This window comes from Cupriavidus sp. IDO (genome assembly GCF_000812465.1).
Lineage (GTDB): Bacteria > Pseudomonadota > Gammaproteobacteria > Burkholderiales > Burkholderiaceae > Cupriavidus.
Window position 1 is genome coordinate 56615 of record NZ_JWMA01000029.1, and the last position, 56144, is coordinate 112758.

The 56144-nt window shown below is 66.0% G+C and carries 57 protein-coding genes (2 of these 57 running past the window's edge); 42 read left to right on the forward strand and 15 right to left on the reverse strand.

From position 1 onward, the window contains the following. Both RM96_RS09745 and RM96_RS09750 read right to left on the reverse strand, forming a co-directional pair. On the reverse strand, positions 1-433 hold the start of the coding sequence (locus RM96_RS09745) for a polyhydroxyalkanoate depolymerase (RefSeq protein ID WP_039010168.1). It extends 809 nt beyond the left edge of the window; the window shows 433 of its 1242 coding nt (coding positions 1-433); its start codon is at positions 431-433; its stop codon lies off the left edge, out of view. Positions 434-689: 256 nt separating this feature from the next. Continuing rightward, positions 690-1886 carry an amino acid aminotransferase gene (locus tag RM96_RS09750; protein ID WP_039010169.1) on the reverse strand — a complete coding sequence of 399 codons (1197 nt, stop codon included), beginning with the start codon at positions 1884-1886 and terminating at the stop codon, positions 690-692. Positions 1887-2052: 166 nt separating this feature from the next. On the opposite strand from RM96_RS09750, the gene uvrB reads away from it, so the two are divergent. The 15 genes from uvrB (at position 2053) to iscX (ending at position 14042) form a co-directional block, all read left to right on the forward strand. Continuing rightward, positions 2053-4143 carry an excinuclease ABC subunit UvrB gene (gene uvrB / locus RM96_RS09755; RefSeq protein ID WP_039010170.1) on the forward strand — a complete coding sequence of 697 codons (2091 nt, stop codon included), beginning with the start codon at positions 2053-2055 and terminating at the stop codon, positions 4141-4143. A gap of 80 nt (positions 4144-4223) precedes the next feature. Then, positions 4224-4523 (forward strand): putative quinol monooxygenase, encoded by a 300-nt coding sequence (locus tag RM96_RS09760; protein ID WP_039010171.1) that lies wholly within the window; start codon positions 4224-4226, stop codon positions 4521-4523. 55 nt (positions 4524-4578) lie between these two features. Then, on the forward strand, positions 4579-4800 hold the full coding sequence (locus RM96_RS09765; RefSeq protein WP_039010173.1) for a hypothetical protein: 222 nt from the start codon (positions 4579-4581) through the stop codon (positions 4798-4800). Between the two features lie 38 nt (positions 4801-4838). Then, complete coding sequence (locus RM96_RS09770; protein ID WP_039010174.1) at positions 4839-5081, forward strand: hypothetical protein; 243 nt, start codon at positions 4839-4841, stop codon at positions 5079-5081. Positions 5082-5261: 180 nt separating this feature from the next. After that, a complete protein-coding gene (locus RM96_RS09775) occupies positions 5262-5753 on the forward strand; it encodes a low molecular weight protein-tyrosine-phosphatase (RefSeq protein ID WP_039010176.1) in 492 nt (163 codons plus the stop codon). A 33-nt stretch (positions 5754-5786) separates the two neighbouring features. Next, the gene (locus tag RM96_RS09780; RefSeq protein ID WP_039010177.1) at positions 5787-7880 is read left to right on the forward strand and encodes a site-specific recombinase; all 2094 of its coding nucleotides are present in this window, start codon (positions 5787-5789) and stop codon (positions 7878-7880) included. Positions 7881-7961: 81 nt separating this feature from the next. Then, positions 7962-8516: a Fe-S cluster assembly transcriptional regulator IscR gene (gene iscR, locus RM96_RS09785; RefSeq protein WP_039010179.1), complete on the forward strand. Its 555-nt coding sequence runs from the start codon at positions 7962-7964 to the stop codon at positions 8514-8516. Positions 8517-8577: 61 nt separating this feature from the next. After that, on the forward strand, positions 8578-9801 hold the full coding sequence (locus RM96_RS09790) for an IscS subfamily cysteine desulfurase (RefSeq protein WP_274520172.1): 1224 nt from the start codon (positions 8578-8580) through the stop codon (positions 9799-9801). 64 nt (positions 9802-9865) lie between these two features. Next, positions 9866-10270, forward strand: coding sequence for a Fe-S cluster assembly scaffold IscU (gene iscU, locus RM96_RS09795; protein WP_039010182.1), 405 nt, complete (start codon positions 9866-9868; stop codon positions 10268-10270). A 39-nt stretch (positions 10271-10309) separates the two neighbouring features. Further along, complete coding sequence (gene iscA / locus RM96_RS09800) at positions 10310-10630, forward strand: iron-sulfur cluster assembly protein IscA (RefSeq protein ID WP_039010183.1); 321 nt, start codon at positions 10310-10312, stop codon at positions 10628-10630. A gap of 21 nt (positions 10631-10651) precedes the next feature. Next, positions 10652-10873 (forward strand): DUF3565 domain-containing protein, encoded by a 222-nt coding sequence (locus tag RM96_RS09805; RefSeq protein WP_039010184.1) that lies wholly within the window; start codon positions 10652-10654, stop codon positions 10871-10873. A gap of 64 nt (positions 10874-10937) precedes the next feature. After that, positions 10938-11456, forward strand: a complete 519-nt coding sequence (gene hscB / locus RM96_RS09810) for a Fe-S protein assembly co-chaperone HscB (RefSeq protein WP_039010185.1) — start codon at positions 10938-10940, stop codon at positions 11454-11456. A gap of 102 nt (positions 11457-11558) precedes the next feature. Beyond that, the gene (gene hscA / locus RM96_RS09815; RefSeq protein ID WP_039010187.1) at positions 11559-13424 is read left to right on the forward strand and encodes a Fe-S protein assembly chaperone HscA; all 1866 of its coding nucleotides are present in this window, start codon (positions 11559-11561) and stop codon (positions 13422-13424) included. 43 nt (positions 13425-13467) lie between these two features. Beyond that, positions 13468-13806: an ISC system 2Fe-2S type ferredoxin gene (gene fdx, locus RM96_RS09820; protein WP_039010188.1), complete on the forward strand. Its 339-nt coding sequence runs from the start codon at positions 13468-13470 to the stop codon at positions 13804-13806. Positions 13807-13847: 41 nt separating this feature from the next. Further along, positions 13848-14042 (forward strand): Fe-S cluster assembly protein IscX, encoded by a 195-nt coding sequence (gene iscX, locus RM96_RS09825; protein ID WP_039010189.1) that lies wholly within the window; start codon positions 13848-13850, stop codon positions 14040-14042. 42 nt (positions 14043-14084) lie between these two features. Here iscX and RM96_RS09830 read toward each other — a convergent pair whose 3' ends face one another. The 5 genes from RM96_RS09830 to prfB all read right to left on the reverse strand — a co-directional run bounded on the left by RM96_RS09830 (position 14085) and on the right by prfB (position 19812). After that, on the reverse strand, positions 14085-15104 hold the full coding sequence (locus RM96_RS09830) for a hypothetical protein (RefSeq protein WP_039010190.1): 1020 nt from the start codon (positions 15102-15104) through the stop codon (positions 14085-14087). 101 nt (positions 15105-15205) lie between these two features. After that, positions 15206-15985, reverse strand: coding sequence for a glycine zipper 2TM domain-containing protein (locus tag RM96_RS09835; protein ID WP_039010192.1), 780 nt, complete (start codon positions 15983-15985; stop codon positions 15206-15208). A gap of 266 nt (positions 15986-16251) precedes the next feature. Beyond that, on the reverse strand, positions 16252-17793 hold the full coding sequence (lysS, locus tag RM96_RS09840; protein WP_039010257.1) for a lysine--tRNA ligase: 1542 nt from the start codon (positions 17791-17793) through the stop codon (positions 16252-16254). 51 nt (positions 17794-17844) lie between these two features. Then, complete coding sequence (locus RM96_RS09845; protein WP_039010194.1) at positions 17845-18603, reverse strand: SDR family oxidoreductase; 759 nt, start codon at positions 18601-18603, stop codon at positions 17845-17847. Positions 18604-18707: 104 nt separating this feature from the next. Then, positions 18708-19812 (reverse strand): peptide chain release factor 2 gene (gene prfB, locus RM96_RS09850; protein WP_152624083.1). Its coding sequence is split into 2 segments (ribosomal slippage): positions 18708-19730 and positions 19732-19812, totalling 1104 coding nucleotides; the frame shifts between segments, so codons are not numbered across the junction. A 192-nt stretch (positions 19813-20004) separates the two neighbouring features. Here prfB and RM96_RS09855 point away from each other — a divergent pair. Together RM96_RS09855 and RM96_RS09860 are read left to right on the forward strand one after the other, a co-directional pair. Next, entirely contained in the window at positions 20005-20715 is a 711-nt protein-coding gene (locus tag RM96_RS09855; protein ID WP_039010195.1) for a peptidoglycan DD-metalloendopeptidase family protein, read from the forward strand. 75 nt (positions 20716-20790) lie between these two features. Then, a complete protein-coding gene (locus tag RM96_RS09860; RefSeq protein ID WP_238587205.1) occupies positions 20791-21153 on the forward strand; it encodes a MerR family DNA-binding transcriptional regulator in 363 nt (120 codons plus the stop codon). Here RM96_RS09860 and recJ read toward each other — a convergent pair. Together recJ and RM96_RS09870 are read right to left on the reverse strand one after the other, a co-directional pair. Then, positions 21116-22813, reverse strand: coding sequence for a single-stranded-DNA-specific exonuclease RecJ (gene recJ, locus RM96_RS09865; protein ID WP_039010196.1), 1698 nt, complete (start codon positions 22811-22813; stop codon positions 21116-21118). The two genes, RM96_RS09860 and recJ, sit on opposite strands and share 38 nt — an antisense overlap. Before the next feature lie 43 nt (positions 22814-22856). Then, the gene (locus tag RM96_RS09870; RefSeq protein WP_039010197.1) at positions 22857-23963 is read right to left on the reverse strand and encodes a hypothetical protein; all 1107 of its coding nucleotides are present in this window, start codon (positions 23961-23963) and stop codon (positions 22857-22859) included. Between the two features lie 124 nt (positions 23964-24087). Here RM96_RS09870 and RM96_RS09875 point away from each other — a divergent pair, with 124 nt between their 5' ends. From RM96_RS09875 to RM96_RS40685, 5 genes are all read left to right on the forward strand, one after another. Next, entirely contained in the window at positions 24088-25338 is a 1251-nt protein-coding gene (locus tag RM96_RS09875; RefSeq protein WP_039010198.1) for a lipoprotein-releasing ABC transporter permease subunit, read from the forward strand. After that, the gene (gene lolD, locus RM96_RS09880) at positions 25331-26068 is read left to right on the forward strand and encodes a lipoprotein-releasing ABC transporter ATP-binding protein LolD (protein WP_039010199.1); all 738 of its coding nucleotides are present in this window, start codon (positions 25331-25333) and stop codon (positions 26066-26068) included. Before RM96_RS09875 ends, lolD begins: the two co-directional genes overlap by 8 nt. Positions 26069-26080: 12 nt before the next feature. Continuing rightward, positions 26081-26938: a TatD family hydrolase gene (locus RM96_RS09885; RefSeq protein WP_039010200.1), complete on the forward strand. Its 858-nt coding sequence runs from the start codon at positions 26081-26083 to the stop codon at positions 26936-26938. A 68-nt stretch (positions 26939-27006) separates the two neighbouring features. Further along, positions 27007-28620: a ComEC/Rec2 family competence protein gene (locus RM96_RS09890; protein WP_338011409.1), complete on the forward strand. Its 1614-nt coding sequence runs from the start codon at positions 27007-27009 to the stop codon at positions 28618-28620. Continuing rightward, positions 28583-29350 carry a ComEC/Rec2 family competence protein gene (locus RM96_RS40685; RefSeq protein ID WP_338011410.1) on the forward strand — a complete coding sequence of 256 codons (768 nt, stop codon included), beginning with the start codon at positions 28583-28585 and terminating at the stop codon, positions 29348-29350. The genes RM96_RS09890 and RM96_RS40685 overlap by 38 nt, the downstream gene beginning before the upstream one ends. On the opposite strand, the gene RM96_RS09895 is transcribed toward RM96_RS40685, so the two are convergent. Next, positions 29347-30267 carry a MurR/RpiR family transcriptional regulator gene (locus RM96_RS09895; protein WP_039010201.1) on the reverse strand — a complete coding sequence of 307 codons (921 nt, stop codon included), beginning with the start codon at positions 30265-30267 and terminating at the stop codon, positions 29347-29349. The genes RM96_RS40685 and RM96_RS09895 overlap by 4 nt on opposite strands. Positions 30268-30506: 239 nt before the next feature. On the opposite strand from RM96_RS09895, the gene edd reads away from it, so the two are divergent. The 12 genes from edd to ftsB all read left to right on the forward strand — a co-directional run bounded on the left by edd (position 30507) and on the right by ftsB (position 43465). Beyond that, a complete protein-coding gene (edd, locus tag RM96_RS09900; RefSeq protein ID WP_039010202.1) occupies positions 30507-32402 on the forward strand; it encodes a phosphogluconate dehydratase in 1896 nt (631 codons plus the stop codon). Between the two features lie 137 nt (positions 32403-32539). Further along, a complete protein-coding gene (locus RM96_RS09905; protein ID WP_039010203.1) occupies positions 32540-33043 on the forward strand; it encodes a gluconokinase in 504 nt (167 codons plus the stop codon). A 294-nt stretch (positions 33044-33337) separates the two neighbouring features. Next, the gene (locus RM96_RS09910) at positions 33338-34813 is read left to right on the forward strand and encodes a circularly permuted type 2 ATP-grasp protein (protein ID WP_039010204.1); all 1476 of its coding nucleotides are present in this window, start codon (positions 33338-33340) and stop codon (positions 34811-34813) included. 52 nt (positions 34814-34865) lie between these two features. Continuing rightward, entirely contained in the window at positions 34866-35819 is a 954-nt protein-coding gene (locus RM96_RS09915; protein ID WP_039010205.1) for an alpha-E domain-containing protein, read from the forward strand. A gap of 63 nt (positions 35820-35882) precedes the next feature. Continuing rightward, on the forward strand, positions 35883-36728 hold the full coding sequence (locus RM96_RS09920) for a transglutaminase family protein (protein WP_039010259.1): 846 nt from the start codon (positions 35883-35885) through the stop codon (positions 36726-36728). A gap of 111 nt (positions 36729-36839) precedes the next feature. Further along, positions 36840-37661 carry a peptidase gene (locus RM96_RS09925; protein WP_039010260.1) on the forward strand — a complete coding sequence of 274 codons (822 nt, stop codon included), beginning with the start codon at positions 36840-36842 and terminating at the stop codon, positions 37659-37661. A gap of 17 nt (positions 37662-37678) precedes the next feature. Continuing rightward, the gene (locus RM96_RS09930; RefSeq protein WP_039010206.1) at positions 37679-38485 is read left to right on the forward strand and encodes an alpha/beta fold hydrolase; all 807 of its coding nucleotides are present in this window, start codon (positions 37679-37681) and stop codon (positions 38483-38485) included. 151 nt (positions 38486-38636) lie between these two features. Continuing rightward, a complete protein-coding gene (locus tag RM96_RS09935) occupies positions 38637-40289 on the forward strand; it encodes a CTP synthase (protein ID WP_039010207.1) in 1653 nt (550 codons plus the stop codon). A 26-nt stretch (positions 40290-40315) separates the two neighbouring features. Next, positions 40316-41185: a 3-deoxy-8-phosphooctulonate synthase gene (kdsA, locus tag RM96_RS09940; RefSeq protein WP_010808998.1), complete on the forward strand. Its 870-nt coding sequence runs from the start codon at positions 40316-40318 to the stop codon at positions 41183-41185. An 82-nt stretch (positions 41186-41267) separates the two neighbouring features. After that, positions 41268-41558: a DUF1330 domain-containing protein gene (locus RM96_RS09945; protein WP_039010208.1), complete on the forward strand. Its 291-nt coding sequence runs from the start codon at positions 41268-41270 to the stop codon at positions 41556-41558. A 102-nt stretch (positions 41559-41660) separates the two neighbouring features. Then, positions 41661-42950 (forward strand): phosphopyruvate hydratase, encoded by a 1290-nt coding sequence (gene eno, locus RM96_RS09950; RefSeq protein ID WP_039010209.1) that lies wholly within the window; start codon positions 41661-41663, stop codon positions 42948-42950. Positions 42951-43123: 173 nt separating this feature from the next. Next, on the forward strand, positions 43124-43465 hold the full coding sequence (ftsB, locus tag RM96_RS09955; RefSeq protein WP_039010210.1) for a cell division protein FtsB: 342 nt from the start codon (positions 43124-43126) through the stop codon (positions 43463-43465). A gap of 95 nt (positions 43466-43560) precedes the next feature. Here the strand turns inward: ftsB and RM96_RS09960 are convergent, their stop codons facing one another. The 3 genes from RM96_RS09960 to RM96_RS09970 all read right to left on the reverse strand — a co-directional run bounded on the left by RM96_RS09960 (position 43561) and on the right by RM96_RS09970 (position 45667). Beyond that, a complete protein-coding gene (locus RM96_RS09960) occupies positions 43561-43968 on the reverse strand; it encodes a hypothetical protein (RefSeq protein ID WP_039010211.1) in 408 nt (135 codons plus the stop codon). A gap of 119 nt (positions 43969-44087) precedes the next feature. Next, positions 44088-45089, reverse strand: a complete 1002-nt coding sequence (gene hslO, locus RM96_RS09965) for an Hsp33 family molecular chaperone HslO (RefSeq protein ID WP_039010212.1) — start codon at positions 45087-45089, stop codon at positions 44088-44090. A gap of 53 nt (positions 45090-45142) precedes the next feature. Then, positions 45143-45667, reverse strand: a complete 525-nt coding sequence (locus tag RM96_RS09970; protein ID WP_039010213.1) for a gamma carbonic anhydrase family protein — start codon at positions 45665-45667, stop codon at positions 45143-45145. A gap of 154 nt (positions 45668-45821) precedes the next feature. Here RM96_RS09970 and RM96_RS09975 point away from each other — a divergent pair, with 154 nt between their 5' ends. Then, positions 45822-46682, forward strand: a complete 861-nt coding sequence (locus RM96_RS09975; protein WP_039010214.1) for a ferritin-like domain-containing protein — start codon at positions 45822-45824, stop codon at positions 46680-46682. On the opposite strand, the gene RM96_RS09980 is transcribed toward RM96_RS09975, so the two are convergent. Next, positions 46679-48409 (reverse strand): acyl-CoA synthetase, encoded by a 1731-nt coding sequence (locus tag RM96_RS09980; protein ID WP_039010215.1) that lies wholly within the window; start codon positions 48407-48409, stop codon positions 46679-46681. The genes RM96_RS09975 and RM96_RS09980 overlap by 4 nt on opposite strands. 168 nt (positions 48410-48577) lie before the next feature. Here RM96_RS09980 and RM96_RS09985 point away from each other — a divergent pair, with 168 nt between their 5' ends. Further along, positions 48578-49471, forward strand: a complete 894-nt coding sequence (locus RM96_RS09985) for an alpha/beta fold hydrolase (protein WP_039010216.1) — start codon at positions 48578-48580, stop codon at positions 49469-49471. Between the two features lie 8 nt (positions 49472-49479). Here RM96_RS09985 and RM96_RS09990 read toward each other — a convergent pair whose 3' ends face one another. Beyond that, positions 49480-50559: an NAD(P)/FAD-dependent oxidoreductase gene (locus RM96_RS09990; protein ID WP_039010261.1), complete on the reverse strand. Its 1080-nt coding sequence runs from the start codon at positions 50557-50559 to the stop codon at positions 49480-49482. Between the two features lie 172 nt (positions 50560-50731). Here RM96_RS09990 and RM96_RS09995 point away from each other — a divergent pair, with 172 nt between their 5' ends. The 6 genes from RM96_RS09995 to bamC all read left to right on the forward strand — a co-directional run. Further along, on the forward strand, positions 50732-51577 hold the full coding sequence (locus RM96_RS09995; RefSeq protein WP_039010217.1) for a 3',5'-nucleoside bisphosphate phosphatase: 846 nt from the start codon (positions 50732-50734) through the stop codon (positions 51575-51577). 93 nt (positions 51578-51670) lie between these two features. Next, entirely contained in the window at positions 51671-52294 is a 624-nt protein-coding gene (locus tag RM96_RS10000; RefSeq protein ID WP_039010218.1) for an L-threonylcarbamoyladenylate synthase, read from the forward strand. Between the two features lie 84 nt (positions 52295-52378). After that, complete coding sequence (locus RM96_RS10005) at positions 52379-53044, forward strand: site-2 protease family protein (protein WP_039010219.1); 666 nt, start codon at positions 52379-52381, stop codon at positions 53042-53044. A 219-nt stretch (positions 53045-53263) separates the two neighbouring features. Then, positions 53264-53842: a class I SAM-dependent methyltransferase gene (locus tag RM96_RS10010; protein WP_039010220.1), complete on the forward strand. Its 579-nt coding sequence runs from the start codon at positions 53264-53266 to the stop codon at positions 53840-53842. A gap of 138 nt (positions 53843-53980) precedes the next feature. Then, a complete protein-coding gene (dapA, locus tag RM96_RS10015) occupies positions 53981-54865 on the forward strand; it encodes a 4-hydroxy-tetrahydrodipicolinate synthase (protein WP_039010221.1) in 885 nt (294 codons plus the stop codon). A 46-nt stretch (positions 54866-54911) separates the two neighbouring features. Next, positions 54912-56144, forward strand: partial view of an outer membrane protein assembly factor BamC gene (bamC, locus tag RM96_RS10020; protein ID WP_039010222.1) — the 5' portion only. 3 nt of this gene lie beyond the right edge of the window; the window shows 1233 of its 1236 coding nt (coding positions 1-1233); its start codon is at positions 54912-54914; its stop codon lies off the right edge, out of view.

The following is a 56144-nucleotide window of genomic DNA, read 5'->3' on the forward strand; positions in this document are numbered from 1 at the left end:
CGACCCAGTCGGTCACATAGACCTTGTGGTCCTGCAGCAGCGTGCGGACGGTGTCGCGCAGCAGCGTGGCGTGGTGCCCGGACAGCGGCGCGGCGACCAGCACGACCGGCTCGTCCTTGAGCAGCTTGATGGTTTCCGGATCGTCGGCATAGCGCTTGAACCGGACCAGCTTGCAGAACGGCTTTTCCATCACGGTCTGCTCGACGATCGGGATGTCGCGACCGTTGGAGCGTACCGAGCGGATGTCGAACGTGGGTTTTTCGTATTCCTTGCCAAGCCGGTACAGCAGTTCATAGCCGGCGGCGAGGCGGGGGGCGCCAGGAACCAGCGAAAGCGGACTGAGGGGGTTGGTGAAGGTCTTGGCGGTCGCCTGTGCCCATGCGGTCAGTGGGTGCAGGAACGAGCGCTGGAACTCATGCAGTTGGTAGAGCATTGCCGGTTTGCCTGGTATTTCCGTCTTGTTGACGCGTATAACGCGTAGCCGATTATGCACGCTATCGAATGATCGTGCGTTGCAGCATATACCCTAAGGTACGCTGGCAAACGGAAAAGACAATAGGCCAAAGGCCTGAATTCCGCATGACAATCACTGAAAACAAAAGTAAAAACGGCGACCGAAGTCGCCGTTTTGTTACTTTGTATCGTTGCAGTCGCTTTCGCGGCAGCGGGACCGCCTCAGCGAGTGCTGCTTACATTACTGCGGCAATGGCGTTGACCACAGCGTCGATATTGCGGCTGTTCAGCGCAGCCACGCAGATGCGGCCGGTGCTGACGGCGTAGATGCCGTGTTCGTTGCGCAGGCGGTCGACCTGGGCCGAAGTCAGGCCCGAGTACGAGAACATGCCGCGTTGCGCCTTCACGAACGAGAAGTCGCCCGGCACGCCCCTGGCGGCCAGCTTGTCAACCAGCGCGTGGCGCATCAGCTTGATGCGGTCGCGCATCTCGGCCAGTTCCTCCTCCCACATGGCGCGCAGTTCCGGGCTGTTCAGCACGGTCGCGACCACGGTGCCGCCGTGGGTCGGCGGGTTGGAGTAGTTGGTGCGGATCACGCGCTTGACCTGCGACATCACGCGCTGGGCTTCTTCCTTGCCGGTCGTCACGATCGACAGCGCGCCGACGCGCTCGCCATACAGCGAGAAGCTCTTCGAGAACGAGCTGGAGACGAAGAACGGCAGGCCCGACTCGGCAAACAGGTGAACGGCCGCGCCGTCCGGATCGATGCCATCGGCAAAACCCTGGTAAGCCATGTCGAGGAACGGGATCAGGTCGCGTTCCTTGATCAGTTCGACAACCTGCTTCCATTGCTCGGGCGAGAGGTCGACACCGGTCGGGTTGTGGCAGCAGGCGTGCAGCACCACGATGGTATTGGCCGGGTACGACTTGAGCGATTCGACCATGCCGGCGAAGTTCAGGCCGTGGCTGGCAGCGTCGTAGTAGGCGTAGTTGACGACCGGGAAGCCAGCGGCTTCAAACAGCGCGCGATGGTTTTCCCAGCTTGGGTCGCTGATGGCGACCTTCGAATCCGGATACAGGCGCTTGAGGAAGTCGGCGCCGATCTTCAGGGCGCCGGTGCCCCCCAGTGCCTGGGCCGTCACAACGCGGCCTTCGGTGATCAGCGGCGATTCCTTGCCGAACAGCAGCGCCTGCACGGCCTGGTCGTAGGCGGCGATGCCTTCGATAGGCAGGTAGCCACGCGGCGTGGCGGTGGTCAGACGGGCCTTTTCTGCCTCCTGGACGGCGCGCAGCAGGGGAATTTTCCCTTCGTCGGTGAAGTACACGCCGACGCCCAGATTGACCTTGGTGGCGCGGGTATCGGCATTGAAGGCTTCATTCAGGCCCAGGATGGGGTCACGCGGGGCCATCTCGACGGCAGAAAACAAACTCATTTGGGATCTCGTGGTCAGCTATGTAACAAAACGGGAAGGCGTAGAATGCTCCGGACTGCGCTGGGGCATGCGGCAGATCCTGCTTGATTCGGCTTGAAGCGGGACTCGCAACCCCAAGATTCTAGCGTATCCGCCCCGTTTCCTGAGGTTTTTCCCCTACCCCCATATGTCGAATCTTGCCGAAGTCGCTCCGGTCCTGGACGAAGACAAATTCGTCACTTTTGCCGGTTCCCCGTTCCAGCTCTACCAGCCGTTTCCGCCGGCCGGCGACCAGCCGGAAGCCATCCGGCAATTGGTGGAGGGCGTGGACGACGGCCTGTCGTTCCAGACCCTGCTGGGCGTTACCGGCTCCGGCAAGACCTTCACCATGGCCAACGTGATCGCGCGCATGGGGCGGCCGGCCATTGTCTTTGCGCCGAACAAGACGCTGGCGGCGCAGTTGTATTCGGAATTTCGCGAGTTCTTCCCGCGCAATGCCGTCGAGTACTTCGTCAGCTACTACGACTACTACCAGCCTGAGGCCTATGTGCCGCAGCGCGACCTGTTTATCGAAAAGGACTCGTCGATCAACGAGCACATCGAGCAGATGCGCCTGTCGGCGACGAAGAGCCTGCTGGAGCGGCGCGACACGATCATCGTGGCGACCGTCTCGGCGATCTACGGTATCGGCAACCCGACCGAATACCACCAGATGATCTTGATTCTGCGCACGGGCGACAAGATCAGCCAGCGCGACGTGATCGCGCGCCTGATTGCGATGCAGTACACCCGAAACGAGACCGATTTCCAGCGCGGCACCTTCCGCGTGCGCGGGGACACCATCGATATCTTCCCGGCGGAACATGCCGAGATGGCGGTGCGGCTGGAGATGTTCGATGACGAAGTGGAATCGCTGCAGTTCTTCGATCCGCTGACCGGCCGCGTGCGGCAGAAGATCCCGCGCTTCACGGTCTATCCGTCCAGCCACTATGTGACGCCGCGCGAGACCGTGCTGCGGGCGATCGAGAACATCAAGACCGAACTGCGCGAGCGGCTGGATTTCTTTTACAAGGAAAACCGGCTGGTGGAAGCGCAGCGGCTGGAGCAGCGTACGCGCTTCGACCTGGAAATGCTGTCGGAGCTCGGCTTCTGCAAAGGCATCGAGAACTACTCCCGGCACCTGTCCGGCGCCCGTCCCGGCGATCCGCCGCCCACGCTGGTCGACTACCTGCCGCCGGACGCGCTGATGTTCCTCGACGAATCGCACGTGCTGATCGGCCAGCTCAACGGCATGTACAACGGCGACAAGGCGCGCAAGACGACGCTGGTGGAGTACGGCTTCCGTCTGCCTTCTGCGCTGGACAACCGGCCGCTGAAGTTCGACGAGTTCGAACGCAAGATGCGCCAGGTGATGTTCGTCTCGGCCACGCCGGCCCAGTTCGAGAAGGAACATGCAGGGCAGGTCGTCGAGCAGGTGGTGCGGCCGACCGGGCTGGTGGATCCGATCATTATCGTGCGGCCGGCCGGCACGCAGGTGGATGACCTGCTGTCGGAGATCCATCTGCGAGTCGGGGCGGGCGAGCGCGTGCTGGTGACCACGCTGACCAAGCGCATGGCCGAGCAGCTGACCGAGTTCCTGTCCGAAAACGGCGTCAAGGTTCGCTACCTGCACTCGGATATCGATACGGTGGAACGTGTCGAGATCATTCGCGACCTGCGTCTGGGCACGTTCGATGTGCTGGTCGGTATCAACCTGCTGCGCGAAGGGCTGGATATCCCGGAAGTCTCGCTGGTGGCCATTCTCGACGCGGACAAGGAAGGCTTCCTGCGTGCCGAGCGCTCCCTGATCCAGACCATCGGCCGCGCTGCGCGGAACGTCAACGGCACCGCCATCCTGTACGCCGACCGCATGACGGAGTCGATGAAGAAGGCCATCGGCGAAACCGAGCGCCGCCGTGCCAAGCAGATTGCATTCAACGAGGCCAACGGCATCACGCCGCGCGGCGTGGTCAAGCGCATCAAGGACATCATCGACGGCGTCTACAACCCGGGCGAGGTCAAGGCGGAGTTGCTGGCCGCCCAGGAACGTGCGCGTTACGAGGACATGAGCGAGAAGCAGGTCTCGAAGGAGATCAAGCGGCTCGAAAAGCTTATGCTGGATCATGCTAAGAACCTGGAGTTCGAACAGGCCGCCCAGGTCCGCGACCAGCTTGCCAAGCTCAAGGCGCAGGTGTTCGGGGCCAGTGGAGACGGCGGGGCGGTGCTGCCGCCGGCCTGATGCACGCGACGCGACGCGGTGCTTCGGCCGTGGCGGAAGGCCTATAGTGGAAGGCGTCGCACCCATTCAGGAGATGCACCATGGTCAAGCTCGCGCTGTGGGTCCCGCTGGAAGCCCGGCCCGGCAAGGAGAAGGAGGCCGAGCAGTTCCTGCTCGACGGCTTGCCGCTGGTGGAGCAGGAGGCCGGCACCACGGCCTGGTTCGCACTGCGGCTGGGCCCCTCGACGTTCGGCATTTTCGATGCGTTCCCGGACGAGGCATCGCGCGACGCGCACCTGGCCGGCAAGGTTGCCGCGGCATTGATGGCAAAGGCGCCGGACCTGTTCAACGGCCCGCCGTCGATCCAGAAGCTGGAAATCCTGGCGGCAAAGCTGCCGTGACAAGTGGCCGGCGACGCTACTCCCGAGGGACCGGGCACAGATGGAGGAGGGCACGATGGAACGTCAGTTCGAGTATGGCGGCTATGCGGTCGTAGCCAGCGCGGTCCCGCAGGTCACTGGCGGATTCGCGGCGCAATTGCGGATCGCTGATGCCTTTGGCGAGCCTTCCGGCCCGACTTTCGAGGCGATCGCCGGCGATGCACCCACTGAGGAAGCAGCGGTTGCCATGGCCGAAGCTGCTGCGATGCGGGCCATCGACGCAGGTGAGGTCAACTAGGCTAGGGCGCTAACCCGCCGCCATCCCTGGAGACAACAATGACCGAGTTGGGCGAATGGAAAAAAAAGGTCTACGAGACTCATGAGGTGCAAGTCCTGGTCCGCCAGCGCTCGCAGACCGAGTGGGAGTACACGGTGCGCGTCTGTCGCCCCAAGACCAATATCCGCGCCGCAGGTACCTTGCTCGAAAAATCCCTGATCACCGATCACTTCAAGTCGGCGCAGGCCGCGGAGGTGGCGGGGTTTGCGCACGGGGAGCGGCTGGCGAAGCAGCTGGCGTAAGCGCGTCGCAGCACATTCGGGGCATACCGCTCGGTAAGGACCGTTCAGGCGATACAATCGCGCCCTCCGTCGCAAGCGGCAGGGCAGGCCGGGAACGTGCGTCTTTGATCTCCTTTGCTTGCTGTTCGCCGTGCGTTCGCCGCTGAAGCCGGCATCACTTCAAGTTTGTGACAGCAAGCCATGAAAAAATTCGCCATCCTGATGTGCTGCATGGGAAACATCTGCCGTTCGCCGACGGCCGAGGGCGTCTTGCGCGCCAAGCTCGTCGCCGCCGGGCTGGACCATCTCGTCGATCTCGATTCCGCCGGCACCCACGAATATCACCTTGGGCGCGCCCCGGATCCGCGTACCCAGCGCCACGCCTTGCGCCGGGGCTACGACCTTTCGGCCCTGCGCGCCCGCAAGGTGGGCGTGCCCGACTTCGAGCGCTTTGACCTGGTGCTGGCGATGGACCGCGACAACCTGGCAGGCCTCGCAGCCCTGTGCCCCGATGCCGGCGATGACAAGCTTCGCTTGCTGATGAGCTTCGCCACGCGTCACACGGTGGATGAAGTGCCTGATCCGTACTATGGCGAAGGCGACGGCTTCGAGCGCGTGCTCGACTATGTCGAAGATGCCTGCGATGGCATCGTCGACATGGTCCGGCGGCGCCTGTCCGCCAACGCAGCCTGAGCGCTGCCCGCCCGATCCACCCCACGAGATTTCATGCTTCGAACCCTGTTTCGCAAATGGCGCGAATCGCGCAATGCCAGCCTTCAACTTGACGCGATCCTCACGGCAGCCAACCCGGAGGCGCCACTGGCGGAACGCAACAGCTGGCTGATCGAACTGGGTTTCTGGGTGCGGCGCGACGGGCTGCCTGGCACGGATAGTGAAGATGGCAACAGGAGCCACCCGGAGCATGTCCGCATGCGCTACCTGCTGCAGGTGCTGGAGCGCAACCCGGAGTGGGCGGTGCAGTTTGCCCGCACCGTGCGCAGCATCATGCGCGAGAACGATCCCACCGCGCTGCTCTGCGACACTGGTGTCGCGTCGCATCCGGGCTTCGTCGGTGAAATGATCGACCGGCTGCAGGCGCGTTTCCTGCCGCCGCCGCCGAACCGCAGCGACATGGCGGCGCTGTTCGCGCAGCTGTTTGTCGGCGACAACGACGCCGAATGGGTGGAAGCGCTGGACGATGATTTGTTGTCCCGGCTGGCGCGAGTGCTGCAGGCCGGCGCGCTGCCGGACGAGGGCAACGCGCGCAGCGAAGCCCCGGGCTACTGGGCGGCGCTGGACCGGACGCTGGCAGCCAGCATCGAGGTGCTGGTGAGCCAGGTGCGTGCCACCGGTCTCAGCCAGTCGATCCGCTCGCGGCTCAGGGAGCGCGTGCAGGACACGCCGTTCTTCCGCCTCGACGGCGCCATCATGGCCTTGTGCGAGGAAGGCCTGAGCCGCAGTGACGAGGCCTTTGGCCATCGGCTCAATTATTTCCGCGCGCTGCTGGACGGCTGCCATGGCGCGGTCCAGCATGTCTATGACGATCTCGAAGAAAACGGTGTTTCGGTTGAGGTCGTATTCCAGATCGAGCGGATGAAGGTGCGCCTCGCGCGCATCGAGCTGCTGCTGGCGGCGTGGGTGGAGCCCGGCCGGCGCGGCATGCATTCGCACCTGATTGCGGAACTCATCCGCTCCACGCAGGCACGCCGCAGCGTTTCGCATCTGGCGAGCACCACCTTCGCGCAGCTCGCGCGGAAGGTGGTAGAGCGCTCGGCCGAGACCGGCGAGCACTACATCACGCGGGACCGCAAGGAGTACAGCGAGCTGATGCGCGCGGCAGCCGGCGGCGGCCTGATCACGGTGGCCACGGTCTACCTGAAGTTCATAATCTACGGCCTGCATCTCGATAAATTCATCGAGGGCCTGCTCGCGTCGTTCAACTACGCGGGCAGCTTCCTGGCCATCCATTTCGCCCACTTCACGCTGGCCACCAAGCAGCCGGCAATGACCGGGCCAGCGCTGGCGCATCGGCTCGACGGGGCGGGGCGGCCGGAGGGCCGGGAGATCTTCGTCGACGACACCATCGCCATGATCCGCTCCAACGCGGCAGCGATTTTCGGCAATCTCGCGGTGGTATTCCCGGTCGCACTGGCGATCCAGTGGCTGGCGCACAAGCTGTTCGGCGCCAACCTGATCACGCCGGCCAAGGCGATCGCCACCATCGAGTCGTTCTCGATCCTCGGGCCAACGCCGGTCTATGCAATCTTCACCGGCGTGCTGCTGTGGCTGTCGAGCCTGATCGCCGGCTGGGCGGACAACTGGTTTGCGCTGCACCGCGTACACGACGTGATGGCCTACAACCGCCGCCTGCGCTACGTGCTCGGCACGCGCGGCGCCACGCGGCTGGCGGATTTCTGGAAACGCAACCTGTCCGGGATCGTGGCCAACGTGTCGCTGGGCTTCCTGCTGGGGCTGGGGCCGGAAATCCTGAGCTTTGTCGGGCCGCATATGGAAGTGCGTCATGTGACGCTTTCGACCGGATCGGTGGGAACTGCGCTCGGCGTGCTCGGATTCGATGCACTGCGTCTGCAGAGCTTGTGGCTCGCCGTCGCCGGTATTGCGCTGATGGGCGTACTGAACGTCGCGGTGAGCTTCGCGCTGGCCTTCAATATGGCGTTGCGATCACGCAACCTGAGGCGGGTGGACCGCGCCGAGCTGAGCGCGGCTGTGCGGCGGCGCATCCTAAAGAACCCGCTGTCCCTGGTCGTGCCGCCTCGCGCGGCAGGTGCAGAGCCGGCCGCGGGCGGCCGCCGGGTTTGATGCGCTGCGGGAGGGGTAGTTGACTGAATTAGTCGGGTACCTTTATACTTGACGGAAACGATCAAGTATTAGCCCTGCATCATGAGACTGACCACCAAAGGCCGCTTTGCGGTGACCGCAATGATCGACCTGGCGATGCGCCAGGATCAGGGACCTGTCACGCTCGCCGGCATCAGCCAGCGGCAGAAGATCTCGCTGTCGTACCTGGAACAGCTGTTTGGCAAGCTGCGCCGGCACGAGATCGTCGAAAGCGTGCGCGGCCCGGGTGGCGGATACAGCCTCGCGCGCAAGGCCGAGGACGTCACGGTGGCGGACATCATCATCGCCGTCGACGAGCCGCTCGATGCTACCCAGTGCGGTGGAAAGGGCAATTGTAACGGAGATGACGGCTCCGGGCGCTGCATGACCCACGAACTGTGGGCCACGCTGAACCAGAAGATGGTCGAGTATCTCGACTCCGTCTCCCTCAAGAACCTGGTCGACCAGCAGCGCGCCAGGCAGCCTGCGGTGCTGCATGACATGCGCGAAGACGCCGCGCAGCAGGTCGCCGCCGCCGTGCGCGGCAAGGCCGACAAGGAAGAAAAGCCGGTCCGGGCGAGGGTAGTGAATTCAGTTTTCAGCCTGGCGCAGTCCTGACGCGGCAGGCAACGGCAGCAAAGTACAGAACAGCGTAATCAGCGGTCCCTAAAAGGCAGTCATAACGATGAGCACCCCACATTTCCCCATCTACATGGATTACTCGGCCACCACGCCGGTGGACCCGCGCGTGGCGGACAAGATGATTCCGTACCTGCGCGAGCAGTTCGGCAACCCCGCCTCGCGCAGCCACGCGTACGGCTGGGAAGCGGAGCGCGCGGTGGAAGAAGCGCGTGAGCAGGTGGCCGCACTGGTCGGCGCCGACCCGCGCGAAATCGTGTGGACATCGGGCGCGACCGAGTCGAACAACCTGGCGATCAAGGGCGCCGCGAACTTCTATTCGGGCAAGGGCAAGCACATCATCACCGTGAAGACCGAGCACAAGGCCGTGCTCGACACCACGCGTGAGCTGGAGCGCCAGGGCTTCGAGGTGACCTACCTGGACGTGCAGGAAAACGGCCTGATCGACATGGAAGTGTTCAAGGCGGCGATCCGCCCGGACACCATCCTGGTGTCGGTGATGCTGGTCAACAACGAGATCGGCGTGATCCAGGACGTGGAGCAGATCGGCGAGATCTGCCGTGCCAAGGGCATCATCTTCCACTGCGACGCCGCGCAGGCGACCGGCAAGGTGGCGATCGACCTGAACAAGCTGAAGTGCGACCTGATGTCGTTCTCGGCCCACAAGACCTATGGCCCGAAGGGTATCGGCGCGCTGTACGTGCGCCGCAAGCCGCGCGTGCGCATCGAAGCGCAGATGCACGGCGGCGGCCATGAGCGCGGCATGCGCTCGGGCACGCTAGCCACGCACCAGATCGTCGGCATGGGCGAAGCCTTCCGCATCGCCCGCGAGGAAATGGCGACCGAGAACGAACGCATCCGCATGCTGCGCGACCGCCTGTGGCGCGGCCTGTCGGGCATGGAAGAGGTGTACCTGAACGGCGATATGGAACGCCGCGTGCCGCACAACCTGAACGTCAGCTTCAACTTCGTCGAAGGCGAGTCGCTGATCATGGCGATCAAGGACGTGGCGGTATCGTCGGGCTCGGCCTGCACCTCCGCATCGCTGGAGCCGTCATACGTGCTGCGCGCCCTCGGCCGCAACGACGAATTGGCGCACAGCTCGATCCGCTTCACGGTCGGCCGCTTCACTACCGAAGAAGAAATCGACTACACCGTTGAACTGCTCAAGGGCAAGATCGGCAAGCTGCGCGATCTGTCGCCGCTGTGGGAAATGTTCAAGGACGGCGTCGACCTGAATTCGATCCAGTGGGCCGCGCACTGAGCGTCGGCACGTCAGTCAGAAAAAACAGCAAGACCCCATACGAGATACGTTAGAGGTAGCCAAAATGTCATACAGCACGAAGGTTCTCGACCACTATGAAAACCCCCGCAACGTCGGTTCGTTCGACAAGAATGACGACGCCGTGGGCACCGGCATGGTCGGCGCGCCGGCTTGCGGCGACGTGATGAAGCTCCAGATCAAGGTGAACGAAGCAGGCGTGATCGAAGACGCCAAGTTCAAGACCTATGGTTGCGGCTCGGCCATCGCCTCGTCCTCGCTCGTCACCGAATGGGTGAAGGGCAAGACCGTTGATCAGGCGCTGGACATCAAGAACACGCAGATCGCCGAAGAACTGGCGCTGCCGCCCGTGAAGATCCACTGCTCGATCCTTGCCGAGGACGCCATCAAGGCGGCCGTCGAAGACTACAAGAAGAAGCACCCCGCTGCGGCCGATCAGAAGGCTGCCTGAGCTTCTTGTTGAGTATTTGAAAGAAGGGAAGACGCAACGATGATCACGATGACCGAGAAGGCGGCAAAGCACGTCGCCCGCTACCTGGAACGTCGCGGCAAGGGCCTGGGCCTGCGCCTCGGGGTCAAGACCACCGGCTGCTCCGGGCTGGCCTACAAGCTGGAATATGTCGATGACCTGCTGCCCGAAGACAGCGTGTTCGAGTCGCATGGCATCAAGGTGATTGTCGACGCGAAGAGCCTGCCGTACATCGACGGCACCGAACTCGACTTTGCGCGCGAAGGGCTGAACGAGGGTTTCCGCTTCAACAACCCGAACGTCAAGGACGAGTGCGGCTGCGGCGAGTCCTTCACGGTCTGAGCGCTGCATCGCGGAGTTGCGATGGAGCGCAGCATTGTCGGGTTCCATCGGGACGAGGAAGGCCACTGGGTGGCTGAACTCGATTGCGGTCACGGCCAGCACATGCGGCACGACCCGCCCTGGCAGTCGCGGCCATGGACGGTCACGGTGCAGGGCAGGGCCGCAAAACTCGGCGCGAAGGTGAACTGCCTGAAGTGCGATCGCCACGAGCCGCCCGCCGAATGGGCGCAAGTGTGCGGCTGACGGTGACGGGCAGGCTGGATGGACGAAGGGGCGGCGCGGCCGCTCCTTTTTGTTGGGGAAGCTGTTGAAAGACGATTTTTTTGCGCTGTTCGGCCTGCCGGTGCAGTTCGGCGTCGACGAGGCGGCCCTGGATGCCGCGTATCGGACCGTGCAGTCGCAGGCGCATCCGGACCGCTTTGCGAACGCAGGGGACGCGGAGCGCCGCGTCGCGATGCAGTGGGCGGCACACGCCAACGAGGCCTATCGCACCCTGCGACAGCCGCTCAAGCGCGCCATCTACCTGCTGGGCTTGCGCGGGGTGGATGTCCAGGCCGAGAACAATACGGCCATGGCCCCAGCGTTCCTGATGCAGCAGATGGAGTGGCGCGAAGCGCTGCAGGAGGCTGTGGAAGAGCGCGCGGTGGGCCGGCTTGACAGCCTGCTGCGCGACCTGCGCCAGGAAAAACGTGAACGCCACGAGGCATTGGGCGCGCTGCTGGATGCGGGCGACAACGAAGCCGCCGGCGGCGCAGTACGGCAGCTGATGTTCATCGAGAAAATCGAACACGACACCAGCGAAGCCATCGACCGGCTCGAAGGGTAGAGCTATCAGGCGCGATCGGCCGGGTCATGACACAATGGCGCCCCGGCGCGAACCCGCCTGAGCAGCGGTAGTTTTTGCCGCACGAGAAAGCGAAGAATCATCATGGCACTGCTCCAGATTTCCGAACCCGGCATGTCGCCGGCGCCCCACCAACGCCGCCTGGCTGTCGGCATCGACCTCGGCACCACCAACTCGCTGGTGGCCGCGGTCCGCAGCAGCATTCCCGAAGTCCTGGCAGACGAACGCGGCCGTGCGCTGCTGCCGTCGGTCGTGCGCTACCTGGCCGACCGCACCGCGCATATCGGCTATCGCGCCCAGGACGAAGCCGTGCGCGACCCCAAGAACACCATCGTCTCCGTCAAGCGCTTCATGGGCCGCGGCCTGCGTGACGTGGCGAACATCGAGCACAGCCCCTACGACTTCGTTGACGCGCCCGGCATGGTGCAGATCAAGACCGTGGCCGGCGTAAAGAGCCCGGTGGAAGTCTCGGCGGAAATTCTCGCCACGCTGCGCCAGCGCGCCGAGGACTCGCTCGGTGACGACCTGGTTGGCGCGGTGATCACCGTGCCAGCTTATTTCGACGAGGCACAGCGCCAGGCGACCAAGGACGCCGCGCGGCTGGCCGGACTGGAAGTGCTGCGCCTGCTCAACGAGCCGACCGCTGCCGCCATTGCCTACGGGCTCGACAACGCGTCCGAGGGCACCTACGCCGTCTACGACCTGGGCGGTGGCACCTTTGACATTTCAGTGCTGAAGCTTACGCGCGGCGTGTTCGAAGTGCTGGCCACGGGCGGCGATTCCGCGCTTGGCGGCGACGATTTCGACCAGCGCGTGCTGTGCTGGATCGTGGAGCAGGCCGGCCTGCAGCCGCTGTCTGCGCAGGACACCCGCCTGCTGATGGTGCGTGCGCGCGCCGCCAAGGAAGCGCTTTCGGAAGCCGACAGCACCGTAATCGATGCCGTGCTCGATTCCGGCGAGATCGTGCACCTGACGCTGACCGATGAAACGTTCGAGCAGATCACCACTCACCTCGTGCAGAAGACCATGGCGCCGGTGCGCAAGGCGCTGCGCGATGCCGGCGTGACCACGGACGAAGTCAAGGGCGTGGTGCTGGTCGGTGGCGCCACGCGCATGCCGTCGATCCGCAAGGCCGTGGGCGATTTCTTCGGCCAGACGCCGCTGACGAATCTCGATCCGGACCGCGTGGTGGCGCTGGGCGCGGCCATGCAGGCCAACCTGCTGGCCGGCAACCATGCGCCGGGCGAAGACTGGCTGCTGCTCGACGTGATCCCGCTCTCGCTGGGCGTGGAAACCATGGGCGGCCTGGTGGAGAAGATCGTTCCGCGCAACAGCACCATCCCCGTGGCGCGCGCGCAGGAATTCACCACCTTCAAGGATGGCCAGACCGCCATGGCGATCCACGTGCTGCAGGGCGAGCGCGAACTGGCGAGCGATTGCCGCTCGCTGGCGCGCTTCGAGCTGCGCGGCATTCCGCCGATGGTGGCCGGCGCGGCACGCATTCGCGTGACCTATCAGGTCGACGCCGACGGGCTGCTGTCGGTGACGGCGCGCGAGACGCATTCCGGCGTGGAATCGTCGGTCACGGTTAAGCCGTCGTACGGGCTGGCCGATGACGAGATCGCACGCATGCTGCAGGACAGCTTCCGCGAGGCCGAGCACGACATGAAGAGCCGTGCGCTGGCCGAAGAGCGCGTCGAGGCCGACCGGCTGGTCGAGGCCACCATGCGCGCGCTGGAAACGGATGGCGACCTGCTGTCCGCCGACGAGCGTGCCGCGGTGGAAGCATTGATGGCGTCGGTGCGCGAGATCGCCACCGGCGAAGACCATCGCGCGATCCACGCCGCCGTGGAGAAGCTCTCGCACGGCACCGACGAATTTGCCGCCCGCCGCATGGACCGCTCGATCAAGAGCGCGCTGGCCGGGCGCAAGGTGCAGGAACTGGGCTGATCACCGGGCCGCGCACCGTATTGCATAGATATCAGGACACCACATGCCACAGATCATCGTTTTGCCCCATGTCGAGTACTGCCCCGAAGGGACAGTGATCGAAGCCAAAAAGGGCGTCAGCGTCTGCGATACCTTGCTTGCCAACGGTATCGACATCGAGCACGCCTGCGAGAAATCGTGCGCCTGCACGACCTGCCACGTGATCGTGCGCGAGGGCTTCGATTCGCTCAACGAGGCCGAAGAAAAGGAAGAAGACCTGCTCGACAAGGCCTGGGGGCTGGAGCCCAATTCGCGGCTTTCGTGCCAGGCCATCGTTGCCGACGAAGACCTGACCATCGAGATTCCCAAGTACACGATCAACCACGCCAAGGAAGGCCACTGAGCGCAAGCAGCGCCGGTAGAACCAGCAGCGGAGAAGAACTCATGAAGTGGACCGACACCTACGCCATTGCGGCAGCCCTGTACGACAAATACCCGGACGTGGATCCGATGGGCGTGCGCTTTACCGACCTGCGCCGCTGGGTGCTGGAACTCGACGGCTTTGCCGACGTGCCGGAGCGGTCCGGCGAGAAGATCCTCGAAGCGATCCAGGCTGCCTGGATCGAAGAAGCGCAGTAAGCAAGCCATGAAACAGGCCGGCTCCGCCGGCCTGTTTGTTTTCTAGAAGCGGTAGCCGACACCCGCCAGGATCACGTCGGTATCGCGGTCATAGCCAGTCACCGTCCGGTTCCACGTGAGCCGCGTCAGCCAGTGAGCGCCCAGCCGGTAGCTGGCCGAGATCGACATCAGCCCGGACCAGCGCGATGGCGTGCTGGTCGCGGCGAGCCCTTTCTCGCTCAGGTCGATGGCGTAGTAGGGCCCCACGCCAACCCCGAGTGTCAGCTTGTCGTCGAAGAAGGCACGCGTGAGCCAGGCCTGCGCAGCCACGCCGTTGCGGCGTAGCGCCGCGTTCTCCCCTTCGTTCACATAGCTGATGGTGCCGTCCACGTAGCGCCACAGGCCGCGGCGGTATTCCATCGCCTTGGCAAAGGATGTCTGCGAATTGAAGCTGTTGACGATGGTTCCGCCGAGGAACACTGTCAGCTCGTTCTGCGTGACATTGTCGCTGCGCGTCGGCGGCGGCACGACCGGTCCGCCGCGATCGCCACGATCCAGTTGGTAGCCAACTCCCATCAGCAGCGTATTCGTCTTGATGCTTGATGGCGTCTGCGCGCGGTTGTAGCGCGCCTGCACCATCCAGGGACCGCCATTGACATACCAGGTGGCGGCAGCGCTCAGCAGCGCGCCCCAGCCGTGACGGTTGTCATAGCTGCCATCGGGCCGTGGATCCGTGGTATCGAAATAGCGGTAAGGACCGGCGCCGATTGCCAGCGTCAGCTTGCGGTCCAGGGCCAGGTAGCGCCACCAGAGCTGGACGCTGTGGCCGTCGCGATGATGGTCGGTGACATGCCCTTCGTTGAGGTAGGTGAAGGTCGCGTACCAGTTCTCGCCGAGGTTGTGCTGGTAGGAATACGCATAACCGTAGCTGCGTTCCCCGGGGCCATCCGTCGACTGGATGCCGCCGAGCACGAGCAATTCCTGCCCGTTCGCTGCGTGGTGCGTCATCGCAAGAAGAACGCCGCCGGCCAGCGGTGCGAGCCGCTGCCAGATCCGGCGGATTGTGCGGGGAGCGCGCGGCATCGTCAGGTTTGCGATGAACGATTGGCAAAAGGATCATAGCAACGCAGTCGAAGAATAGGCCGGCGACAAGCCGGCCTTGTTGTAACGGCGTATTAGACGCGCTAGCCAGTCACCAGCGCGCCGTTTTCCAGGTGGACTCGCTCGCCGACCTGCACGCCCGGCGCGGACTGGTAAGTGAAGGTGCGATGGCTACCGTCGTCCATCCTGACGCGCACCTGATAATGCGTGTCCTTGTTGACGGCCTTTTCGATCTGGTTGCCGGCAAAGCCGCCGCCCACCGCGCCGACCACCGTGCCGACGATGCGGCCGTTACCCTTGCCCACCTGGTTGCCCAGCAGGCCGCCGACGACGGCACCGCCCACGGCGCCGAGGCCGCTGGCAGGCTTCTCGGTCTGGATCGGGGTGACCGCTACCACGCGGCCCGCATAGGGGCTGCCCTTCGCCGGCTGGCGTTCGGCGTAGGCGCTGTTGCTGCCGTTGCCGGCATTGCCGCGGGCGTCGTCGTTGCCGTAAGCCGGCTCTGCGGCCTGGCGCGCCGGCGCACTACGGGGCGCAGCCTGCTGCTGTTGCTGCTGTTGCTGCTGATATTGCTGTGGCATGGCCGCTTGCGGCCCGATGCGGGTCTGCCCGTCGTCATAGACCGGCGGGCGGGTGGTGCTGCCCGGAGCGGGCGCCGGGGCGGCTGCGACCGGCATTGGCTCCTGCATGCCCTGGTTGGCCTTGCTGATCGGCAGGACGCCGGTGACGGCGGCAACCGCGGTCAGGCTGGCAATCACCACGGCCACGGCTGCCGCACCGACCAGCGGATTCAGCCGGCGTTGCGGCGGCAGCGGCGTAGGAAGGTTCGGCGTGTTGGCGTTTGGCGTGGCTTGGCTTTGCATTGTTCTTTCTCCGATGACGCATGGCTTGATCCATAGATCCAGTGTGGCCGAAGCCGCCGGCGCTTTCCGTTTGATTTTGTAATCAGATGTAGCTTAAAAAATCTTTTATATTCAATTGGTTACGGTCGTTTTTCGATGGCCGCAGCGGTCGCCGCTGTAACAATTGAACGCCTGGCATGGCTTTCGCGAAGCGGGCAAAGAAAAACCCCACGGCAGCGGTGGGGTTCCTTGTGCAGCCAAAGCGTCCGGCAGGATGCCCTGCGCAATCAGTCTTCCCGGCGCAGGTGCGGGAACAGGATGACGTCGCGGATGTTCGGGCTGTCGGTCAGCAGCATCACCAGGCGGTCGATGCCGATGCCGCAGCCGCCCGTCGGGGGCATGCCGTACTCGAGCGCGCGGATGTAGTCGGCGTCGAAGTACATCGCTTCCTCGTCGCCGGCGTCCTTCTGCTCGACCTGCTTGCGGAAGCGGTCGGCCTGGTCTTCGGCGTCGTTCAGCTCCGAGAAGCCATTGGCGATCTCGCGGCCGGTGATGAACAGCTCGAAACGCTCGGTGATGCCGGGGACCGTGTCGGAGGCACGCGCCAGCGGCGACACCTCGACCGGGTAGTCGACGATGAAGGTCGGCTCCCACAGCTGGCTCTCGGCGGTTTCCTCGAACAGCACCAGCTGCAGCGTGCCCAGTCCGGCGTTGAGGAATTGCGGCGCGCTGGTGTTCACGCCGAACTTCTTCAGCTCGGTGCGCAGGAAGTCGGCGTCGGCCAGTTGTGCGTCGGTGTATTGCGGCGCGAACTTCTGAATGGCCTGGCAGATCGTCAGCCGATGGAATGGCTTCGACAGGTCCAGCTCGCGGTCCTGGTAGGTCAGCACGGCGCTGCCGCGCGCGTCGATCGCGGCCTGGCGGATCAGGTTCTCGGTGAAGTCCATCAGCCAGCGGTAGTCCGTGTAGGCCGCGTAGAACTCCATCATGGTGAACTCGGGGTTGTGGCGCGGGCTCACCCCTTCGTTGCGGAAGTTGCGGTTGATCTCGAACACGCGCTCGAAGCCGCCCACGATCAGGCGCTTGAGGTACAGCTCGGGCGCGATGCGCAGGAACATCTGCATGTCCAGCGCATTATGGTGCGTGATGAAGGGCTTGGCCGCGGCGCCGCCCGGGATCGGGTGCAGCATCGGCGTTTCGACTTCCATGAAGCCCGCGTCGGCCATATGGCGGCGCAGCGACGAGATCGCATTGGTGCGGGCGCGGAAGGTATTGCGCGTTTCCGGCGACACGATCAGGTCCACATAACGCTGGCGGTACTTCATTTCCTGGTCGGCCAGGCCGTGGAACTTGTCCGGCAGCGGGCGCAGCGACTTGGACAGCAGGCGCAGCTCGCGCACCTGCACCGACAGCTCGCCCTTGTTGGTGCGGAACAGTTCGCCGCGGGCGCTGACGATGTCGCCCAGGTCCCAGTGCTTGAAGGCGGCGTAGACCTCTTCACCGACCTTGTCGCGCGTGATGTAGAACTGGATCTGGCCGCTGCCGTCCTGCACGGTGGCAAAGCTGGCCTTGCCCATCACGCGCTTGAGCATCATGCGACCGGCGATGGCAACCTCGACCGGGTTGGCTTCGAGTCCGGCCTGGTCGGTCTCGCCATATTGGGCATGCAGCGCGCCGGCCTGGTGGGTCGGGCGGAAATCGTTAGGGAAGGCCACGCCTTGCTGGCGCAGCGCCGCCAGTTTCTCGCGCCGCTCCGCGATGATCTTGTTCTCGTCTGTGGCGGGCGTTTCTGCGGCCTGGGCGGGCTGGGCGCGGTTCGGTTCAGTCATGATGTCTTGTGGGGTCGCACGCGGCAGGCCGCGCACGGATTCAGTATGGCTTCAGTAATTGCGGAGATCGTCCAGCTCGGTGCTGCCGAAGTCCGGGCGGTGCAGGTAGGCGACGATGCGGCCGGCGGTTTCCTCGGCCGATGCAAGCTGTTCGTTGGCCTTCAGTTCGCGGAAGCGCTGCACCTGGGCGAAGTCGGCATTGCGGATGGTGGCCTGCATGCCGGTGTCGATCACGCCCGGGGCCAGCGCCACGGCGCGCACGGTGCGTGGTGCCGGCGCCTGCGCGTATTCGGCGTTGACCGAGCGCATGAACATGTCGAGCCCGGCCTTGCCGGCGCAATAGGCGCTCCAGCCTTCGACCGGGCGGCGCGCCGCGCCGGACGAGATGGCGAGCACCTTGCGCGGGCAATCGAACTTCTCCGTGCGCTCCAGGAACGCAGCCGTCATCGTCATCGGCGCAGCCAGGTTGGTCAGCAAGTGCGGCACCAGGGTGCTTTCCTGCAGGCGCGAGACCGGGCCGATGGGTTCTACCACGCCGGCATTCAGGATCAGCGTGGCGCTGGCGGGCGGCTCATCCAGGCTGTCCAGCACGCTCGCCAGCCAGCCGGCGGCGGGGCCGGCCTGCGACAGGTCCTGCAGGTGCCAGGCCACCGGCACGCCGCTCATCGTCGCGATGCGCTCGAGTTCCGTATTGCGGCTGCGCGCCACGCAGATCAGCCGGTTGCCCGGCACGAGCAGGGCATTGGTCAATGCCGCACCCAGACCGCGCGAGGCGCCGGTGATGATGTAGAGATGGTTTGCTTCGCTCATGGAGCCCCGGTCGGAAGAGCCGCCCGGCAGGGCGGCGGTACATCGATTGCGATGGCAGTCGTCGCGCGGCCCGCGTCAGTCATCCGGGCGGGCCGCCGACGGCGTTACAGTCCCTGCTTGAGGCTGGCCTCGATGAACGGGTCCAGGTCGCCGTCCAGCACCTTCTGGGTGTTGGACATTTCCACGTTGGTGCGCAGGTCCTTGATGCGGCTCTGGTCCAGCACGTACGAGCGGATCTGGTGGCCCCAGCCCACGTCGGTCTTGCCGGCTTCGAGCTTGTCGGCTTCGGCCTGGCGCTTGCGCATCTCGTGCTCGTACAGGCGCGATTTCAGCATCGACATGGCCTCGGCACGGTTGCGGTGCTGCGAACGGTCGTTCTGGCACTGCACCACGATGCCGGTCGGGATGTGCGTGATCCGCACGGCCGAATCGGTCTTGTTGATGTGCTGGCCGCCGGCGCCCGATGCGCGGTAGGTATCCACGCGCAGATCGGCCGGGTTGACCTCGACCTCGAACGAATCATCGACCTCGGGGTAGACGAACACCGACGAGAACGAGGTATGGCGCCCGCCCGATGAATCGAACGGCGACTTGCGCACCAGACGGTGCACGCCGGTTTCCGTACGCAGGTAGCCAAAGGCGTATTCGCCCTCGATCTTGATGGTGGCGCTCTTGATGCCCGCCACGTCGCCTTCGGACTCTTCCAGCACCTCGGCCTTGAAGCCCTTGCGCTCGCAGTACTTCAGGTACTGGCGCAGCAGCATCGAGGCCCAGTCGCACGCTTCGGTGCCGCCGGCGCCGGCCTGGATGTCGATAAAGGCGTTGGCCTGGTCCATCTCGCCCGAGAACATGCGGCGGAATTCCATGCCCGCCACGATTTCCTCGAAGCCCTTGACGTCGGCCTCGATCGCTTCGAGGGTCTCGTCGTCGCCTTCTTCCCTGGCGAGTTCAAACAGCTCTTCGGCGCCGCCAAGGTCGTCGGTGAGCTTGCCGAGCACGCTTACCACGCCCTCGATCGCCTTCTTTTCCTTGCCGAGGTCCTGGGCCCGCTTGGGGTTGTTCCAGACGTCGGGGTCTTCCAGCAAGCCGTTGACTTCGTCCAGCCTTCCTACTTTGACATCGTAGTCAAAGATACCCCCGTAGATCTTCCGTTCGCGAACGGAGATCGGAGATGGCACCGGAGATGGCGTTGAGGCGTTCTGCTTCCATGATGTTCCTGCGCTTCCAAAACCTTGAATTATAGCGGATTGTCACCGCGATTCGGGGGTGGAATCCGGGCATCGCGGCGCGTCCTGGGTCGAACCGTTCGCGCTGCGAACGGTCTATCGACGGGGCCTTCCGGCAGCGGAGGCGATAATAGCGCGCTGGAAGCCGCCCCCAAACGAACACCGACAGGGACGAATGACGCAAACAAGACATGAGATCGCGACCGGCCGCCGTCGCGCACTGGGCCTGCTGCTGGCCGCTTCCGCCGTGCTGGCGGCGGGCTGCGGCACCGTTGGCGGGCCCGTGCCGGACGGGTTCTACCGCGTGGAACGGGGCGACACGCTCTATTCGATCGCCCGCAAGCACGGCCGCAGCGTGCGCGACCTGACCCACTGGAACGGCGATATCACCAGCCCCAGCCAGATCGAAGTGGGCCAGCTGATCCGCGTGCGGCCGCCCGGCGGCAGCGCATCGGCCTCTACCGGCACCGGCCAGGCCGTCACCGACACCCCGCGCGTGGACAGCGGCTCATCCAGGCCGCCCGCCAGCGGTATCCGCCTGCAATGGCCGGCCGACGGACGCGTCACCGCCGGCTACTCGCCGCCGGCCAGCAAGGGCCTGAGCATTGCCGTGCCGGCCAACGGCACGGTGCGCGCCGCGGCTGCCGGGCGGGCCATCCATGTGGGCAATCTGCGCGGCTACGGCATGCTGGTGATCGTCAAGCACAACGACGACTGGCTGACCATCTATGGCAACCTCGACCGGCCGCTGGTCACGGAGGGCGCTACGGTCTCGGCCGGCCAGGAAGTGGGCCGCATGGGCGCCAGCCCGAGCGAACTGCATTTCGAGGTGCGGGGCAACGGCAAGCCGGTCGATCCGATGGCCTACCTGTCGTCGCGAGGCTGAACCGGGGCTTGAACTGCTAACAGAATAGTTGCGCGTTCTTGCGCAGTTGTGCACAATTTGCGCATGATACGCACGATGGTCAGCATTCAAGAGGTTGCGGAGTTTCTGGGCGTCTCGGCGCCAACGCTGAGGCGCTGGGAGCGCGAAGGCAAGCTCATTGCGGACGAACGCACAGCCGGCGGGCGTCGTCGCTACGATCTGGCGCGTCTGCGGCCCGAGCAATTTCACGCCTCCGAGGCTGCCCGGCGCACCATCGCTTATGCGCGCGTATCCAGCCATGACCAGAAGGACGACCTGGAGCGGCAGAAGCAGGTGCTGGAGCTTTACTGCGCGAGGCAGGGCTGGACGTTCGAGGTCATTGCAGACCTCGGCTGCGGCATGACGTATCCCGTATGGCGCGCTATTGTGCGTGCTCGATCACCAGCTGCACGCGGGTGACGCCGTTGAAGGTGTTGTTGTCGAGCCGGTAGGCGACCTGCGCGCTGGCCCCGAGCGAATCGGCATGGTTGAACCAGATCGCGTCGAAGCGCTGGCTGCCGCGCCCGAGCTGCAGCTTCAGGTGCTTGCCCTTGAGCACGGTCTGGCGCAGCACGTCGAACTCTCCGCAGAAGGTCGGGGCGGGAAAGCCCTGGCCCCAGACCTGCTGCTCCAGCAGCGTGACGAATTCCGGGCTGAAGCAGCCGTCTTCGATATCGCCATCGGTTTCGATCACGCGCGCGAGCTGGTCGTCGGTCAGCCACTCGCGCCCGACCGCCTCGAAGGCTTCCTTGAACTGGTCGAAGGTGTCGGCACGCAGCGTCAGGCCGGCCGCCATCGCATGGCCGCCGAACTTGACCAGCAAACCAGGGTGGCGCTTGGATACCAGGTCCAGCGCGTCGCGCAGGTGGAAGCCGGGAATCGAGCGGCCCGAGCCCTTGATGGTCGCATCGTCGCCCGGCGCGAAGGTGATGGTCGGGCGGTGGAACTTGTCCTTCAGGCGCGACGCCACGATGCCGATCACGCCCTGGTGCCAGGTGTCGTTGAACACGCTGACGGTAAAACGCGCCGATGGGTCGGGCCCGGCCAGCGGCTGCTCCAGGATATGCAGGGCTTCCTGCTGCATGCCGGCCTCGATATCGCGCCGCTCGCGGTTCATCCCGTCCAGTTCCTGCGCGATTTCCCAGGCGCGGTTGGCGTCGTCCGTCAGCAGGCACTCGATGCCGAGCGACATGTCCGCCAGCCGGCCCGCCGCATTAAGGCGCGGTCCCAGCCCGAAGCCCAGGTCGAAGGTATTGGCGCGCGCGGCTTCGCGGCCGGCGGCCCGGAACAGCGCCGCCACGCCGGGATGCATGCGCCCGGCGCGCATGCGCCTGAGGCCCTGCGCGACCAGGATGCGGTTGTTGGTGTCGAGCTTGACGACGTCGGCCACGGTGCCCAGCGCCACCAGGTCCAGCAGCGTCTGCAGCGGCGGCTGGGTGGCCTGCGTGAATACGCCGCGCTGGCGCAACTCGGCCCGCAGTGCCAGCAGCACGTAGAACATCACACCGACGCCCGCCAGGTTCTTGCTTGGGAATTCGCAGCCCGGCTGGTTGGGATTGACGATCACGGCCGCCTGGGGCAATTCCGAGCCCGGCAGGTGATGGTCGGTCACCACCACGTCGATGCCCAGCGCATTGGCGGCGGCCACGCCGTCGACGCTGGCGATGCCGTTGTCGACCGTGACGATCACATCCGGCTGCTGCTTCGCCGCCAGCGCCACGATTTCCGGCGTCAGCCCGTAGCCGTACTCGAAGCGGTTCGGCACGATGTAGTCGACCCGCGCACCCAGCATGCGCAGCCCGCGCACGCCGACCGCGCACGCGGTGGCGCCATCGCAGTCATAGTCGGCCACGATCAGCAGCCGGCGCTGGGCGGCAATGGCATCTGCCAGGTAGCTCGCGGCATGGCCGATGCCCTTCATGGCGGCGGGCGGCACCAGCTCCGGCAGCTCTGTGGCCAGGTCGGCGGGCTGCGCCACGCCGCGTGCCGCCAGGATGCGCGACAAGGTCGGGTGCAGGCCGGCGGCCGCCAGCGTCCTGGCATGTTCTTGGGAAAAGTTGCGGACGGCGATCCGGGTCATAGAGGATTCAGGTAGTGGGGGCGAAGGTGGCGGCGGCTGCCGCTCAGGCGGTGAAGGCCAGGTCGGAAAGCAGCGCGCGCCAGTCGCCGCGCTGCCCCATGCCGCGCCAGAACTTGCGCAGGTCGGCGCGGCGCACGGTGAATTCGGCGAAGTGGTTCTCGCCGCCGAGCACGAGCGTAATGGCCTCGATCTTCCCGCCAGCCAGTGCATCCAGCGCGGGCCCGAACCAGTCGGCGTCGAGCGCGTGCATCTGCTGGATCCACAGCCCCCAGTCCTCGGCGATATGGGCTTCCGTGACGCTGTCCAGCATGACCAGGACGGAGCCGTCTTGCCCGGCGATCCCGTCAAAACCCGCCGGCACCGGTCCGACCCGGCTGCCTGCCGCCAGGCCGAGCCCGGCCAGGAAGGGATCTCGTGTCAGGATCGTATCCGCCAGCCGGGACACCGGCTGCAGCGTGCCGCCGCCGTACAGCCAGACCGAATTGACCGGCAGCTCGCCGGCCATCTCGCGCTGCTGGTTGACCGGATGGTCGAACCAGGTCATCTGGATTTCGTTCTGCACCCGGCGCCAGTCGCGCGCGCGTTCGCCGGCCTGCAGCCAGATATCGATATTGCGGCCGGTGGCGCGCAGCGGCGTGGTGGCGTCCAGCGGACCGAAGACGGCTTCGGGCAGGTACCAGCGGGCCGGGCAGGGCGTCTCCAGGGTGATGTCCGAGTCGCGCACCAGCTCGTCGATGGCGGCGCGCAGCGCGGTGGCTTCCCCGGCGCGGATGCCGAGCCGGTCCGGATGCATCAGCACCAGGTGGTCGCGCGCGGCATGGATATGCACCGGTTGCAGGCAGGCCCACGCCTGGCTGGCGCCTTCGTCCTCGCGGCCGCCGTTGTCGGCCAGGCGCATATAGGGCGCCATCGGCACACGGGCAGTGTCCAGCCCGGCCTTGCCGGCCAGCCAGCGTTCGTGCGGCAGGCTGCGCAGCCACGGATCGTCATGCTGCTCGCGGAGCCCGGGCTCGGCCCGGGTCAGCAACTTTCCGAGCGCGGGCAACTCCAACTGGCGCAGCAGCGCGCCGGGTACGACATCGTCCCTCGCGTCGTCGCCGGCGCCCGGCGGGACGGAAAAGGGCACAATCAGGGTCAGGTGCGTCATCATGGTGGCCGAGATTGTAAACTTCCGGCTGGCCGGCGGCAGTTTTCCTTGATGCCCATGCCCTGCCGGCCGCCATGTGGCGCAGGCGCCCCGGCGTCCGTGCTTTCCCGAATCAACAGGAACCCTCTTGAACTTTCCCTACGAGTGGCAGATCGGCTGGCGATATACCCGCGCAAGCAAGCGCGCCAGCCGCAATACGTTCATTTCGTTCATCTCGATGATCTCGATGCTTGGCATCGCGCTGGGCGTGGCCGCGCTGATCGTGGTCCTGTCGGTGATGAACGGCTTCCAGAAAGAAGTGCGCGACCGGATGCTGTCGGTGCTCTCGCATATCGAGGTGATTGGTCCGACTTCGCTGCCCGACTGGCAGAAGACTGCGGCCGAGGCCATGCAGAACAAAGAGGTGATCGGCGCGGCACCCTACGTGGCCGCGCAGGCCATGCTGACGCGCGAAGACGCCGTGCGCGGCGTGCTGCTGCGCGGCGTGGACCCGGCCGAGGAGCCCAAAGTCTCCGATATCGGCAAACAGTTCAAGGCCGGCAGCATGCTGGCGCTGGCACCGGGCGAGTTCGGCATTGCACTGGGCAACGAGCTGGCCAATGCCATGGGCGTGCAGGTCGGCGACAAGGTCACGCTGCTGGCGCCGCAGGGCACCATCACGCCGGCTGGCGTGCTGCCGCGGCTCAAGCAGTTCACCGTGGTCGGCATCTTCTCGTCGGGGCACTTCGAGTTCGACAGCGCGCTCGCGCTGGTCAACGTGCATGATGCCGAGACGCTGTTCCGCCTGAGCGGCCCCACCGGCGTGCGGCTGAAACTGCAGGACATGCAGCGCGCGCCGCAGGTGGCCGACGCGCTCGCCGGGACGCTCTCGGGCGAGCTCTACCTGCGCGACTGGTCCAAGCAGAACCGCAACTGGTTCGCCGCGGTGCAGACCGAGAAGCGCATGATGTTCATCATCCTGACGCTGATCATCGCCGTGGCCGCGTTCAACCTGGTGTCGACGCTGGTGATGACCGTGACCGACAAGCAGGCCGACATCGCCATCCTGCGCACCATGGGCGCGCAGCCCGGCTCGATCATGAAGATCTTCATCGTGCAGGGCGTGGCCATCGGCTTTATCGGCACGGTGCTCGGCGTGGCCGGCGGCACGCTGATCGCGACCAACATCGACGTGATCGTGCCTCTCATCGAGCGGCTGCTGCACGTGCAGTTCCTGCCGCGCGACATCTATTTCATCAGCGAACTCCCTTCGGATCCCCGCGTGAACGACATCGCCACCATCGGCATCATCTCCTTCGTGCTGGCCACGCTGGCCACGCTTTACCCAAGCTGGCGCGCCGCCCGCGTCAACCCGGCGGAGGCGCTGCGCTATGAGTGAGGTCATGTTGAAGGCCGAAGCCATTCCCGCCAGCCCGCAGGCGAAATCCGGCACGCCGGTGTTGCTGGGCGAAGGCCTGTTCAAGCGATTCCGCCAGGGCGAACTCGATGTGGAAGTGCTCAAGGGCGTCGACGTGCGCGTGGATGCCGGCGAGAAGGTCGCCATTGTCGGCGCGTCGGGGTCGGGCAAAAGCACGTTGCTGCATGTGCTGGGGGGGCTGGACAATCCGGATGCCGGCAAGGTCGCGCTGCATGGCAAGCCCTTCACCGCGCTGCGCGAGCGCGAGCGCAATGTGGTGCGCAACCGCGCGCTCGGCTTCGTCTACCAGTTCCACCACCTGCTGCCGGAATTCACGGCGCTCGATAATGTCGCCATGCCGATGCGCATCCGCGGCCTGAAGCAGCATGAAGCCCGTGACGTGGCGCAGGCCATGCTGGAACGCGTGGGGCTCGGTGGCCGGGCCAAGCACCGGCCCGGCGAACTGTCGGGCGGCGAGCGCCAGCGCGTGGCCATCGCCCGCGCGCTGGTGGGGCAGCCCGCCTGCGTGCTGGCCGACGAGCCGACCGGCAACCTTGACGACCACACTGCCGGCGGCGTCTATGACCTGATGCTCGAACTGTCGCGCACGCTAGGCACCAGCTTTGTCATCGTCACGCACGATCTCGACTTGGCCGGCCGCTGCGACCGCATCCTGCGCCTGCGCGACGGGCACCTGCATCAGGAGCGCTGAAGCCTGCCCGCCATGTGGATCGACACCCACTGCCACCTAGACGCCACCGAGTTCGACCACGACCGCGGCCAGGTCGCCGATGCGGCGACCGCGGCGGGGGTCAGCGGCATCGTGCTGCCGGCGGTGGCGGTATGGAACTTCGAGGCTGTGCGCGCGCTGGCGCGCCAGGACGAGCGCTGCGTCTACGCGCTCGGCATCCATCCGCTTTGCTCGCCCGGTGCCGGGCAGGCCGATCTTGACGCGTTGCGCCGGGAAGTTGCCGCCTCGGTCGGCGATCCGCGCTTTGTCGGCGTCGGCGAGATCGGACTCGATTTCTTCGTGGCCGGGCTCGATGCCGAGCATCAGACCTGGCTGTATGCCGAGCAGCTGAAGATTGCGAGGGAATTCGATCTGCCAGTGCTGCTGCACGTGCGCAAATCACAGGATCAGGTCTGCGCGCAACTGCGCAAGGTCGGCGTGAAGCGGGGCATTGCCCATGCCTTCAATGGCAGCCACGAACAGGCCCGCCGATTCCTGGAGCAGGGCCTGAAGCTGGGTTTCGGCGGCAACCTGACGTTCAGCCGCGCCCGGCAGATCCGCCGGCTGGCAACCGAGCTGCCGCTCGACGCGCTGGTACTGGAAACCGACGCGCCGGACATTGCCCCCGCCTGGCTGTCCGACGACCAGTTCGGGGAGCAGCACAAGGCGCGCAATACGCCGGCCGAAGTGGCTGGCGTGGCGCGCGTGCTGGCGGAGTTGCGCGGCCTCGAAGAGGCCGAGCTTGCCACCGCCATGTGGCGCAACTCGGTGGCTGCGCTGCCGCGACTGGCGGCCTTTTCCGCGATCATGGCGCCTCCCGGCGCCGTCAACACAACCGAAACCAATCCCTGACAGGCTGACAAGCTTCCGTCGGGCGTTCGAGGGTAAAAACAGAGCCCTTTTAGCGTCCGGGAGGCATTGTGCGGCTGATCCTGCTGGCTTTTGTCGCCGGCTGCTGGACCTTGCAGCAGAAAGCCGACCTGCCGCCCGCGACAGTCCTGCGCGTGCTCGCTTGCGTGATTGGCACCTGTGCGCTCTGCCTGGCCGGATGGCGGCGGCGCCTGCCGGTGCGTGCCCTGGCGATAGCGCTGGCATTCGCCAGCGGCTTCGGCTGGGCCGCCTGGCGCTCGGAGATGCGGATGCACGACTGGCTGGCGCCCACGCTGGAAGCACAGGATCTCGGCGTGCGCGGCGTGGTGTCGGGACTGCCCGCATGGGGCGTGACGGGTGCTCGCTTTGCTTTCACCATCGAGCATGCCGCAGGCAATCTGCATCTGCCCCCGCGCATTGTGCTGAACTGGCGCGAGGCGCCGGCTGACCTGCGTCCCGGCCAGCGTTATCGCTTTACGGTCCGCCTGCGGCGGCCGCGCGGACTGGCCAATCCTTATGGGTTCGAATACGCGTACTGGCTGCTGGCACAGGGCTACGGCGCCACAGGCTACGTGCGCGCGTCGCGCGAAGGGCCGCAGGAAGCTGTGCACGAACGGCTCGCATGGCGAATCGAGGCCCAGCGTGCATCGATACGCGACCACATCCGCGCCGCGCTGCCTGCGGACGCGAAATTCGCGCCGGTGCTGGTGGCGCTCGTCATCGGCGACCAGCGTGGCATCGATGCGGAGGACTGGCGCCTGTTCACCCGCACCGGCATCGGTCACCTGGTCAGCATTTCAGGACTCCACATCACGATGATCGCCGGCATGGCGGGAGCGCTGGTGCATCGGGCATGGCGCCATTCCTTCGGGATGGGCCGCGCGATGCGCCGGCCGTTGCCGCTGTGGCTGCCGGCAAAGCGTGTGGCGCTGATCGGGGCTGTCCTGACGGCGCTGGCATACGGGCTGCTCGCGGGCCTGCAAATACCGGCGCTGCGAACGGTGGCGATGCTCTCCGTGGCAGCACTGGCGGTCTGGAGCGGGCGCACGCCGCCGGCGTCGATGGTGCTGGCGTGGGCTGCGTTCGTTGCCATGGTGCTGGATCCGTGGGCCGTGATGGCGCCCGGGTTCTGGCTGTCCTTTGGAGCGGTGGCGGTGATCTTCCTGGCGGCCGGGCGGGAGGAGGCGGTAACAGGCTGGTGGCAGCGGTTCGGCGCAACGCTGGCCGCTGCCGCACGGACGCAGTGGGCGGTCACGATCGGGCTGGTGCCGCTGACCTTGTTGTTGTTCCGGCAGGTCTCGGTCGTCTCGCCGCTGGCGAATGCGCTGGCCATCCCGGTCGTCAGCCTGCTGGTCACGCCACTCGCGTTGCTCGGGGCGGTCATTCCAGTCGCCGTCGCGGGGCCACTACTTGGCATCGCCCATCAACTGATGGTGTGGCTGGTGGCAGCCATCGGTTGGCTGTCCGAGCCGTCATGGGCAGTCTGGGAGGCCGCCCGCGCGGGCTGGCTGGCGACTGTACTTGCAGCGGCGGGCGTGCTGATCCTCCTCGCTCCGGCAGCGTTCGGGGCCCGCATGCGGGTGCATGGCTTGCTGCTGGTGCTGCCGATGCTGGTGGCCAGCGGCGATGATGGTGCGGACGCGCTCCCACGCCTTGCTGTATGACGCCGGGCCGGCCTATGCGTCGGGCGCCAGCGCCGGCGGCCAGGTTATCGTGCCGTACCTGCGCGGCGCCGGGGTGCGCTATCTGGACCGCGTGATGGTCAGCCATGAGGACATCGACCATGCCGGCGGCATGCCTGATGTCCTTGCCATGGTGCAGGCGGGGGAGCGGTCCACGGCCGCGCCCCCGTATCACCCGCTGCTCGGAAAGGCCGCAGGCGAATGGCAGCCGTGTGCGGACGGTCAGGAGTGGGAGTGGGACGGCGTGCGCTTTGCGCTGCTGCATCCTGCCGCGGAGCAGTCGCAGGATGAGACGATTGCCAGCAACGCGCGCAGCTGCGTGCTGCGTGTGGCAACCGGCAGCCGCAGCCTGTTGCTGACTGGCGATATCGGCCGCGCGGAAGAGCGGGAACTGGTGGATCGCTTGTCGCCGGAGGCCGTGCGCGCAGACTTCCTGCTGGTGCCGCACCATGGCAGCGGTACATCGTCGAGCGCAGCGCTTCTGGCCGCGGTTCGGCCTGATGCCGCAGTGTTCCAGCTCGGGCACGGCAACCGCTATCGGCATCCGCGCGCTGACGTATGGGAGAGCTACGGCCGCGCCGGCATCCTGCGCTACCGGACTGACGAAACCGGCGCGGTCACCATGGCCACGCGCGGCGATGGCTACACGCTGTCGGCATTCCGGCAGGCGGAGCCGCGTTACTGGCGCGACCGCCCGCCGGCGCCACGCTAACGGGTGGAGGCCTTGCCGTTGCGCTTGCCAGCCGGGACATTGGCCGGGGCGTCATCGGGCGAAGCGGGGCGGGTGGGCTCCGCACCTGCGATGCGGCGCTCGCGCAAATGGGCCTTGGCGCGCTGCAGGCCTGCCGAGACTGTATCGGCACGTTCGAGCGCCACGCCCGCGGCAAGCACGTCGCCAAGCACGAGATGGCTGATGCGCGAGGTCATCGGCGTGTAGACCTCGCTGTCTTCCTCGACATCGGAAAACACGCAGACGTCCGCCAGTTTCGCCAGCGGCGATCCGCTGTGCGTCAGCGCCAGCACGCTGGCGCCGCTCGCGCGTGCCAGGGTGGCGGCGGTCAGCATGTCCCACGTGCGGCCGCTGTTGGAGATCAGCACGGCCACGTCGCCCGGTCCGAGCAGGGCCGCCGACATGCTGAACACGTGCGAGTCGGAGTAGGCCACGGTCGGCATGCCCAGCCGGAAGAACTTGTGCTGGATATCGAGCGCGACGATGCCGGAGTTGCCGCAGCCGTAGAACTCGATGCGCCGTGCGCGGGCCAGCAGCTGGATGCCGTGCTCGATCTGGTCGGCCGACAGCGCGTTGCGCACGCTCATGAGGGTGGCGATGGTGCGGTCGAAGACCTTGCCTGCGATGTCCGCAGGGCGGTCGTCCGCTTTCACGTCCTGATGCACGAACGGCGTGCCGCCGCCGACGTTCTGCGCAAACTGCAGCTTGAATTCACGAAAGCCGTCATAGCCGAGCGCCGCGCAGAAGCGGGCGATGGTCGGCTGCGAGACGCCGGCGCGCTCGGCCAGTTCCGGCATCGACAGCCGGATCACGCTCGCGCCATGCCGGGCAACGTAGTCGGCCAGGCGACGTTCGGACGGGCGGAGCGAGTCGTAGACGGCAAGGATTCTTTCGCGCATGGCTGAGGGGCTTTCGGTCGGGTCAGGATATCTGGCTGTGTAGATATTCTACACATGGCGCGAACGAATCTTGATGGTTCTAGTGGCTGACGGCAGCTAGGGATTCCCCTTATTTGTGCCTTTTTATAGGTTTTGTGACGTTGCGGGTGATCGTCTTTTTGCTGGTCATCGTTATAATGTAGAAAATCTACATATCCGGGTGCGCAAATCGCCCCGCAGCCCACAAGGAACGTCCAGCCATGCCCAATGCCGTCCATGCCGACATCCTCGCTGTCACGCAACGTATAGCCGAGCGCAGCCGCGCCAGCCGCAGCGCCTACCTGGCGCGCTGCGAGCGGGCGCAGGCAGAGCTCGGGCCGCTGCGCGGCCTGTCCTGCGCGAACCTGGCGCATGGCTTTGCCGCGCTGCCGTCGAACGACAAGCTGAAGCTGCGCGTGGAGCATGCCCTCAACCTCGGCATCGTGACTGCCTACAACGACATGCTCTCGGCGCACCAGCCATATGAGCGCTACCCGGGTGTGATCCGCGAAGCGGCCCGCGCTGCCGGCGCGGTGGCGCAGGTGGCCGGAGGCGTGCCGGCGATGTGCGATGGCATCACGCAGGGCAACGCCGGCATGGAGCTGTCGCTATTCTCGCGCGACGCCATTGCGATGAGCACCGCGGTGGCGCTGTCGCACAACACCTTCGATGCCGCGGTGATGCTGGGCGTGTGCGACAAGATCGTGCCGGGCCTGCTGATGGGCGCGCTGCAGTTCGGCCACCTGCCGGTGGTGTTCGTACCGGCCGGGCCGATGGCGACGGGCCTGTCCAACAAGGAGAAGGCGCGCGTGCGCCAGCTCTACGCGACCGGGCAGGTCGGGCGCGATGCGCTGCTGGAAGCCGAGTGCGAGGCCTATCACGGCGCCGGCACCTGCACCTTCTACGGTACGGCCAACAGCAACCAGTTCCTGATGGAAATCATGGGGCTGCACCTTCCGGGCGCGGCCTTCGTGCATCCGGACAGCGGGCTGCGCGATGCGCTGACCGTCGCGGCGGCGCGGCGCGCCCTGGAGCTGACGGCGCGCGGCGGGGAATACCTGCCGCTGGCGCGCATCGTCGATGAACGCGCCGTCGTCAACGCCATGGTCGGCCTGCTGGCGACCGGCGGCTCCACCAACCACACCATCCACCTGGTGGCGATGGCGCGCGCAGCGGGCATCGTCATCGACTGGAATGACTTCGACCAGCTGTCGCGCATCACGCCGCTGCTGGCGCGGGTCTATCCGAACGGATCGGCCGACGTGAATCATTTCCATGCCGCGGGCGGCGCGGGCTATGTCATCGGCGAACTGCTGGATGCCGGGCTGCTGCACGAAGACGTGCAGACCGTGGCCGGTCCAGGCCTGGCCCGCTATACGCAGGAGCCGGTGATGACCGGCGGCGTGCTGCGCTGGCGCGCGGGCGCCGAGACCAGCGGCGACGCCCAGGTGCTGGCCACGGCCGCCGAGCCGTTTTCCCCCGAAGGCGGCCTGCGGCTGATGCAGGGCAATCTCGGTCGCGGCGTGATCAAGGTGTCGGCGGTGGCCGACGAGCACCGCTTCGTCGAGGCGCCAGCCCGTGTATTCGATTCGCAGGAGGCGCTGCAGAGGGCCTTCGATGCCGGCGAGCTGAACCGTGACCTGATCGCCGTGGTGCGCTTCCAGGGGCCGAACGCCAACGGCATGCCCGAGTTGCACCGCCTGACGCCCGTGCTGGGCGCCCTGCAGGACGCCGGCCACAAGGTTGCGCTGGTGACGGACGGGCGCATGTCCGGTGCCTCGGGCAAGGTGCCGGCCGTGATCCACGTCGGCCCCGAGGCGCTTGCCGGCGGCCCGCTGGCGCGCGTGCGCGACGGCGACCTGGTTCGTGTCGACGCGGTCGCGGGAACCCTCGAATGGCTGGGCGATCCGGCCGAATTCGATGCGCGCACGGCCGCCCAGGCGCCGGCGGACGATTTCGCCGCGTTCAGCGTAGGCCGGGGCCTGTTCGGGCTGTTCCGCCGCCACGCGCGCGTCGCGGAAGAGGGGGGCAGCGCACTCGACCTGTCGGAGGCGGACGCCGCCGGCCCGGCCGGTGCTGCCAAGCCTGTCGCAACCGCGCAATCCGTCGCACAATAGCCAGGCCAGAAGCCGATTTTCCCGAGATTTCCCCGCCGGGCGGCAGGCCGCCCCGGGGCACCTTCGCGCCGCCAGCCGGCGCGGGGCTACCGACAAGGATGGCAACACCATCCGATACCGAGATCGATGGAGCAGACATGATCTATATCCTGATGGGCGTTTCCGGCAGCGGCAAGACCACGGTTGGCCAGATGCTGGCGCAACGCCTGGGCTGCGGCTTTCATGACGCAGACGAATTCCACAGTGCCGCCAACAAGGCCAAGATGCACGCGGGCACCCCGCTGACCGATGAAGACCGCTGGCCCTGGCTGGCTGCCATGCGCGCCGCCATCGATGCGGCCAGGGCGGAGGGCCGCACCCATATCTTTACCTGCTCGGCCCTGCGCCAGGCCTATCGCGACCGCCTGACCCCGCCCGACGGCGGCGTGACCTTCGTCTACATGAAGGGCGACGCTTCGGTGATCGGCGCTCGGCTGTCGGCCCGCACCGACCACTTCTTCAATCCGGCCCTGCTCCAGAGCCAGTTCGAGACGCTGGAGGAGCCGCGCGGCGCGCTGGTGCTGGACATCCGCCAGACGCCTGAGGCGCTGGTCCAGACGATCCTGCGCGCGGGCGCGCAGGAGGGGGCCGCCGCCCGCTGAGATTCGCGGCGGCATGCCTCGGCGGGCGTGCCGCACCGCCGCATATCCCTTCCTCCGGATGTGCGCTGGCAAACATCTTGCTTGACGACTTCCGGTGTCCGGAGAGCCAGCACACTTGCGGCTTTCTACGGCACAGGTATGCTGAAAGGGCCAGTAACTCGACAGCATCGGTGCAACAGCCTCGCTCCGGCGGGTTTGTGCCCGGTGCACTTGGGGCAGTACAGCCAAGGCAAAACAGGGCGGCCAGTCCGTCGTTTGGCGGCAGGGCGCCCATTTCATGGAGGAACGGCCATCATGGCGGCGCGGTTTTTCGACGAGATGCTGGATTGGCGGGGTGACGCTGCGGCGGCGGTCATCCAGGCGGGACAGGCTTTGCCGGACGGCGCGGTGCGCGCGCACTACCGGCATTTCGCGGACTGGCTGGCGAGACAGTCCGACAGCACGATGGGGAACAAGCGCGCCGAAGCGGACCTGATCTTCCGGCGCGTGGGCATTACCTTTGCCGTCTACGGCGACAAGGACGAGTCCAACAGCGGCACCGAGCGGACCATCCCGTTCGACGTGATTCCGCGCATCTTCCCGGCCAGCGAGTGGGCGACGCTGGAAAAAGGCCTGCGGCAGCGCGTCGCGGCGCTCAACCGCTTTATCCACGATATCTACCACGGCCAGGACATCATCCGCGCCGGCGTGATTCCGCCCGACCAGATCTACAACAACGCCCAGTACCGGCCGGAGATGCTCGGCATCGACGTGCCGCGCGACATCTATGCCCATGTGGCAGGCATCGACGTCGTGCGCGCGGGCGAGGGCGAGTTCTACGTGCTGGAAGACAACCTGCGCGTGCCCTCGGGCGTGTCGTACATGCTGGAAAACCGCAAGATGATGATGCGGTTGTTCCCGGACCTGTTCGCGCGCAACCGCGTCGCGCCGGTCGCGCATTATCCCGACCTGCTGCTCGACATGCTGCGTGGCGTCTCGCCGCAGGCCATCGCCGATCCGACGGTGGTGGTGCTCACGCCCGGCATGTACAACTCGGCGTACTTCGAGCACGCCTTCCTGGCGCAGCAGATGGGCGTGGAGCTGGTCGAAGGCAGCGACCTCTTCGTGGAGGACGACCACCTGTACATGCGTACCACGCAAGGTCCGCAGCGCATCGACGTGATCTATCGCCGCGTCGATGACGACTTCCTCGATCCTCTCGTCTTCCGCCCGGATTCGGCGCTGGGCGCGGCCGGGCTGCTGTCGGTCTACCGGGCCGGCAACGTGACGATCAGCAATGCCATCGGTACCGGCGTTGCCGATGACAAGTCGATCTACCCGTACGTGCCGGACATGATCCGCTTCTACCTCGGCGAGGAAGCCATCCTGAACAACGTCCCCACCTATATGTGCCGGCGCCCGGACGACCTGCAGTACGTGCTCGACCATATGGAAGACCTGGTGGTCAAGGAAACGCACGGTGCCGGCGGCTACGGCATGCTGGTCGGGCCAGCGGCCACGCGCGCCGAGATCGAGGCCTTCCGCGAGGTGGTCAAGACCCGGCCCGAGCAGTACATCGCACAGCCCACGCTGGCGCTGTCGACGTGCCCTACCTACGTCGAGTCCGGCATTGCGCCGCGCCATATCGACCTGCGGCCGTTCGTGTTGTCGGGCAAGGAGGTGCGGATGGTGCCGGGCGGGCTCACGCGCGTGGCCTTGCGCGAAGGCTCGCTGGTGGTGAATTCCTCGCAAGGGGGCGGCACCAAGGATACGTGGGTGCTGGAACGATGAGCGGCTCGGATATGCACGAGCAAGGGACCAGTCCGCTGCGAGGAGAACCATCATGCTGAGCCGTACCGCCGACCATCTGTTCTGGATGGCGCGCTATACCGAGCGCGCAGAGAACACCGCGCGCATGCTCGACGTCAACTACCAGACCTCGCTGCTGCCGCAGTCCGCCGAGGTGGCGGAGCAGGCCTGGTGGGCCATGCTCGATATCTCGGAGCTGACCGCGGCGTTCGACCACAAGTACGGGCTGCTGTCGCGCGACGACGTGATCGACTTCATGGTGCGCGACATGACCAATGTGTCGTCGATCATGAGTTGCCTGCGCGCGGCCCGCGAGAACGCGCGCGCGGTGCGCGGCTCGCTGACCACGGAGGTGTGGGAAACGGTCAATACGACGTGGCTGGAAGTCCAGCGCATGATCGCCGACGGCGTGCTGCAGGAAGATCCGTCGCGCTTCTTCGAGTGGGTCAAGTTCCGCTCTCACCTGGCGCGCGGCGTGCAGTTCGGCACCATGCTCAAGGACGACGCCTTCCACTTCATGCGGCTGGGCACGTTCCTCGAGCGCGCCGACAATACCGCGCGGATCCTGGACGTGAAATTCCAGACGTCGGGCTCGGACGACAGTGATGCCAACCGCGAGCAGAACGACTTCTACCACTGGGCGGCGGTATTGCGCTCGGTGTCGGGATTCGAGGTCTACCGCAAGGTCTATCGCGCGGTGATCACGCCGCAGCGGGTGGCTGAACTGCTGATCCTGCGGCCGGACATGCCGCGCTCGCTGGTGTCGAGCATGGACGAGGTGGTGGCCATCCTGGGGCTGGTGAGAAACCAGCAGTCGTCGGAGACGGAGCGGCAGGCTGGTAAACTCCACGCCGACCTGAAATACGCGCGCATCGACGACATTTTTGCCGTCGGGCTGCACGCCTACCTGACCAGCTTCCTGGAGCGCATCGGCGACCTCGGCAATGGCATCAGCCGGGACTTCCTCGTACCGCTGCTGGCAGCCTAGCATGACGCCCCTGGCCGCCAGGGGCGTCATGTGCTGCAGCCGCCGCCGCGGCCTCCCGATACCGTGAAATACAAGATCCATCATCAGACCGTTTACCGCTATGCCGAGCCCGTGCGGCGCAGCGTGCACGAGCTGCGCCTGGCGCCGCGCTCGGGGCCGCTGCAGTCCGTGCAGGCATGGCAGCTGGCCGCGCCCGGCAATTTGTCGGAGGCCCGCGACGGCTTCGGCAATATCGTCCACAACTTCACCGTAAGCGGGCCGGCCGACACCATTGCGATTACCGCTACCGGCGAAGTGGAAGTGACGCTTGCGCGCGCAGATGCGGACCGGGCCGGGCACCACGCCTTTTTCGATGCGCCCGGCGCCGGCGAATCGCGGGTGTCGCCGCTTTACTTTGTTGCCAGGACGCCGTTGACGACAGCGCCGCCCGAGATGCGGGCCTTCGCCGCGCCATTCCTGGCCGTGGGTCAGGAGATGCCGGCGCTGCTGGCGCTGGCCGATGGGATTGCCGATCGTGTCCGCTACAAGGCCAATACGACCGATGTGGGCACTTCGGCGGCTGACGCCTTCCGCCTGGGGACCGGCGTCTGCCAGGACCAGGCGCAGGTGATGGTGGCGGCATGTCGTGCCTTCGGCATACCCGCGCGCTATGTGAGCGGCTACTTCTACGATCCCGCCGCTACCGAACTGGCCAGCCATGCCTGGGCCGACGTCTGCCTGGATCCGGGGCGGGACTTGTGGTGCAGTATCGATGTCACGCACCGTTGTGTGACGGACCAGCGGCATGTACGCCTTGCCGTGGGGCGCGACTACCAGTCGGCTGCACCGGTCCGGGGCATTCTTGAGGGCGGAGCGGGAGAGACGATGGAGGTGAATATCGCCATCACGCCCGTTGCCGGCGCCGAATAGCCGATTAGACGGCCGCTTCCAGACAGTGCGCGCAGGCAACCCGGCGGCGCTAGAATGCCTGATGATCCCGGGCTGCCAACGCGCAGTCGCACCAGAACTGACAACAACACCATGACGTACTGCGTAGCCATGCGGCTCGATGCCGGACTTGTATTCCTGTCCGATTCCCGCACCAACGCCGGCGTGGATGCCATTTCCACGGCCCGCAAGATGACTGTCTTCGAGGAGCCCGGCGACCGCGTAATGGTCCTGCTGACGGCCGGCAACCTCGCCATCAGCCAGTCGGTGCGCCAGATCCTGGTCGAAGGCCGTGATGAAAAGCGCTCGCTCTGGACGGCGCGCGACATGTTCGAGGCAACGTCGATCGTTGGCGACGCGGTGCGCCAGGTGCACAAGCGCGACGCCCATGCGCTGCGCGATGCCGGCATCGAATTCAATGTCAGCCTGATCTTTGGCGGCCAGATCCGTGGCGAGCGCGTGCGCCTGTTCAACGTCTACGCGGCGGGCAATTTTGTCGAGGCCACGCCGGAGAACTGCTACTTCCAGATCGGCGAGGCCAAGTACGGCAAGCCCATCATCGACCGTGTCGTGCACCCGTCGATGCCGCTGGGCGAAGCGGCCAAGTGTGCGCTGATCTCGATGGATTCAACGCTCAAGTCGAATATCTCGGTCGGCCTGCCGCTGGACCTGCTGGTCTACGAGGCCGATACGCTGCGTGTGACGCGCTTCGTCAGTATCGACGAAAAGAACGCGTACTTCCGCATGATCCGCGACACCTGGGGGCAGCGCTTGCGCCAGGTGTTCGGCGAGATCCACGATCCCGAATGGGATGCGAGCAAGGCAGCCGAATTCCCGCTGGCGCGCACGACTGAAGCCGATCGCTGGGGCCAGCCGGTGCGGGCCAAGCGCGAGCGCTCGCGCACGCAGGACTGAGCGGGAAGAGGACGACGATGCGCGAGATCATCCATTTTTCCCATGCCAACGGTTTTCCGGTAACGACTTACCGCAAGCTGTTTGGCGAGCTGGACGACGACTTCGAGTTCCGCGCCGTGGATCGCTATGGGCACAAGCCGGAATTCCCGGTGACGCGCGGCTGGCCGCACCTGGTGGAAGAATTGCTGGGCGAGGTCGACCGCCAGTACCGCGAGCCGGTCTGGCTGGTGGGCCATTCGCTGGGCGGCTTCCTGTCGCTGATGGCGGCGCTGCGGCGGCCGGAGCGCGTGCGCGGCGTGGTGATGCTCGATTCGCCGATCATCGCCGGCTGGCGCGCTTCGCTGCTGAAGACCGCGCAGCTGCTCGGCATCGACGAAAAGCCGGGCCCGGCGGCGGTGACCAGGAACCGGCGCACGCACTGGCCCGACGCCGAGGCCGTGTGGGAGCATTTCCGCGCCAAGCCTAACTTTGCCGTGTGGGACCAGGAAGTGCTGCGCGATTACGCGATCCATGGCACCGAACCGACCGGCAAGGATAGCGAGCGCCGGCTGCGCTTCAATCGCGAGGTCGAGTACTGGATTTATCGCACGCTGCCGACCAGCCTGGGCCGCAAGGTTTCGCGCGGCGCGCCGGTGCCAGTCGGCTTCGTCGCCGGCACGCGCTCGCGTGAAGTCCGGCAGTGCGGCCTGGGGGCGACCCGCAAGCTGGTGGGCGAGAACCTGCGCTTTATCGAGGGCGGCCATCTCTACCCGATGGAACGCCCGCAGGAGACCGCCCAGCTGGTGCGCGACCTGATCGGCGAGATGCGACGGAACGGCCGCTGACCGGACATGGCGCGGCCCGCCGCGGCGAAGGGGCGAATGCGTCGCAGCATGGGCCCCAAAACCTCTTTGCACCCGGCCGCTGTCACAATTTCCGGGCCTGCGAGGGGCGGGGTCTCATGTATAATCCCGATTTCCCCGGCAAGCTCGGTTTATGACCAAATTCGTCTTCGTCACCGGTGGCGTTGTCTCTTCTCTCGGCAAGGGCATCGCTGCTGCCTCGCTCGCGGCCATTCTTGAGTCGCGCGGCCTCAAAGTCACCCTCCTCAAGCTAGATCCCTACATCAACGTCGATCCCGGCACGATGAGCCCCTTCCAGCATGGCGAGGTGTTTGTCACGGAAGACGGTGCGGAAACCGACCTCGATCTCGGCCACTACGAGCGTTTCGTCTCGGCCAAGATGCGCAAGTCGAACAACTTCACCACCGGCCAGATCTACGAATCGGTGATCCGCAAGGAGCGCCGCGGCGAGTACCTCGGCAAGACCGTTCAGGTGATCCCGCATATCACCAACGAGATCCAGGCCTTCATCGAGAAGGGCGCCGCGGCGTCGCACGATGGCAAGGCCGACGTGGCGCTGGTGGAAATCGGCGGCACCGTCGGTGACATCGAATCGCTGCCGTTCCTGGAAGCCGCGCGCCAGATGAGCCTGCGCATGGGCCGCAACCACTGCGCCTTCGTGCACCTGACGCTGGTGCCGTTCATTGCCAGCGCCGGCGAGCTGAAGACCAAGCCGACCCAGCACTCGGTGCAGAAGCTGCGTGAAATCGGCATTTCGCCGACCGCGCTGCTGTGCCGCGCCGACCGCCCGATTCCGGACGACGAGCGCGCCAAGATTTCCCTGTTCGCCAATATCCCGCAGGATGCCGTGATTTCGGTGTGGGACGCGGATAGCATCTACAAGATCCCGCAGATGCTCAACGAGCAGGGCCTGGACCGCCTGATCTGCGAGGAACTGCGCCTGGATCCCAAGCCGGCCGACCTGTCGATGTGGCAGAAGCTGGTGAACGCGCAGGAAAATCCCGATCACGAGATCACCATCGGCATGGTCGGCAAGTATGTCGACCTGACCGAGTCGTACAAGTCGCTGATCGAGGCGCTGCGCCACGCCGGCATGCATACGGCAACCCGCGTGAACATCGAGTACATCGATTCCGAAGAACTGGAATCGGGTCACCTTGAAGTGCTGGCCCCGCTGGACGCCATCCTGGTGCCGGGCGGCTTCGGCAAGCGCGGCACGGAAGGCAAGATCCGCGCGATCCAGTACGCCCGCGAGAACAAGATCCCGTACCTGGGCATCTGCCTGGGCATGCAGCTGGCCGTGATCGAGTTCGCACGCCACGTGGCAGGCATGACCGATGCCAATTCGACCGAATTCAACCTGGAAACCGAACACCCGGTGGTCGCGCTGATCACCGAGTGGGTGGACCGCGAAGGCAAGGTCGAGCAGCGCTCGGCCGAATCCGACCTTGGCGGCACCATGCGCCTGGGCGCCCAGCGCGTGCCGGTCAAGGCAGGCACCAAGGCTGCCTCGATCTACGGTGCCGAAGTCAACGAGCGCCATCGTCACCGCTACGAGGTCAACAATCATTACGTGCCGACGCTGGAAAACGGCGGCATGGTGATTTCGGCACGCACCCCGACCGAGAACCTGCCGGAGATGATGGAGCTGCCGGAATCGCTGCACCCCTGGTTCGTCGGCGTGCAGTTCCACCCGGAATTCACCTCCACGCCGCGTGACGGCCATCCGCTGTTCAAGGCCTACGTCGAAGCCGCGCTGGCCAGCCAGCAGCGCAAGGGCGCCTGAACCCGGCCGCCAAGCAGGAGACTGTCATGAAACTCTGTGGATTCGAGGCCGGCCTCGACAAGCCGTTCTTCCTGATCGCGGGTCCGTGCGTGATCGAGTCCGAGCAAATGGCGCTGGATACCGCCGGCGAGCTCAAGGCCATCACCGCTGAACTGGGCATCCCGTTCATCTACAAGTCGTCGTTCGACAAGGCCAACCGTTCTTCGGGCAAGTCGTTCCGCGGCCTGGGCATGGAGAAGGGCCTGGAGATCCTGGCGACCGTCAAGCGCGAGATCGGCGTGCCGGTGCTGACCGACATCCACGAGATCGACGAGATCAAGCCGGTCGCCGCCGTGGTGGACGTGCTGCAGACGCCGGCTTTCCTGTGCCGCCAGACTGATTTCATCCGTGCCTGCGCCCAGAGCGGCAAGCCGGTGAATATCAAGAAGGGCCAGTTCCTCGCGCCGCACGACATGAAGAATGTGATCGACAAGGCGCGTGATGCCGCGCGCGAAGCCGGTCTGCCCGACGATGTCTTCATGGCCTGCGAGCGTGGCGTTTCGTTCGGCTACAACAACCTGGTGTCCGACATGCGCTCGCTGGCGATCATGCGCGAGACGGGCGCTCCGGTGGTGTTCGACGCCACTCACTCGGTGCAGCTGCCGGGCGGCCAGGGCACCAGCTCCGGCGGCCAGCGCGAGTTCGTGCCGGTGCTGTCGCGTGCCGCCGTGGCCACCGGCGTGGCCGGGCTCTTCATGGAAACGCACCCGGATCCGAGCAAGGCCATGTCCGACGGCCCCAACGCGGTGCCGCTGTCGCGCATGAAGGAACTGCTGGCCGTGCTCAAGGATCTGGATACGCTGGTAAAGCGTGCCGGCTTCCTGGAAGACAACTTCGGCTGGCCGGCCTGCGCCTGAGCAGGCCCCGGTTTGTCGCCGCCGCTGTGCGGACGGTGACAAACCATATCGAAAGACAATACAAAAAATCGGGAGATACACCATGGCCGCGGGCTTTATCATCGCCTACGTCGACGTGACCGACCCCCAGCAGTACGAAGCGTACAAAGTGCTTTCCAGCAAGGCCATGCAGATCCACGGCGCCGAGGTGCTCGTGCGTGGCGGCCGGACGGAACCGCTGGAGGGCGAGTGGGCGCCGACCCGTGTCGTGGTGCTGAAATTCCCCAGCTATGAAGCCGCCAAGTCATTCCACGATGGGGAGGCATATCGCGCCGCCCGCAAGGCGCGCGAACACGCGGCGAAGATGAACATGATCGTGGTCGAGGGCGTCTGAGGCGATTTTGGGCGTCCGGCATGGCCGTGACATCGGCCTGACACATGCATCGTTTGCAGTAATCGGCAGCAGCAAGAAGATTCAACAGTCAGAGAGGAATTCATGAGTGCAATCGTAGATATCATCGGTCGCGAGGTTCTCGACTCGCGCGGCAATCCCACCGTCGAATGCGACGTGCTGCTGGAATCCGGCGTGATGGGCCGTGCGGCCGTGCCGTCGGGTGCATCGACCGGCTCGCGCGAAGCCATCGAACTGCGCGACGGCGACAAGTCGCGCTACCTGGGCAAGGGCGTGCTGAAGGCCGTCGAGCACATCAACACCGAAATCTCCGAAGCCATCATGGGCCTGGACGCCTCCGAGCAGGCTTTCCTGGACCGCACCCTGATCGATCTGGACGGCACCGAGAACAAGGGCCGCCTGGGCGCCAACGCCATGCTGGCCGTGTCGATGGCCGTGGCAAAGGCTGCCGCGGAAGAAGCCGGCCTGCCGCTGTACCGCTACTTCGGCGGTTCGGGCGCGATGCAGATGCCGGTGCCGATGATGAACATCGTCAACGGCGGCGCGCACGCCAACAACAGCCTGGACATCCAGGAATTCATGATCATGCCCGTGTCGCAGACCAGCTTCCGCGAAGCCCTGCGTTGCGGCGCTGAAGTGTTCCACGCGCTCAAGAAGATCCTGGCCGACAAGGGCATGTCCACCGCCGTGGGTGATGAAGGCGGTTTCGCGCCGAACTTCTCGTCGAACGAAGAGTGCCTGAACACGGTCGTGCAAGCCATCGAGAAGGCTGGCTACCGCGCTGGTGAAGACGTGCTGCTGGCGCTGGACTGCGCCGCCAGCGAGTTCTACCACGAGGCCGAAGACGTCTACGTGCTGGAAGGCGAAGGCCTGAAGCTCACCTCCACGCAGTTCGCCGACTACCTGGCCAACCTGTGCGACAAGTTCCCGATCGTGTCGATCGAGGACGGCATGGCCGAAGGCGACTGGGACGGCTGGAAGACCCTGACTGAAAAGCTGGGCACGCGCGTGCAGCTGGTAGGTGACGACCTGTTCGTGACCAACACCAAGATCCTGAAGGAAGGCATCGAGAAGGGCATCGGCAACTCGATCCTGATCAAGATCAACCAGATCGGCACCCTGACCGAGACGTTTGCCGCCATTGAGATGGCCAAGCGCGCCGGCTACACCGCCGTGATCTCGCACCGTTCGGGCGAAACCGAAGACAGCACCATTGCCGACATCGCGGTGGGCACCAACGCCGGCCAGATCAAGACCGGCTCGCTGTCGCGTTCGGACCGTATCTCGAAGTACAACCAGCTGCTGCGCATCGAGGAAGACCTCGGCGATATCGCCAGCTACCCGGGCAAGAGCGCGTTCTACAACCTGCGCTAAGCCTGCCGGGCACATCACCCCGCCTTCGCGGGAATGATGTGCCGATGGCCCGAGATGGCGGCGGCACGGACTAGTTTCCGGCCGCCGCCGTTTTTGTATCCAAATCTGGCTGGCATTGCCTTCCGGCCGGAGTTCGCAGATCATTGTGCGGAATTTCTTGTCCGCAACCTTTCATGCGTCTGATCTCGCTGCTGTTGTTTGTGCTGCTGCTTGCGATCCAGTACCCGCTCTGGCTGGGCAAGGGCGGCTGGCTGCGCGTCTGGGACCTGAACCGCCAGGTGCAGGAGCAGAGCACGCGCAACCAGTCGCTCAAGCTGCGCAATGCCAAGCTGGAAGGGGAAGTGAAGGACCTCCAGGATGGCACCGGCGCGATCGAGGAGCGTGCCCGCTACGAGCTGGGCATGGTCAAGGATGGCGAGGTCTTCGTGCAGTTCGTCGCACCGGCACCGAAGGTCAGCGCCACGCCGCCGCTGCCGCCTCCGGCCAATTCCCCGGCCGCGACCGGCCATCCCTGAGTTTTCCGGAAATTACTGAATTGCCGTCTGCGTCACCTCGGCAGGGGCTGGCGTAGCGGACGGGCTCGCCCGCCGATCCTGAATCTGCCAGAGGCCTACCACCAGTACGGGTAGCCGCCCCAGCCCCAGTAGCCGGGCATTCCCACGCTCACGCCGCCTCCCCAGCGCCCGCCGCCCCAGCCGCCGTAATACAGGTTCCAGCTGGTATTCGGATAGGCATAGGCGGCCATTGCCTCGGCCTGTTGCTGGCGGGCAATGGCGTCTTCCTGCTCGTGCAGGATCTGCTGGTTCAGGGAATCGAGCTTCTGGCGTTCCTCTGGCGTGAGCGGGGCCGGAGGGATCGCATTGGGCACCAGCCGCGCCGTCGGCGGCGAGCCGTTCATGTCGCGCGGGATCTCGGCGCAGCCGCCCGCCAGCAGCAGGGCGCTGCCGACCAGCGTGATCGCAGAGATCCGACGTGCGGAGGTTGTACGGGATGGGGAGGACAGGGCTCGGACGGACATGATCGTTTCAGGCTCCCGAAAGAGGCGACCATTTAGCCGTTGGACACGTCGCCGGCCCGATGTTTCCCCGGCGCCACAGTCGTGCCGGCACCGGTTCCGTCCTTGTGTGCGCTACCGCATCAGTGATGCTGGTGCGCGCCGTCGCCGGCGCCGGTCGCGATATGCGCGGGCGCGAACAGCTGGGCGCAGTCGACCGGATCGAACTCGTAGCGCTGGCCGCAGAAATCGCAAAGGATCTCGACGTGCCCGCGCTCGGCGACGATGCCGTCGATCTCGGCCTGGCCCAGCGATTGCAGCATGCCAGCCACCTTCATGCGCGAGCACGAGCAGTTGAAATGCGGCGTCAGCGGCTCGAACACGCGCAGGCCTGCGTCTTGCAGGTCTTCCCAGAACAGGCGGCGCAGCAGCGTTTCCGGCGTTTCGGCCAGTAGCTCGTCCGCCTTGAGCGTGGTGCCGAGCTGGCACGCGCGGTCCCAGGTATCCAGGTCCTGCGCGCGGCCGTGGCCGGCCAGCGGCGAGCCGGTCTCGCCCACTTCGGCGGTGCCGCCATACGAGGGCAGTTTCTGCAGCAGCATGCCGGCGGCGACGTGGTCGTCAGCGGCAAGCCACAGGCGCGTATCGAGCTGCTCGGAGGCCTGCATGTAGTGCTCGAGTACGGCGCTCATCGAGTCCAGCGGGCCGTGGTGGTCGGCCAGCGGCACGATGCCCTGGTAGGGCTGCTGGCCCGGCAGCTTGTCCTGCGGGTCGAGCGTGATGGCAAAGCGGCCGTGGCCGGTGACGTTGACCATGTCGGCAAGTGTGGCATCGTCAGCGATCTGCGCGCCTTCGGCCAGCTTGGCGGTGGCGCGCATCGACAGGTCCGACAGGCATTCCACCACCAGCATGCGCACCGGGCCATCGCCATGCAGCTGCATGACCAGCGCGCCGTTGAACTTGAGATTGGCCGACAGCAGCGCGGACGCCGCCATCATCTCGCCCAGCACGCGCCGCACCGGCGCCGGATAGCTGTGCCGGCTCAGCACCTCCCGCCATGTGGCTTCCATGCGGACGAGTTCGCCACGCACGGGCGCCGCGTCAAACAGGAATTTCTGCAGGGTGTCGGGGGTCTGGGTATCGGTCACAATAATCTGTCGGTCAATCGGTTGATGCTACTTCGGGGGCTCGCGCGCTCGAATCAGTCAATACGCTTGAGTTGCTTCTTGTACATGGCCTGGCGCGTGGCGTAGGTCTCGGCGTTCCGGTACAGGTTGGCCACGTCCTGGTCGGTCAGCTGCCGCACGACCTTGGCCGGTGCGCCCAGGATCAGCGAGCGATCCGGGAAGACCTTGCCTTCGGTAACGACCGCTCCGGCGCCGACCAGGCACTCCTTGCCGATCACGGCGCGGTTCAGCACCACTGCCTGGATGCCGATCAGCGAGCCTTCGCCCACCGTGCAGCCGTGCAGCATGGCCTGGTGGCCAATCGAGACCTTGTCGCCCAGCGTCAGCGGGCAACCCGGGTCGGTGTGCAGGACCGAGCCTTCCTGGATATTGGTGTCGGCCCCCACCACGATCGGTTCGTTATCGCCCCGGATCACAACGCCAGGCCATGCGCTGGCGCGGGACTTGAGCGTCACGTTGCCGATGATGGTGGCTTCCGCCGCCACATAGGCGTCGCTGTCGATATTCGGGGTGAGCTCGCCGAGCTGGTAAAGCGCCATGACATCTCCTGCACAAAGGATTCACGTTATCTGGGGATTGCCGCCGGGCTTTAAAGGGTCTGGCTGGCTTTCAAAGGGCTGCGGAGCGGCCGGCGGGCGCCGTGGGAGGCATCCGGCAAGGCTCTACAATGGCGGCAGTCCGGATTTTACGCTCATGCCAGAAAAATCACCCGCTGCCCGTTCGCCTGATTCATCACTTTCGCCGCGCCGGCAGGCGCTGGCCGCGCTTTGCATGACCGATGCGCGGAGCAAGGCTTCGGCTGCGCGGGCGCTGTATCAGGCAATGCTTGCGGCCGGAGGGGACGAGGTCTTCCCAGGCGTGGATGAGGTGATCGTCGCCGATCCGGCGCTGCCCGTGCCGGGCCGTCCCGCCCTGCCGGAACTGGTTCCGCCGCAAAAGGTGGAGCGCCGCCGCTCGCTGCAGACCGAGGCTGGGCGCGCAGCCATGATCCACGCGCTGTGCCATATCGAGTTCAACGCCATCAACCTCGCGCTGGACGCCGTCTGGCGTTTTCCCGGCATGCCGTCAGGCTTCTATCGCGACTGGCTGCGCGTGGCCGATGAAGAGGCGCTGCATTTCACACTGCTGTCCGATCACCTCGCCACGCTCGGGTTTGCGTACGGCGATTTCCCCGCCCACAACAGCCTGTGGGAAATGGCCGACAAGACCGCCGGCGATGTGCTTGCGCGCATGGCGCTGGTGCCGCGCACGCTGGAAGCGCGCGGGCTGGACGCCTCGCCACCGGTGCGCGCGAAGCTGGCCAGCGCCGGCGACCACGCAGCGGCCGCCATCATCGACATCATCCTGCGCGATGAGGTCGGCCATGTGGCCATCGGCAACCACTGGTACCGGTGGCTGTGCGCCGAGCGCGGATTTGATCCGGTCGCGACCTATGCCACGCTGGCCGGGCAGTACCGCGCGCCCAAGCTGCGCGGTCCGTTCAATCTCGATGCACGCCGTGCGGCTGGTTTCGACGAGGACGAGCTGGCGTGGCTGGAGGCTTCGGCCGGCTAGTGTCTTTTTGCTGTGCGTTCTTCTTCCAGCAGCCGCAGCACGCGCCGCTGGATCTTGCCGGTGGTGGTCATCGGCAACTGGTCGATGAATTCGATGACCTTGGGATACTCGTACGGGGCCAGCTGCCCGCGAACGTGCTGCTGCAACTCGGCCACCAGCGCGGCATCGCCGTCGAACGAGCGCGCCACCGATGCCGTCAGCACGATAAACGCCTTCACCACCGCGCCGCGCTCGGGATCGGGCGACGGCACCACCGCGCAATTCGAGACGGCCGGATGCTTGAGCAGGCAGTTCTCGATTTCGCTCGGCCCGATGCGATAGCCCGAGGACTTGAACACATCGTCGGCGCGCCCCTGGTACCAGAGGTAGCCATCGGCATCGACCCGCGCCAGGTCGCCGGTGCGGCACCAGCGCAGCCCGTCGCGCTCCACATACTTGGCGGCCGTGGCAGCGTCGTTCTTCCAGTAGCCAAGAAAAAAGACCGGGTCCGGATGGCCGTGGATATCGGTCGCGCAGACCGCGACCTCGCCATCCTCGCCGGGCGGGCAGGGCAGGCCTTCGTCGTCGATGACCTGCACGCGGTGGCCGGGATAGGGGCGTCCCATCGAACCGGGCCGGGCAGGCCAGCCAAGCCGTGATTCGTCATGCTGGGCGGTGCAGTTGCCGACGATATAGTTGATCTCGGTCTGGCCGAACATCTCGTTGACGATCACGCCCAGCGCGTCGCGGCACCAGCTGAAGACCGTTTCGCCGACGGCCTCGCCGGCGCTCATCAGCGCGCGCAGCTTCAGCTTGTAGCGCTGCCGGGGCTCCGGGCAGGCCTTCATCATCTGCTTGAGCGCGGTCGGGAACAGGAAGGTGTTGGTGATGCCGTAGCGGTCGAGCAGCTCGAAGGCGCGCTCGGCCGAGAAGCGCCCCTGGTAGCCCAGGATGGGCTTGCCGAAGTAGAGCGCCGGCATCAGGGCGTCCCACAATCCGCCGGTCCAGGCCCAGTCGGCCGGGCTCCAGAACACGTCGTCGTCCTGCGGATACCAGTTCTGCGAGCAGACAAAGCCGGTCAGGTTGCCGATCAGCGCGCGATGCGGAATCACCGCGCCCTTGGGCGGGCCGGTGGTGCCGCTGGTGTAGATCAGCACCGCGGCCTCGTCGGCCTTGGTCTGCTCCGCCGTAAAGGTCGGCAGCTGCGCGGCCAGCAGGACATCCCAGTCGTGGTCGCCGCGCCCGCGGGCTTCGCCGGCGCCGATGACGGCTTTCAGCGTCGGGCACTCGGGGCGCGCGGCCAGGACATTGTCGATCGAGGTCTCGTCGGCAATCGCCAGGCAGGTCTCGCTGTGGTTGATGCGATAGGCCAGCGCCTCGGGCCCGAATAGCATCGACAACGGCATTGCAATCGCGCCAAGCTGGTAGATCGCCATGTGGGCAATCACGGTCTCGATGCGCTGGGGCATCACGATGGCGACCCGCTCGCCGCGCTGCACGCCCATTGCTCGCAGCGCCGCCGAGAGCCGGTTGGCTTCGGCCTGGATGTGGGCGTAGCTCCAGGCGTCGCGCCGCCCGTCCTCGTGCTCCGTGAACACGGCGATGCGGTCCATCGTGGCCGGATCGCGCGCCCAGCGGCCGCAGCATGCCTCTGCCAGATTGAAGAACTCGGGAATTTCCCAGCGGAAGGATTCGTACAGCGCGCGGTAGTCGTCGCGCCGGGTTGCCGGCAAGGCGGGTCCAGCCATCCATGTCTCCTGTTTATCGGCTCGGGCACCGCGTGCGGCAAGCGTCGGCCGCTATAATCAGTGCAATCGAACGGTCGTTCTATTTTATTGAGGCTTCCGTGCCAGCCCCCGCGAGCCGTTCAGACTGGCAGCACGAGAAGCCCGCACAACCAGGGCAAGGGTAGACACATGACAATCAAGGAAACCTCGCGGTCTGAATTTATCACGTTGCGTGGCCTGCGCTACCACGTGCGCCACTGGGGCCAGCCCGGTGCGCCGAAGCTGTTCATGCTGCACGGCTGGATGGATGTGGCCGCCTCGTTCCAATTTCTGGTCGATCACCTCAAGCGCGACTGGCACGTGATCGCGCCCGACTGGCGCGGCTTCGGCGAGACCGACTGGCCGACGCGATACCCCGGCACGCAGTCGTACTGGTTTGCTGACTATATTGCGGACCTCGAAGCCTTGCTCGACCACTTCCAGACGGAAGGGCAGGTCGACCTGGTGGGCCACAGCATGGGCGCCAATGTGGCCTGCCTGTACGCCGGCATCCGCCCCGAACGCGTGCGCCGCGTGGTGGATCTGGAAGGCTTCGGCATGACGCTCACGCGCGCGGAGCATGCGCCCAGGCGCTACGCGCGCTGGCTGGACGAGTTGCGCTCCGGGCAGGGACTGAAGACCTATGACAGCGTGGAAGGCGTGGCGGCACGCCTGCAGAAGACCAATCCGCGCCTGCCCGACGACCGCGCGGCTTTCCTCGCCGCGCACTGGTCACACCGCAACGAGGCAGGTCGCTGGGAGATCCTGGGTGACGCCGCGCACAAGCTGGTCAACCCGGTGCTGTACCGGCTGGATGAGGTGATGGCGATCTGGGCGCAGGTCACGGCGCCTGTGCTGCATGTGGAAGCGCGCGATTCCGCAACGCTCCGGCATATCGCGCACAAGCAGACCATCGAGGAATTCAAGCAGCGCTTCCAGGCGTTCCAGGACTTCCGCGAAGTCGTGATCGACGACGCCGGCCATATGCTGCACCACGACCAGCCGGCGGCCGTGGCCGGACTGATCGAGTCGTTCTGCGCCTGACGGCGGTGTCAGGCGTGCGTCAGCTTTTCCTTCAGCGTCGCGTTGTTGCTGGTATGTACGTGCACCAGCGCCCTTTCCGGGAACGCGTAGTGGTAGGCGCGCCGCAGCGCCAGCGCGGCTTCATGGAAGCCTGACAGGATCAGCTTCTGCTTGTTGGGGTAGTAGGCGATGTCGCCGGCGGCGAAGATGCCGCGCCGCGAGCTTTCATACGTGGTGGTGTCCACCAGGATGCGGCCGGCGCGCATGTCCATGTCCCACTGTGCAATCGGGCCGGGTTCGGAGACCAGTCCGTACAAGGCCACCAGTTCGTCCGCGGGCAGCGTCTGCGAACCGTCGCGGGTGCGGATTTCCACTGCGCTGAGCGCGCCGGCGGGGTCGGGGCCATCGGTCTTCAGCGCGCCCAGCATGCCGACCACGAAATCCATCTCGCCGGCCGCGACGGCCGCGTGCATCTCGGCGACGGTGCCGTCGGCGGCGCGGAAGCCGTCGCGCCGGTGCAGCAGCGTGACGCGGGCCGCGACCTTGCGCAACGCCAGCGCCCAGTCCAGCGCCGAGTCGCCGCCGCCGGCCACCACCACGCGCTTGCCGGCAAAGCGCGACACGTCGCGCACCGCGTAATGCAGGTGGCGGTTTTCCAGCGCCGCGGCCTCGGGCAGCGAGACGCGTTGCGGCGCGAAGGCGCCCGCGCCTGCGCAGATCAGGACCGCCGCTACGTCAAAGCGCCGGCCGGTATCGGTGGTCACGAGCATGCGCTCGTGGCCGTCGCCCGCGGGCTGCTCGGCGACACTTTCCGCGCGCTGCCCGAAATGCATCGGGAACGCAAACGGCGCACATTGCTCGAGCAGGCGGTCGACCAGGTCCTGGGCCAGGCAGCCGGGGACGGCGGGAATGTCGTAGATCGGCTTCTCGGGATACAACTCCGTGCACTGGCCGCCGGCGCGGTCGAGCACGTCGATCAGCTCGCACGTGAGGCCGAGCACGCCAGCCTGGAACGCGGCAAACAGGCCGACCGGGCCGGCGCCGACGATCAGTACGTCGGTGCGGGTGACTTCGGGGTTGGCGGCGGCGGAGGAGATGTCGGTCTGCATTGGCATGGCGGCGGCGCGTGACGGCGCCGTAATGTGGGTCTTCCAGGACCCGACTATACCCCGCCGGGAGTGCCGGGCGGCCGACGCCAGCGTTGCCGGCAGGGCTTTGCACGGCCGCAATGCCGGTTGCCCGGAGCCATCCCGGAAGCACGCGCGGGAGTAGAATAGGCGCATGCAAAACCCACATGCCATCAACGCCGACCTGCATTGCCATTCCACCGTGTCCGACGGCACGCTGCCGCCGCGCGCGGTGGCAGAGCTGGCGCACGCCGCGGGTGTCGAATACTGGGCGCTGACCGACCACGACGAGGTCGGCGGCCAGGCGGAGGCACGTGCCGTCGCTGAAGACCTGGGCATGCGCTACGTGCCTGGCGTGGAGATCTCGGTGACGTGGGCGGGGCAGACGGTGCACATCGTCGGCCTGCAGATCGACCCGTTCTGTCCCGAACTGATCGACGGCCTGGCCGAAACGCGCTCCGGCCGCGCACGCCGTGCGCGTGACATCGGCGATGCACTGGCAAAGATCGGCATCGAGGACGCCTACCATGGGGCGCTCAGGTATGTCGGCAACCCGGACCTGATCTCGCGCACGCACTTTGCGCGCTGGCTGGTGGACCAGGGGCATTGCGCGACCATCAGTGACGTGTTCAGCAAGTACCTCTCCGAAGGCCGTCCGGGCTACGTCGGCCACCGCTGGGCGAACCTCTCGGACGCCATCAGCTGGATCCGCGCGGCTGGCGGCATCGCCGTGATTGCCCATCCGGGCCGCTACAACTACACCGACACCCAGCACGACGCCCTGTTCGACGAGTTCACCGCGCTGGGCGGCGGTGCGGTCGAGGTCGTTACCGGCAGCCACACGCCGGACCAGTACCGCCGCTATGCCGATGTGGCCCGCCGTTATGGCCTGCTGGCGTCGCGCGGCTCCGATTTCCACGGGCCGGGCGAGGGCAGGATGGAGCTTGGCACATTGCCGCCGCTGCCCGCGACTGTCACGCCGGTCTGGCACGACTGGTAAGGCTGTCCGGACCATATTGACCCTGGGCAGGCGCGCACGCCCTTGCCTGGACTTCCGTTCCGAACCGCCAGAATCCAGACAATCCGCCCCTCCATGTCCCAGTACTTTGAGATTCATCCGGTCAATCCACAGCCGCGGCTGGTGAAGCAGGCCGCGCAGATCATCCAGAAGGGCGGGCTGATTGCCCTGCCTACCGATTCCAGCTATGCGCTGGCCTGCCAGCTTGACGACAAGGACGCGGTGGAGCGCCTGCGCCGCCTGCGCGGCATCGACGACAAGCACCACCTGACGCTGATGTGCCGGGACCTGTCCGAGCTGGGCAACTTCGCCCGCGTCGACAACCGCCAGTACCGCTGGATCAAGGGCGCCACGCCGGGCCCCTACGTCTTTATCCTGGAAGCGACCAAGGAAGTGCCGCGCCGGCTTTCGCACCCGGCGCGCAAGACCATCGGCGTGCGCGTGCCCGATCATCCGATCCCGCTGGCCGTGTTGGGCGAAACGGCTGAGCCGCTGCTGACTGCCACGCTGCAACTGCCCGGCGACGAGGCGCCGCTCAACGATCCGGCGGAAATTCGTGTCCGGCTGGAAAAGCTGCTGGACCTGGTGGTGTGCGGCGGGCCGGCGCCGGCCCAGCCGACCACGGTGATCGACCTGACCAGCGGCGAGCCGGAACTGGTCCGCGAGGGCCGGGGCGACGTAGCCAAATTCGGGCTCTGAGCCTGGCGGCAGGAGCGCTGCCGGCAGTGGTTTCCCGCCCTCATTCCCTGATCCGCCAGCCGGTCCGACCGGTACAATAGGGCCATGGATGCCTCCCTGATTCAGACCTTTGCGGTCTACGCCCTGCCGGTGCTGTTCGCCATCACCCTCCACGAAGCCTCGCACGGTTACGTGGCCAAACATTTTGGCGACAACACTGCTTATGCGCTGGGGCGTGTCAGCCTCAACCCGGCCCGCCACATCGATCCGATCGGCACCATCGCTGTGCCGCTGCTGCTATATCTCCTGACCAACGGCCAGTTCGTGTTTGGCTATGCCAAGCCGGTGCCGGTGGATTTCAGCCGCCTGCGCAATCCGCGCTGGCATGGCATGTGGGTCGCGCTGGCAGGCCCCGCCAGCAATGTGGTGCAGGCTTTCGTGTGGGCACTGCTGGCGATCGGGCTGGCATGGATGCGCGTGTCGGAGCCGTTTTTTGGTGAAATGGCCCGCGCCGGCGTGCTGGTCAACCTGGTGGTTGCGGCCTTCAACCTGTTCCCGATTCCGCCGCTGGACGGTGGTCGCGTGCTGACCGCGCTGCTGCCGCAGCGGATTGCCTACGCCGTGTCGCGCGTCGAGCCCTACGGCATTTTCGTGGTGCTGGCGCTGGTCGCGGCAGGGGTCATTACCCAGGTCTGGATGCGTCCCGTGATCAATCTGCTGAGCTCGATCGTCGAGCTGATGCTGCGGCCGGTGATCATGCTCCTGCAGTGAGCGGCGCCTGTCGAATGCTGGCCGGCTGCTGAAGCATGACCTTCCTGATACCTGAAACATGATGTTCCCAGATCGCGTTTTTTCCGGCATGCGGCCGACCGTGGCTGCTGCGCGCCATCGCCGGTCACGGCTGCGGCAAGGTCATCCGGGGCGCGCGCGCGACGATGCGCGACGTGAGCTCCGCGACGGGCCTCGGCTACCGCTGACAAGGAACGCACAATGACGCTGATGCATCCGCCGCTTGCCGCGCCCTCCGGCTGGATTTCCCGCTGGGCCCATCTCGTCCGCCCCGGTGGCCGCGTGCTGGACCTGGCCTGCGGCAGCGGCCGTCACGCCGGCTGGTTCGCCGCGCGTGGTTATGCCGTGCTGGCAGTGGATCGCGATGCCGACGCCGTCGCTGGCCTGCCGGCGACGGTGACCGGCCGCGTAGCCGACCTGGAGCAGGGCGACTGGCCGCTGGGCGATGCGGGGCTGTTCGATGCCGTCGTCGTGACCAATTACCTACACCGGCCGCTGTGGCCGCATTTGTCGGAAGCGCTCGCACCGAGTGGGGTGCTGCTGTACGAAACCTTTGCAAGCGGCAATGAGACGGTCGGAAAGCCTTCCCGGCCCGATTTTTTGCTGAAGCCGGGTGAGCTGCTCGATGTCGCGCGCGAACGCGGCCTGCGTGTGATCGGCTATGAGGATGGTGTACTGGAAGTGCCGAAAACGGCCTTCGTGCAGCGCTTATGTGCCGTGCGCGAGGTGGCTTCCGGGGCAGGGGAGGCAGATCCGCCACGCTATCCGCTTCCCGCCTGAAAGGTCACGTGCGGCGGTCGGCGAGAATGCCGCTGCACACGTTGAACCTCTTAGTATAAGCACCCGTCCAACCGGCGGTCGAAGCAGCCGACGGTTCCGGTACAATCCCGTTATTCGCATCCCGAATTCCCTAACGTTATGACACAGATTACCGGCAGCATCGTCGCCATCGTCACTCCGATGCAGGAGGACGGCAGCCTGGACTTCCCGGCGCTGCGCGCCCTGATCGACTGGCACGTGGCCGAAGGCACCGATGCCATCGTGATCGTTGGCACGACCGGCGAGTCGCCCACCGTCTCGGTGGAGGAACACTGCGAGCTGATCCGCGTGGCCGTGGAGCAATCCGGCAAGCGCATCCCGATCATCGCCGGGACCGGCGGCAACTCGACCAAGGAAGCCATCGAACTGACGGCCTTCGCCAGGCAGGTCGGCGCCGATGCCTCGCTGCAGGTCGTGCCGTACTACAACAAGCCGACCCAGGAAGGCATGTACCGCCATTTCCGCACCATCGCGGAAGCGGTGGACCTGCCGGTGGTGCTGTACAACGTGCCGGGCCGCACGGTTGCGGACATGAACAACGACACCATCCTGCGCCTGGCGCAGGTGCCGGGCATTGTCGGGGTGAAGGAAGCAACCGGCAATATCGACCGCGCCGCGCAACTGATCAATGACGCCCCGGAAGGCTTCGCCATCTACAGCGGCGACGATCCCACCGCCGTGGCGCTGATCCTGCTGGGCGGCCAGGGCAATATCTCGGTTACCGCAAACGTGGCGCCGCGCAAGATGCACGAGATGTGCGCGGCGGCACTGAAGGGCGATGTCGTCACCGCGCGCCGCCTGCATATGGAACTGATTGCGCTGAACAAGGCCATGTTCGTCGAAGCCAATCCGATTCCGGTCAAGTGGGCGCTCCAGCAAATGGGCAAGATGCAGGGCGGTATCCGCCTGCCGCTGACCCCGTTGTCCGAGAGCAACCACGATGTCGTACGCAAGACGCTGGCTGCCGCCGGCCTGCTGGCCTGATCTCGCGGCGCTCTGCTGTCACTCCATCAACTAGGATTGCGTGTCAATGAAACTCAAGCTTAACCGCCGCGGCATGACGCAAGTCCGCCGCGCCGCTCTGGTTGCGCCCGTGCTTGCCGTGGGCGTGATGACTGGCTGCAGCAGCATCAATGAAGCGATGCAGCCGGACAAGATCGACTACAAGTCCTCCGCGTCGAAGCGGACGCCTTCGCTGGACGTGCCTCCGGACCTCACGCGCCTGGAAGGCGACCGCCGCTACTCGGTACCTGACCAGAGCGGCACCTCGACCCTGTCGACCTACAACCAGGCTACGCGGGTACGCGAGGCATCTCCGACGGAGAACGTCCTGCCTTCCGCGCAGGGCATCCGCATGGAGCGTGACGGCAACCAGCGCTGGCTGGTGATCAGCAATGGCATGCGTGCCGACCAGCTGTGGCAGTCGCTGCGCGGCTTCTGGCAGGAGAGCGGCTTCCTGCTGGTGCAGGACTCGCCCGAGACCGGCATCATGGAAACGGACTGGGCCGAGAACCGCGCCAAGATCCCGCAGGACATCATCCGCAACACCATCGGCAAGGTGTTCGATGGACTGTACTCGACGTCCGAGCGCGACAAGTTCCGCACCCGCGTCGAGCGCGCGCAGAACGGTACGATGGAAGTCTTCATCAGCCACCGCGGCGCCCAGGAGCAACTGACCGGCGTCGACAAGTCCAGCACGGTCTGGACCCCGCGTCCGGCCGATCCTGAGCTGGAAGCCGAATTCCTCTCGCGCCTGGCGCAACGCCTTGGCGTGCAGAAGGACCAGGCCGACAACATGGCAAAAAATCCGACGCCTGCCGGTATCGGCACGGGTGGCGCAGCCGCAGCTGGCGCAACTGCCGCGGCCGGCACCGATGCTGCTGCCGCCAGCGCTGCGTCGGGCAAGTCGTACCTGTCCCAGGTCAATGGCGCACCGGCGCTGCAACTGCCGGAGCCGTTCGACCGCGCATGGCGCTCGGTCGGCCTGTCGCTCGATCGCGTCAACTTCACGGTTGAGGATCGCGACCGCGCTCAGGGCCTGTACTATGTGCGCTACGTGGATCCGCGCGCCAACGTCGACAGCCGTGGCTTCTTCTCCAAGCTGTTCACCAAGCCTGACGATGCGAAGACCGCCAAGAAGTACCGCGTCTCGCTCAAGGGCACGGGCAGCGGCACGCTGGTCACCGTCCTGAACGATGCCGGCCAGCCGGAGAATACCGAAATCGGCAAGCGCATCCTCTCGCTGCTGGACGAGCAACTCCAC

Coding starts and splice junctions, on each gene's coding strand:
- RM96_RS09750 (WP_039010169.1), bottom strand. CDS start 1,886: ATGAGTTTGTTTTCTGCCGTCGAGATGGCCCCGCGTGACCCCATCCTG.
- uvrB (WP_039010170.1), top strand. CDS start 2,053: ATGTCGAATCTTGCCGAAGTCGCTCCGGTCCTGGACGAAGACAAATTC.
- RM96_RS09760 (WP_039010171.1), top strand. CDS start 4,224: ATGGTCAAGCTCGCGCTGTGGGTCCCGCTGGAAGCCCGGCCCGGCAAG.
- RM96_RS09765 (WP_039010173.1), top strand. CDS start 4,579: ATGGAACGTCAGTTCGAGTATGGCGGCTATGCGGTCGTAGCCAGCGCG.
- RM96_RS09770 (WP_039010174.1), top strand. CDS start 4,839: ATGACCGAGTTGGGCGAATGGAAAAAAAAGGTCTACGAGACTCATGAG.
- RM96_RS09775 (WP_039010176.1), top strand. CDS start 5,262: ATGAAAAAATTCGCCATCCTGATGTGCTGCATGGGAAACATCTGCCGT.
- RM96_RS09780 (WP_039010177.1), top strand. CDS start 5,787: ATGCTTCGAACCCTGTTTCGCAAATGGCGCGAATCGCGCAATGCCAGC.
- iscR (WP_039010179.1), top strand. CDS start 7,962: ATGAGACTGACCACCAAAGGCCGCTTTGCGGTGACCGCAATGATCGAC.
- iscU (WP_039010182.1), top strand. CDS start 9,866: ATGTCATACAGCACGAAGGTTCTCGACCACTATGAAAACCCCCGCAAC.
- iscA (WP_039010183.1), top strand. CDS start 10,310: ATGATCACGATGACCGAGAAGGCGGCAAAGCACGTCGCCCGCTACCTG.
- RM96_RS09805 (WP_039010184.1), top strand. CDS start 10,652: ATGGAGCGCAGCATTGTCGGGTTCCATCGGGACGAGGAAGGCCACTGG.
- hscA (WP_039010187.1), top strand. CDS start 11,559: ATGGCACTGCTCCAGATTTCCGAACCCGGCATGTCGCCGGCGCCCCAC.
- fdx (WP_039010188.1), top strand. CDS start 13,468: ATGCCACAGATCATCGTTTTGCCCCATGTCGAGTACTGCCCCGAAGGG.
- iscX (WP_039010189.1), top strand. CDS start 13,848: ATGAAGTGGACCGACACCTACGCCATTGCGGCAGCCCTGTACGACAAA.
- RM96_RS09830 (WP_039010190.1), bottom strand. CDS start 15,104: ATGCCGCGCGCTCCCCGCACAATCCGCCGGATCTGGCAGCGGCTCGCA.
- RM96_RS09835 (WP_039010192.1), bottom strand. CDS start 15,985: ATGCAAAGCCAAGCCACGCCAAACGCCAACACGCCGAACCTTCCTACG.
- lysS (WP_039010257.1), bottom strand. CDS start 17,793: ATGACTGAACCGAACCGCGCCCAGCCCGCCCAGGCCGCAGAAACGCCC.
- RM96_RS09845 (WP_039010194.1), bottom strand. CDS start 18,603: ATGAGCGAAGCAAACCATCTCTACATCATCACCGGCGCCTCGCGCGGT.
- RM96_RS09855 (WP_039010195.1), top strand. CDS start 20,005: ATGACGCAAACAAGACATGAGATCGCGACCGGCCGCCGTCGCGCACTG.
- RM96_RS09860 (WP_238587205.1), top strand. CDS start 20,791: ATGGTCAGCATTCAAGAGGTTGCGGAGTTTCTGGGCGTCTCGGCGCCA.
- recJ (WP_039010196.1), bottom strand. CDS start 22,813: ATGACCCGGATCGCCGTCCGCAACTTTTCCCAAGAACATGCCAGGACG.
- RM96_RS09870 (WP_039010197.1), bottom strand. CDS start 23,963: ATGATGACGCACCTGACCCTGATTGTGCCCTTTTCCGTCCCGCCGGGC.
- lolD (WP_039010199.1), top strand. CDS start 25,331: ATGAGTGAGGTCATGTTGAAGGCCGAAGCCATTCCCGCCAGCCCGCAG.
- RM96_RS09885 (WP_039010200.1), top strand. CDS start 26,081: ATGTGGATCGACACCCACTGCCACCTAGACGCCACCGAGTTCGACCAC.
- RM96_RS40685 (WP_338011410.1), top strand. CDS start 28,583: ATGATGGTGCGGACGCGCTCCCACGCCTTGCTGTATGACGCCGGGCCG.
- RM96_RS09895 (WP_039010201.1), bottom strand. CDS start 30,267: ATGCGCGAAAGAATCCTTGCCGTCTACGACTCGCTCCGCCCGTCCGAA.
- edd (WP_039010202.1), top strand. CDS start 30,507: ATGCCCAATGCCGTCCATGCCGACATCCTCGCTGTCACGCAACGTATA.
- RM96_RS09905 (WP_039010203.1), top strand. CDS start 32,540: ATGATCTATATCCTGATGGGCGTTTCCGGCAGCGGCAAGACCACGGTT.
- RM96_RS09910 (WP_039010204.1), top strand. CDS start 33,338: ATGGCGGCGCGGTTTTTCGACGAGATGCTGGATTGGCGGGGTGACGCT.
- RM96_RS09915 (WP_039010205.1), top strand. CDS start 34,866: ATGCTGAGCCGTACCGCCGACCATCTGTTCTGGATGGCGCGCTATACC.
- RM96_RS09925 (WP_039010260.1), top strand. CDS start 36,840: ATGACGTACTGCGTAGCCATGCGGCTCGATGCCGGACTTGTATTCCTG.
- RM96_RS09930 (WP_039010206.1), top strand. CDS start 37,679: ATGCGCGAGATCATCCATTTTTCCCATGCCAACGGTTTTCCGGTAACG.
- RM96_RS09935 (WP_039010207.1), top strand. CDS start 38,637: ATGACCAAATTCGTCTTCGTCACCGGTGGCGTTGTCTCTTCTCTCGGC.
- kdsA (WP_010808998.1), top strand. CDS start 40,316: ATGAAACTCTGTGGATTCGAGGCCGGCCTCGACAAGCCGTTCTTCCTG.
- RM96_RS09945 (WP_039010208.1), top strand. CDS start 41,268: ATGGCCGCGGGCTTTATCATCGCCTACGTCGACGTGACCGACCCCCAG.
- eno (WP_039010209.1), top strand. CDS start 41,661: ATGAGTGCAATCGTAGATATCATCGGTCGCGAGGTTCTCGACTCGCGC.
- ftsB (WP_039010210.1), top strand. CDS start 43,124: ATGCGTCTGATCTCGCTGCTGTTGTTTGTGCTGCTGCTTGCGATCCAG.
- RM96_RS09960 (WP_039010211.1), bottom strand. CDS start 43,968: ATGTCCGTCCGAGCCCTGTCCTCCCCATCCCGTACAACCTCCGCACGT.
- RM96_RS09970 (WP_039010213.1), bottom strand. CDS start 45,667: ATGGCGCTTTACCAGCTCGGCGAGCTCACCCCGAATATCGACAGCGAC.
- RM96_RS09975 (WP_039010214.1), top strand. CDS start 45,822: ATGCCAGAAAAATCACCCGCTGCCCGTTCGCCTGATTCATCACTTTCG.
- RM96_RS09980 (WP_039010215.1), bottom strand. CDS start 48,409: ATGGCTGGACCCGCCTTGCCGGCAACCCGGCGCGACGACTACCGCGCG.
- RM96_RS09985 (WP_039010216.1), top strand. CDS start 48,578: ATGACAATCAAGGAAACCTCGCGGTCTGAATTTATCACGTTGCGTGGC.
- RM96_RS09990 (WP_039010261.1), bottom strand. CDS start 50,559: ATGCAGACCGACATCTCCTCCGCCGCCGCCAACCCCGAAGTCACCCGC.
- RM96_RS09995 (WP_039010217.1), top strand. CDS start 50,732: ATGCAAAACCCACATGCCATCAACGCCGACCTGCATTGCCATTCCACC.
- RM96_RS10000 (WP_039010218.1), top strand. CDS start 51,671: ATGTCCCAGTACTTTGAGATTCATCCGGTCAATCCACAGCCGCGGCTG.
- RM96_RS10005 (WP_039010219.1), top strand. CDS start 52,379: ATGGATGCCTCCCTGATTCAGACCTTTGCGGTCTACGCCCTGCCGGTG.
- RM96_RS10010 (WP_039010220.1), top strand. CDS start 53,264: ATGACGCTGATGCATCCGCCGCTTGCCGCGCCCTCCGGCTGGATTTCC.
- dapA (WP_039010221.1), top strand. CDS start 53,981: ATGACACAGATTACCGGCAGCATCGTCGCCATCGTCACTCCGATGCAG.